This is a genomic window from Sphingobacterium sp. BIGb0116 (assembly GCF_024808035.1).
Taxonomy (GTDB): domain Bacteria; phylum Bacteroidota; class Bacteroidia; order Sphingobacteriales; family Sphingobacteriaceae; genus Sphingobacterium; species Sphingobacterium paramultivorum.
In genome coordinates this window covers 173015-230685 of the sequence record NZ_JANUDT010000012.1, presented here as the reverse complement: position 1 = coordinate 230685, position 57671 = coordinate 173015, and the positions used below count along the sequence as shown (strand labels likewise).

Sequence of the window (57671 nt, the reverse complement as noted above, 5' to 3'; positions counted from 1 at the left end):
GGTAGGTAAGATTGATTTGCCAGGGCACAATGCCATTTTTTAACAATTGCTTTTCTTGAAATTTCTCTTTGGCCTGTGACCAATGTATCGGTATAGAGTCAACTGTACCTTCCTTACGATAGTCCTCTAAATCTATAAAATGTCTTGGGCCTTCAGCGCTGTCTGTGAAGCAGCGTTTATCTGGATCAACAGCTTTTTCGGTAATAAGGTCAATATTGGATTTATAGAACTTAGCCAACTGAGCGGGGAGCGCAAAGACGGCATAATGATTAATTTTTTTATGAGCAAAAAATCCCCATGATGTTAGAATTAGCATGGCGACTATGCAAAGCATCCGATAAAAAAGAGACTTCATAAGGTATCAAACTGGCTATTAATTAATTGTTGATATTAAATATACATAAAGGAAAATTAAAAATGGATTAACGAATTTTTTTGTTGATGTTAATTTATATTTTCTTAACATAACTAAACAATAAAATAATATTGATACTCGTTAAAATTGATTAATTTGCCGACACAAAATGCAGTCGTTATGAAGATATTGTATGCCGTACAAGGGACAGGAAATGGACATCTGAGCCGGGCAATGGATATTGTTCCTTGTTTGAGGGAGTTAGGGGAAGTCGATGTTTTGGTTAGTGGAATTCAAGCAGATCTATCATTACCTTTCGAAGTGAAATACCGTTTTCACGGGTTGAGTTTTATCTTTGGTAAATCCGGCGGAGTAGATCTTTGGAAAACTTTTATGAGTTCGACGATCCGTAAATTTACGAATGAAATTAAGAGCTTGCCCATAGAAAACTATGATTTGGTGATCAATGATTTTGAACCGATTTCTGCTTGGGCTTGTCATTCAAAAGATTTGGAATGCATTGGGTTGAGCCATCAGATCGCTGCCTTAGATCCATCGAGTCCTAAGCCAGAAGATAGTGATATGCTGGGCAAATTTATTATGAAAAATTATGCTCCGTCTACCCATTCCTATGGTTTCCATTTCAAGCGGTACGCCAAGAATATTTACCAACCGGTTATCCGTAATGCTGTTCGTGAATTGAATGTCACAGATCAGGGACATTACACGGTTTACCTCCCGGCATATGACGATGCGCATCTTTTAAAGCATTTGATGAAGTTTCCGGATGTGAAGTGGGATGTTTTTAGCAAACATAATTCGAAGGCATTTGACATGAAAAATGTAACGATAAGACCGATCAATAACCAATCTTTTATTGATAGTATGGCATCTTCTTCTGGAGTTTTATGTGGGGCAGGTTTTGAAACACCGGCAGAAGCGTTATATTTGAAAAAGAAACTGTTAGTTATCCCGATGAAGAACCAATATGAGCAGCATTTGAATGCAGCGTCATTGGAAGAGATGGGGGTGCCTGTAATTTCGAGCTTAAAACAGAAAAACATGCTGGCGATAGAAGCCTGGCTCAACAGTAAATCTAGGGTTGAAGTTGATTACCCTAATATCACGCAGGAAATTATAAATGAAATCGTGCAGAAGCACCGTTAAACAAACATGAAGTATATTGCATTAGCCCTATTATCCTTGACAACAGTCACAGGATTTGCCCAACAAAAAAAAACGAACACGACGGCGAAGAAGAAGGTCGTCGCAACTAAATCAAGTACAACAAATCAACTGAAAACGAAGGCCGATTCTGTGTCTTATGCGTTTGGTGCCGATATCGGAAATTCACTAAAATCTATTGAGATCGATTACTTGAAGTCAGATGTTATTGCAAAAGCAATTTCGGATGTCTTGAAAGGGGATAAATCGCTATTGGAAGAAGGCCAAGGAAGAGCTGTTATCCAGCAGGCGATCATGGATGTTCGTGCTAAAAAAGAGGCTGCTAGTCGTGCTGAGGAAGATAAATTTTTTACCGAAAATGCAAAGGTCGCTGGAATGAAATCTACAGCTGAAGGAATTCAATATCTTGTTCTAAATCAGACGGAAGGTCCAAAGCCAAAAAGTGACGATGAGGTAACAGTGCATTATAGAGGTACCTTACTTAATGGAAAGCAATTTGATAGCTCATATGACCGTAAGGAGCCATTGAAACTATCCTTGGGTCAGGTGATCAAAGGTTGGCAGATTGGAATCCCGTTAATGTCGAAAGGTGCAAAGTATAAATTTTTTATACCAAGCAGATTAGCCTATGGCGAACGGGCAACAGGTGAAATTCCTGCAAACAGCACATTGGTGTTTGAGGTAGAATTGCTTGATATTGGTGCAGATGGAACAACGTAAATTAGGTAATACAAGCTTAATCGTTTCGGAAATAGGTTTGGGCTGTATGTCGTTAAAAGGCAATCAGTCCAAACAATCCAAAGATATTATCCAAAAAGCTTACGAGAACGGGATCACTTTCTTTGATACCGCTGATCTCTACGATAAAGGCCTAAACGAGATGATCGTCGGGGAGAGTGTGCAAAGCTTTCGTAAGCATATTGTGCTGGCGTCGAAAGTTGGTAACCTTTGGCGTGCAGATGGATCCGGCTGGGATTGGAAGGCTTCGAAGGACTATATTATCAAGGCTGTGGAAGGTTCGTTGTCACGTTTAAAAACGGATTACATCGACCTCTATCAGTTACATGGTGGTACTATAGAAGATCCGATAGAGGAAATTGTTGAAGCGTTTGAGTTGTTGAAGAAACAAGGGAAAATCCGTGCTTACGGCCTTTCATCAATTCGCCCAAACGTTATCAAGGCATTTTTGTCCAAATCTGACATTGCCTCAGTAATGATGCAATATAGTCTATTGGATAGAAGACCAGAGGAAGAAATCAGTGGCTTGTTGGAAGAACGGGGCGTAAGTATCGTCGTACGCGGTGTATTAGCCAAAGGTGTTCTCATCAACAAACCTATAGAACCTTTTCTTCAGTATAGTTCGGGAGAGGTGGCCCATATCGTGAGAAACTTGGCAAATCTTTCCAAACGTATCGGAAAAGACAATATGATTGTTGCACTTTCTTATGTGCTTTCTAACCCAGCTGTTGCTACAGCACTCGTTGGTGTGAGTACCAAATTGCAATTAGATGAATTGATCAGAGCAAAAGCGCAGATTATCAAATTAAGTAATTCGGATAAGCAGGTTCTATTGGAAGGTGTCCGGTCGTTATACTATACCGAACACCGGTAAGCTTTACTATTTATTGAAAAATAGTCTTAATATTTTAGTGAGGTCTTCTTTTGTATCCACGGCGACCGTTTCATGCGTTGTAATTGCCGTTTGAATGGCGTAACCGTTTTCTAACCAGCGTAGCTGTTCCAATGCCTCTGCTTCTTCTAGCATAGAAATGGGAAGTTGTGTCAGGGCTTTTAATGTATCTACCTGGTAAGCATATATTCCGATATGTTTATAGAATTTTTGCTTTTGTAACCATTGGTCTTTTTCCACACCTCTTAAAAAAGGAATGGTCTGCCTACTAAAGTAGATTGCTTCTCCTTTGCTGTTTCGGACAACTTTAGGGATGTTTACATTGAATAGTTCTTCCTCCGCTGTAATTTCCTTGACTAGGGTCGCTATCTGCGTAGTGGTATCTTCAAAACAGTGTGCTAAAAGATCAATTTGCGCCGGGTCGATAAAGGGTTCGTCGCCCTGTATATTGATGGCAACATCATAACCTTCTATATTCGTTATGACTTCGGCGCAACGATCTGTTCCTGATTGGTGGTGCTCTGCTGTCATTACCACCTTGCCACCAAAGGAAAGTACAGTTTGTGCTATGCGTTGGTCGTCAGTAGCAACAACAACTTCGTTTAATTTTGTTGATTTCTTGACCTGTTCGTAGACACGTTGGATCATCGTTTTTCCTTCGATGTCGATCAGGGGTTTTCCAGGGAATCTGCTCGACGCATATCGGGCAGGGATAATACCTAAAAATTTCATCTTTTATTTTTTATCAATGGATGGGCAACTGGAATTTATCAAAAAGCCTGTAAAATAACGTGATTTTACAGGCTTTTTAATGTGCTGATTATTCAAATAATCCGAATAATTCGGCTTCAATCTTTTGGATGATACCGCCGAGATCTTCTGGATTTTTGGTGAAATCCAGATTGTCCTTGTCCAGAATCATTACCTTACCTTCTTTGTAATTATTGATCCATTTATCGTATTTATCGTTCAGCTTCGACAGATAATCCAAGCGAATTGCGGATTCATAGTCACGGCCCCTTTTTTGGATATTATTCACCAGGGTAGGGACAGAGGCTTTGAGGTAAATCAATAAATCTGGCGGTTTGATATAGTGGATAATGCTTTGAAAAATATTACTATAGTTTTCAAAATCACGTGCGCTCATTAAACCCATATCATACAAGTTTTCGGCAAAGATATAAGCATCTTCATAAATGGTACGATCCTGAATCATATCAATGCCAGTTTCCTGCAATTTTACAATATGTCTAAAGCGACTGTTGAGGAAAAAAATCTGAAGATTGAATGCCCAGCGTTTCATGTCCGAATAAAAATCTTCCAGATAAGGATTGTTGTCTACAGCTTCAAACTGAGGTTCAAATTTAAAGTGACTGGCTAACATTTCGGTCAATGTTGTTTTGCCGGCACCTATATTTCCAACGATAGCTATGTGCATATTATTTCTAGCTTAATAAAATCTTTTAATACCAATAATCTCACGAACTTCTTTCAGTGTCTTGTGCGCGGATTCGCTTGCTTTTTCAGCGCCCATTTTTGCAACTTTAGCAATGTATGCATCATCATTTGATATTTCATCAATACGGGAGCGCACATCGTTGGTTGCAAGTACCATATCTTCTGCCAATTGTTTTTTGAAATCACCATAACGAATTTCACATTTGTTATAGAGTTCATCAAAATGCTGTAACGTATCTGCAGTAGATACGACCTTCATTAAATCAAAAAGATTTTGGATAGCTTCAGGCTTAGGCTGGTTCATCTCCGTTGGGCCAGAATCGGATACAGCACGCATCACCTTTTTACGAATTACGGTTTCACTATCCGATAGATAAATACAATCTGCCTCACCATTGGATTTACCCATTTTTCCCTGGCCTGCAAGTCCGGGAACTTTCACCAATTTGTCGGAATAGGAGAATGCAAATGCTTCTTTAAAATAATCTACGTTGTATAAGCGATTGAAGCGATTGCCAAAAGTCCGCGTCATCTCCAAATGTTGTTCCTGATCTTTTCCTACTGGAACCTTTGTGCCATGGTGAATCAATATATCACAGGCCATCAAGACCGGATAGGTCAATAAACCTGCGTTAACATTGTCGGGATTGCTTCTAACTTTATCTTTAAATGCTGTAGCGCGTTCAAGCTCGCCGAGATAGGCGTTCATATTCATGTATAGATAGAGTTCCGCAACTTCTGGAACATCTGATTGAACGTAAATAGTCGATTTTTCGGGGTCTATTCCTGCAGCTAAATATTCAACAATAACTTGGCGAACCGTTCCCTGAAGTCCATGAGGAGTGGGGTGGGTCGTTAGTGAATGTAAATCCGCAATGAAAAAAAAGCAATTATATTCGTTTTGCATTTTCACAAAATTGCTCAATGCGCCGTAGTAATTTCCTAAATGTAATTTTCCGGTACTTCTGATACCGCTAACAACTGTTTCCATATTCCTGCGAATTTACGCATAAATTTGACAAAGTCGAATTAAATTCGGTCGGTGACTCCTTTTTAGGAATTGCTTTATTTTTTTAATTTTTTAGCTTCATTCCAATAAACGTCCATTTCTTCTAAACTCATTTCCTGCAGCTGTTGCTTATTTTCAGCGGCTTTTTGTTCTAAATAGGTAAACCGTTCAATGAATTTTTTATTGGTGCGTTCAAGAGCATTTTCAGGGTTGATACCAATATGCCGTGCATAATTTATCAAGGAGAATAAGAGGTCGCCAAATTCCCCTTCTGCTTTTTCCTGATCCATTGGAAGTGCTGTCTCCAGATTAAATTCTGCTTTAAATTCGGCAAGCTCTTCCTCTACTTTTTCCCATACTTGTTTCTTATCTTCCCAGTCAAAGCCGACACCGCGAACTTTATCTTGGATACGATAGGCCTTTACCAAAGCGGGTAGGCCTTTCGGGACGCCGGAAAGAACAGATGTATTGCCTTCTTTGAGCTTGATTGTTTCCCAATTGGATTTGACTTGATCTTCTGTATCAGCACTGGTGTCGCCGTAGATATGGGGATGGCGCGTAATCAATTTATCACAGATTGCATTGAGTACGTCTACGATGTTGAAATGTCCGTGTTCTTCGGCAATGCGGGCATAGAATACAAGATGCATCAAGACGTCACCAAGTTCTTTTTTGATTTCTGGATAATCTTTTTCCAAAATGGCGTCGGTTAATTCATACATTTCCTCCATAGTCAAATGTCGAAGGGATTCCATGGTCTGTTTTTTATCCCAGGGACATTCAATCCGTAAAGTATATAAGACATCGAGTAATCGTTGAAAAGCTAGTTGAGGTGTATGCTGATACGCTGGTGCTGCTAGATTTGCCATATTTCATCGTGTTTGGTAGCACAAAAGTAGAAATATGATTTCGAATAAACTATTTCAAATTGCGGAAAACAAAACTCTTTTGTCAATCGTTTTATAATAAAAATTAGAATTTAGATCGGATTTAGAACAATCAACTATGGAAAGAATGCATGGATACTCCTCTGCAAGTGTTGCCTTGGAAAAGTTAAACAACTTAGGTTACACGATAGATTATAATATTGAATTTGACGATTTGTTGGCTCATGCAGATCAGTACAGAATTGACTACTTATTTCGCTATGAAGGTGCATCGGATCCTGATGATGAATCGTCGGTGTATGGTATTAGCAAAAATTCGGGACAGAAAGGTGTTTTTGTTGCAGGCAATTTGTCTTTAATTGAAGGTAAGAAGCGGGATATTCTATTACAAATGGAACTTAAAGAGCGGGAGCGATAGCCTTATGGAAAAAAATGGAATGGAAACAACGGAGCGGCTTGAGCAGCTTAAGCTTTGGGCCTTGAAACGCGATGGTAAAGAGGCGGATACGCAATATCATGATCTTGCTTCGGATCGATGGTTGCAGGTTTATAGAAATGAAGCATTAAACCTCATGAAAGCGGGATTCTACAATAAAGGCTCGGCTTTGTTTGAGTCTTATGTTGAGGTTCATTATCCACATGAACTGGAAAAATTGATTGGCAAATTAGAACGTAGTTATGACAGTTTACAGCGTTTTAGTCCAGGATTGCTTGAGGATGGTTTTTATAATCTCGTTTTGGGCGATATCCCTTTGCTCATGGCTGGTACGATCGTTGTTTTGCTTCGGGCCAAAGAGTCTGATTTTCCATCCATTTACAATAATGATGCGGATGCCGACATGCGAAGCTCTCCAAATTGGCTTATACAGCAATCAAACAATGATATTTGGGTTGATATGCACCAGACAGCTTTAAATAATATTCACTACCCGGATAAAATTCTTTAGTCTGGCAAAATTTTTGTAGTCGATCGTACCAGAAAGAGGAAACCTGAATAGGTTGTTCACTTTTTGGACTTTTTATTGAATTATAAACCCATTCTAAATTTTATTTTATGATGTTGTACATTGGTATTTTTGCCGTTATCGTTGTGGCTTGCGTATTCATTTCTCTTATGATGATGAAAAAGCAAAAGGAGACGGCCAAAAAGTATGAAGGTGAATCCGGGATTGCCCTAGCTCCGGGCGTAAAGGATGAATTGTTAAGTGATGAATTTAGTGAATTAAGAAAACAGTTGAACGGCGCTCCGATCGACGCCTTTACGCAATGCGCGTATATTGCAACGGTTGGGGACAAAGTTGCTTCCGCTGCAGCTACGGCAGCCAAGACTGTTGCTTGGGCGGCTGTAGGTGTAAAGGCTCGTTATAATGAACGGGATAACGCTTCTTATCTGGTGCTTAGCAACAACGAATTGCATTACGTGTTTTTCGATGAGGGGGAGGCGAGAGACCATTTGGTTTTTGATCATGAAACCTTACTTGATGCCAAGACTGCTCAGATTAGCAATTCCGAAAAAGTAACACGAATGGGCTCTGTTATGGGATTGAAGCCTAAGAAAATGCATCTTGACGTCAATGGAAATGGGCTCGATATTATTTATTACGGCACTGTTCAGCGTATGCCGCATGGTATTATCTCTCCAGGTTCGGGTATGTTTGAAACACAGGCGCGGCTTCAATTGATGGGGCGTTTGTTTTTGGATAGATTATACAAAAAATATCCGCAGCTGCAGGGCTAACTTTTCAAGAAATGTCATTTTAGTTTCGTTTTAATTGAAGTAAGTGGCCTTTTTGACTTGATTCCGCATTGCTTTTAGTAAATTGTCTGTATCATAAAATTTATATCATATGAAAATTTTAGCAGATAAAGTAGCTTTAGTAACGGGTGCTGGTTCGGGGATCGGACTGGCAGTTGCATTGGCTTATGGTAAAGAAGGTGCTAAGGTCGTTGTCTCGGATATCAACGAGCAAGCGGGGAATGAAACCGTAAAACAAATTGAATCTCTAGGAGGAGAAGCTGTGTTTTTCAAAGCAGATAGCTCATCTCCCGCTGACAATGAAGCCTTGGTGGGGTATGCTGTCAAGACATTTGGCCGGCTTGATATTGCATGCAATAATGCTGGTATTGGTGGAGAGGCTGCACTAACGGGAGATTACAGTCTCGATGGATGGAAAAAAGTAATTGATATTAATTTCAATGGCGTATTTTATGGATGTAAATATCAAATAGAAGCCATGGAGAGGAATGGAGGCGGTGTTATTGTCAATATGGCTTCCATTCATGGTACCGTGGCTGCGCCTATGTCAAGTGCTTATACTTCAGCCAAACATGCTGTAGTGGGACTGACAAAGAACATCGGCGCAGAATATGGTCAAAAAAATATTCGTTGTAATGCGGTTGGACCTGGTTATATTGATACACCGTTATTGGCTAAGTTGGATAAAGAGCATATCGATGCGTTAATCAGTAAACACCCTATTGGACGTTTGGGAAAGGCAGAGGAAGTCGCTGAGCTGGTTCTTTTTCTAAGTTCGGATAAATCGTCTTTTATGACCGGTGGGTATTACTTAGTTGATGGTGGTTATACTGCTGTTTAACAGATCAGTTTAAGAAAAAAAAGGGATCCAAGTGTGTCGTGTTGGATCCCTTTTTTTGCACTATAACTGTGCTGCTGGGCGTATTTCAGTCCCTTCCATGTTATTTAATCCGTCACCCAACGTGCGACGATATTTATCTGCTACCTGTTGGAGTTGTTTGACAATTTCGGGATATTGATCTTTTAGGTCTCTATCTTCACCGGGATCAATTGCAAGATTATATAATGCCAACGGGACTTTTACTGTAGCATATTTTCCTGGATACCGATCGCCGCCTATGGTTGCAGGTACTTCGTATGTTTCGGTTTCAGCAGGAAAAACAAGCTTCCATTTTCCTTTTCGGATTGCTTTCAAATTGTTTTTATTATGATAATAAGCGAGTTCATCTCGTGGAGTACTTTGGGTATTACCCAATAGAAGCTCTGTAAAATCAATCCCATCGATTTTCTTTATTGGCTTGGCTGCCTGGGTAATATTGACAATCGTTGGTAGTAAGTCCATATTGGTCAAAAGCTGGTTACTTACAGTTGCCGGTTTGACATGACCTGGCCAGCTTATAATGCAAGGTACTTTTAATCCACCATCAAATATAGTTGCTTTACCCTCTCTGAGCCCTCCTGTCGAACCTGCGTGGTTTCCAAACGTGAGCCATGGACCATTGTCACTCGTGAAAATAACAATAGTGTTTTCGAGCAGATGATTTTGTTCCAACGTCTTCATCACTTCGCCTACGGACCAGTCTACTTCTTCCATGACATCCCCAAACATACCGGCACCGCTTTTGCCTTTAAATTTTTCGGAAACGCCAAGTGGGACATGAACCATGGCATGGGCTAAATAGAGAAAGAAAGGGTTGTTTTTATTACGTTTGATAAAAGAGACCGCTCGGTTTGTATAATCGGTGGTCAATTGATCCTGACCATCAAAAGAATCGATAATTTTAACTGTTTTGTTGCCTTCGATTAAAGGAAGTGGGGGGTATTGGGCCCGCCAAAAAGTTGAATCTTGCCATTTTTTTCCTTCATAATCGTAGGCCCACATATCATTGGAGTAGGGAAGTCCATAGAACTCGTCAAAGCCATTTTGAAGGGGAAGGTAAGGCTCTTTATGTCCAAGATGCCATTTTCCGACCATGCCGGTTTTATATCCTTTGCTTTTCAATAGTTCGGCGATAGTTTGTTCATCGGGGTTAAGTGCAAATTTGGCATTATGGTCAATCGCACCGCTAATGCCAATTCGCGTAGGGTAGCAGCCGGTTAATAGGGCACTTCGGGAAGCTGTACAGATTGGCTGCGCGGCATAAAAATCGGTAAAACGCAAACCTTGTGCTGCGAGTTTATCGATATTTGGCGTTTGGTAGGGGCCACCACCATAGCAGACTGGGTCGGCATAGCCCATATCATCCATTAAAATAATAATGATGTTTGGGGGTGGAGCTGGTTTATTCTCATCCGTAATAGAAGCTGCAGAAGCTCCAAGGGTAAATAAGAATGGTATAAAAGAAAATATATACTTCAAATCCATCGTTTGCATTTAATTATTTAACGGTTAAGTTTTCTTGTTTGAGAACCTGCTGAAAAGCTGCTCTTGTTGCATCATCATCGCCCGCTTCAGCTTTAAGTTTAGCCAATTTTTTCTTCAACCTGGCAATTTCTTTGACATATTTTTTGTCTAGAATGGCATTGTGTGTTTCTATGGGATCTTGCTGCAGGTCATAGAATTCCCAAGCTGGAGCCGTTGTTTTAGAGTCGCTGCCTGTCATTTCTAATGGCTGTCCATAGAAGTAGATCAGTTTGTAGCGTTCATCACGGACTCCAAGATGCGCCGGGCGTATTGGTGCATGTTGCCAGTAACGGTAATACATGGCAGACCGCCATGCTTTGGATGTATTTCCTTTGAGGTTATTCCGAAAGCTTTCGCCTTGGATGTAGGCAGGTTTTTTGATGCCGGCATAATCTGCAAATAGTGCAGCGAAATCGATATTTAGAATCATGTCATCTAATCGACTACCAGCTTTGATTTCTTTGGGGTAGCTGATCACAAAAGGCATGCGCAGTGATTCTTCGTACATCAAACGTTTATCCATAAAATTGTGTTCTCCTAAGAAGTATCCCTGGTCGGAAGCCAGGATCACAACGGTATTTTCGTCCAAATTTGCCGTTGTAAGATAGCGCATAATTTTCCCCAGATTGTCATCGATTCCAGCGACGCAACGCAGATAATCTTTGAGGAACTTTTGGTAGATCTTTTTGCGGGCTTCCAAAGGGCCCATTCCTTTTGTTGAAAACGGAAGCTCGGGATAAGATGTCCAAAAGGGGCCTACCGAAGCTTGCTCATAACGGCGGCCAAGCTCCTCCAAGGGCTGCCCTTCAAAAGAGCGGCCAGTTGTGATTGCTCCTGAATCCAAAAATGTCGGGGGATAAGGAAACTCCACATCTTTGTAGTAATCTTTGAATCGCTCGGCAAAATCAAAGGGTTCATGCGTCGCTTTGTAATGACACATTAAGAAGAAGGGTTTATCGGGGTTGCGTGATTTTAACCAGTCCAGACTCATCGTTGTGGTGATATCATCTACATAGCCTTCGTAAGGTGTACCGGCCTCTTCCTTATCATTCCAGTTGTCTTTAGAGAGGTAAGTCGGGTTATGATAAACACCGTGCCCAGGAAGAACTTTAAAATCGTCAAATCCACTTGGCCTTTTTTTCAGATGCCATTTCCCAAACACAGCAGTTTGGTAGCCCGCATTGTGCAGATCCTTGGCGATATTTTCCTTATCGGGATCCAACGCATCTTCCAGTGTGTAGACTTGGTTTTTATTACTGTACTGTCCTGTCAGTATGGTTGCACGGCTAGGGGTGCAAATTGAATTGGTACAGAATGTATTATTGAGTACCGCCCCCTGACTGGCTAATTTTTCAATATTCGGATTTTTGACAAAATCTTTTAAAATACCGCCATATACGCCCCATGCTTGGGCTGTGAAATCGTCCGTTAGGATAAAGACGATATTGGGGCGTTGTGTTGCGTTGTTCTTTTTCTGTGCTTGTGAAAAAATGGGCAATAGGCCGCAGATGAGCAATACAAATTTTTTATTCATGTGAATTCAGCTATATATTAGTCGACGAATTGACTATATCGGATTGCAATAATAGTTATAATCGTTCGTCTTGGTCTGGTTCTGTCTATTTGATTGTAGACAAATCTACTCTTTATAGACAAATATATAACGGATAAACTGTAATAAATATGTTAGTCATCGATACCTTTTCCATCTAGAATATGCTGGTAATATTTTTCGATTCTCGCCGCACGTGTTTTCTCTTGTTTTGCCTGGTTAAAGTAAAATAGATACCCTTTTTGTCGACCTGGTGTAAGTGATTGAAAAGCTTTTTGAAGTAAAGGGTCTTCAAGTAAGGCACGCTTAAATTCTTCCGGTACAGGGTAATCGGCAGCTTTTCGCATGTCAACTTTCTTGCCTGATTTTTCAATTTCGATGGCCTCCTGAATATATGCCGATATCACTTCCCGCAATGATTCTATCTGCTCAATAGTGGTGAATCTAAGCTGTCTGGCCGACTGAACATTTTCTGTTTGCTGGATCAGTATATTTTTGGGATCTTTTAATAATGCACCTTTATGAAATAGCAGCGCACAGTATTCTTTAAACCCGTGTATCAATACGACATTTTTACCTTCAAATGTATAACAAGGATGCATCCATTTATAATCCTCCCGCAGTGTTTTATTGCCACGGACAATTTCTCTCAACAGATTGAATTCTTCATTCCATCTTGTCGCATTTTCAAAAAAATGTTCAATTTTTAGATTCATCATGTAGTGCTTTAGGTAGTTTAGCAAGAATTTCCTGTAATCTGTTGTGCGCCATATTGATTCCTTGCGCAAAAGGCATCTGTAACAGCTGGTTCCGAAATGCGACCGACTGAAATATTATATGGATGTGAAGCCTACTGCGTTCTGCACTTATTTTTTCAAATGTTAAATATTCCAACTGCACGGGAAAGGCGCTGTTTTCCATTTCAAAAGTCCGTGTGATGCGTTGATTGGGGAGGAATTCATGTATCGTTCCATTTGCTTTGAACATGACCTGGCCATTGTGCGAAGTTTCAAATGCATAGGAGCCATGCTTTTTATTTTCCAATTTCAGGACTTTAGTTCCCATCCACTGTTCGAAAATTTCGGGATCCTCGTATGCTCTGAAGAGCAGTTCAACAGGTAAATCGAATTCCCTTGTAATGACAATCTCCTGTTTATTATCCTCCGCCTGGACGTTAGTTTTTGGCTCCATATTATTTGTCTTTGTAGTTTTGCATAATAGCTTCCAATTTATTGAATCTGTCATCCCACATTTGACGGAAAGGTTCAATAAAATCCGCAATTTCTTTCATCTTCGATGGGTTGAGTTGATAATATATCTCGCGTCCATTTTGTTGAAACTTTAATAATTCACATTCCGTCAATATTTGCAAATGTTTTGAAACGGTCGGTCTTGCTGTATTGAAATTGGCTGCAATTGCACCAGCAGTCATGGCTTGTGAGGCTAGAAGAAGTAAAATTGCTCTTCTGGTTGGGTCTGCTATAGCTTGGAAAACATCTCGTCTTAAGTTCATATTGATCTATTTGATTACTAATATAAGTGTAGTTATTTGACTACGCAAATTTTTTATAAATTATTTATAACGGAATAGATGGGGTGGGGCTAACGTGGATCAACGAATAAAAATTTTTCCCTGGCGAATTTAAAGTGGAAGCGATCGGGAATTAAGCTTACGGATTAATACTTGGCGAATAATGCTAAATTAGCGTAATTAATTATAACATGATGAAAACACAGTTATCGTATTTAAAAAAATTGAGCGTATTGGGGACGAAAACCTTAGTCAAATATTATTTGCTGGCTATTGTTTCAACTTTACTGTATTTGGTGGTTGGCAGTTTTCAGTTTAAGGCTAGTCATGAAGCTTTCTTTTCGACGGTCAGTCCTGCGCAAGCCGCAGCTAAATTCATTTGGCTGATTGGATTGATCCTGCTACCTGTACTACTTTTTATTTTTAGCAACAAATATGTGTTTTCAAAGATTGCAAGTCTTGTTTTGGAGGAAAGGCAGGATGATCTCATTCTTCCGGCATTTGACAAAGTATTATTAATTTTTCAATCGAATCAGCCCGATGTAATACAAAATGTTGCTGATTATTCTTTTGCGAAACTTAAATTGATCAATGACGTAAAAAATACCAAAATCGAGAATCCTTGGGTGCGACGCATTGTCATTTTTGGTTTGAACAAAGTGAAGTTTGATGCCTTGGATTTGGACAATAACACTAGCTTCTATGCTATTATAAGATCAAAGTTTATGAAGGTACTCGAAATCTTAACAGAACCAAGTAGCAAACCATTTTGGCTATGTATTCTTGTGCAATGGCTTATTCTACTTTTTGTGTGGCTGACCAACTAAATGTGTTGATTACTGCAAGCAAGCAAGCAAGCAAGTGCTGAAATAACAGAATATCATGACGGTATAAGTTTTATTTTGTATTTTAACTGTAAGAATAAAAACCATAGAGTTTTAAATGGATGTTATGATGAAAAATATTTTTTTTACTGTTGTTAAGCTTTTGGTTGCATCATTTGTTTTCGCACAAATGCCTCAGGTAAAGGTTGAAGAGGGGATATTAGAAGGAATTACTTTGTCAAGCGGGGTAGAGTCCTTTCGAGGGATTCCTTTTGCAAAACCGCCAGTAGGCGACCTAAGGTGGAAAGAACCGCAAGCTGCTGAACATTGGTCTGGCATCCGTAAAGCAGATCATTTTGGTTATTCTCCGATGCAGAAACCGATCTATGGGGACATGCGATTTCGATCACCTGGGATCAATGAAGACTGTCTCTATCTGAATGTATGGCGTCCAAAGACCCTTGGTTCAGGCAAACTTCCTGTTTTAGTTTATTTTTACGGCGGAGGTTTCAATGCTGGTGATGGATCGGAAAATCGCTATGATGGTGAAAGTTTTGCCAAAGAAGGTCTTATTGTCGTTACTGTCAACTATCGCCTTGGTATCTTTGGCTTTTTTGCGCATCCAGCATTAACCGAGGAATCGGCGAAACATGCTTCCGGAAATTATGGACTGCTGGATCAGCATGCAGCTTTGGTTTGGGTCAAAAAAAATATAGCCGCATTTGGTGGGGATCCCGATGCCGTCACCATCGGCGGTGAGTCGGCAGGGAGTATGTCCGTTTCTGCGCAAATGACTAGTCCGCTATCTAAGGGACTATTTAAACGTGCTATCGGTCAGAGCGGAAGTGTTTTTAACTTGCGGTATGGCACTGCCTCTATTACGGAGCAAGAGCAACAGGGGACCGCATTTGCAACGCGCATAAATGCCGAGGGGCTTGATAAGCTACGTGAAATTCCTGCGGCCGAACTCCTTGATAAAGCCAGCGAGCCAGGGGCCTTTGCGACCCGTTTGATTGTTGACGGCTATTTTCTGCCGAAATCTCCTTTGGCTATTTTTGAGGCAGGGGAACAGTCTAAAGTCCCGCTACTTGCAGGCTGGACGTCTACGGAAGCTCCATATACTGCCTACATGGGTAAATTGTATCCATCTCCGGAGAATTATGAAAAATTAGTAAGAGCACAATATGACCTTAAGGCTGACGAAGTGCTCAAGCTTTATCCTGGAAAAACCGAAGCGGAAGTTATTCGATCTGCAACGGCACTGGCCAGCGATAATTTTATCGTTTATAGTACCTGGAAATGGCTTGATCTGCAACGACGGAATAGCGGTCAGCCAGTCTTCGTTTATATATTCGGGAAACCGCGGCCGCCCATGCAACCGGCATACCGCGATGCACAAACCGGGCTTGCCGGAGGAATTAGCAAGAAATCTGCACAGGAAGCCAAGGAAAAAAGCCCAGAGCCCCTGCCGGGTGCTTTCCATGCAAGTGATATTGAATATTTATTGGGAAATCTGCAAAGCAATGATGTTTTTGCCTGGACTGAAGATGATTACAAGGTGTCAAAACTTGGTCAGCAGTACTTTGTTAATTTTATCAAGACGGGCGATCCAAATGGAAAAGGGCTGTCAACCTGGCCGAAAACAACAGCAATAGATAAGCGAATGAATATTCTGAATTTGAATATCGAGGTAAAAGCATCTGCTGAAGAATTTCGGAATAGATATCTTTTTCTGGATAAATTGTTTGTCGACCGTGAATATAAATCCAGATAGACGCCTTCTTTATTCAACCTACAGCAGTGGTTAAGTCGTTAATCTATCAGGTAAATTAAAGTACTTTTTTATTTTACGGTCAAATAAAAACTATTTATTGCCAAGGGCTGTTATCAGATAGACTTTTTATGAAAGCGGATGGACGATATTGTCCTGTACAGGGAGATGCTAGACAATGGATAGATTTATCAAGAATCGTTTGTTGAATAGCGAGGGGCAACCAATTTAGGAAACTGAAGTACGATTTATGGCGTTGATTTTTGTAGATGATACTCATATAGAGCAAACTTGGATATATGACAATAAATCCTGATGTGATTATTATAGGTGGTGGTTTGGCTGGACTGACTAGTGCATTGCATCTGTCTAAACAAGGATTCAACGTGACGTTAATCGAAAAACATGATTTTCCCCGTCATAAGGTTTGCGGCGAATATGTTTCGAATGAAATTTTGGCCTACCTGCATTGGCTGCAAGTGGATGTTGAATCGCTATATCCAACACATATTCAGGAACTTGAGTTCACAACAGAAGGTGGGCAGATGAATAGGGTCAGGTTACCCTTGGGTGGGATTGGTATCAGTCGTTACGCGTTGGATGATCTGTTATATCAGCAAGCAAAAGGTAATGGCTGTACAATTGTTATTGCGACTGTAACAGGTATATCCTTTAGCGCTGATACATTTGCTGTTTCGTTTCAAGATCAGGTATTAAGATCAAAAATTGTACTGGGCGCGTATGGAAAACGCAGCAATATCGATCAGCTCTTATCCCGTGATTTTATAACGAAAACCTCTCCTTGGATGGCTGTTAAGGCACACTATTCGGGCGATTTTCCGAATGACCTAATTGCCTTGCATCATTTTGAAGGAGGCTATTGTGGGATTTCCAAGGTCGAAGATGACCGGATAAATTTATGTTATCTGGCCGATGTAAAAACGTTCAAGAGATACAAAAACATAGGTGATTATCAGAAGTATGTTTTGTCCAAAAACAGACATCTTAAGTATTTTTTTGAGCACAATAGGCTACTTTTTGAAAAACCGCTCACGATCAGTCAATTTTCATTTGATAAGAAATCAACAGTAGAAAACCATATTCTTATGATTGGTGATACAGCCGGTCTTATTCATCCATTCTGCGGAAATGGGATGGCGATGGCGATACACAGTGCAAAAATAGCTTCTGAACTTGTCCTGGAATATTACCGGGGCCATATTCATTCACGAAAGCAATTGGAAAAGGCTTATGTCAAGCAATGGAATCAAACGTTTAAAAGACGCCTTTTATTCGGTCGACTTCTGTCGCGGCTGTTAAGCTATAAAATAGGGACCGCAGTTTTAATGAAGACTGCCTCATTTTTTCCGAAAATGCTCAGCTGGATTATTAAACAAACTCATGGAAATGCAAGGTCAATAAAATGGGAATAAACACAAAACAGAGAACATCGGAGCATGAGATCATGGACGATTTTCTGCTCGAAGGAGAAGAACTTCGGACAACATTGGACAGGATAGCAAAGATTAATCGTTTTTTAGGCGGAAATAACATTACGCTAAATGGTGTGAAAAAATTGCTTTCAACCAGCTGCAAGAATGAAACAATAACGATTGTGGATATCGGTTGTGGCAATGGTGACATGCTTCGCATGTTGAGCGATTATGGCAATAGACATCATATTAAGCTTTCAATGCTCGGTATTGATGCCAACCCCTATACAATAAATTATGCGGGGGATTTGTCTAAAGATTATACCAATATATCCTATTTGTGTGCGGATATCTTTGAAGAGAATTTTGAAGATGTCAAGTATGACATTGTTCTGTGTACGCTTACCATACATCATTTTGACGATGAAGAGATTCTTAGTTTGCTAGGCAGTCTGGTCAACGTATCAAAATTGGGGGTCGTCATTAACGATTTACAAAGGAGTAAAATGGCTTACCGGCTTTTTCAAACCATTGCTGTTCTTTTTAGGTTAAATAGAATGACAAAAGTGGACGGGCTTGTTTCTATACTGCGTGGGTTTAAAAAAGAGGAACTTACACAATTCTCCAATAAACTGAAATTAGAAAATTATAGCATCCAATGGAAATGGGCCTTTCGTTACCAGTGGATAATTTCCAATATATGAATGTTAAAATAATAACTGTTGCTAAGCAACTCCCTAGATACTCTTGTGCTACCGTTGATATCCTTCCGCTATTGGATATCTGGCTCCATGGACAAGAGCCTCGCTTTATTAAGAAGATCAAGAAACTTTTCGAAGGCTCCGCCGTGGAAAGACGATATGCTATTATGGATCCGAAAGAGGTCTTCACAGCGACGTCTTTTGAAGAAAAAAATAATGTGTACTGCCGGGAGGCAACGGTCCTAGGGGAGCAAGCACTTCGTAAGGCCCTTGAACAGACGGGATGGGATCCGCAGTCTCTGGATTATATCATTACAGTAAGTTGTACTGGAATTATGATCCCCTCCCTAGACGCGTATCTCATCAATAAGATGAAACTCAGACAGGATATTGTGCGGTTACCAGTTACCGAAATGGGCTGTGTTGCCGGTGTTTCAGGTATTATTTATGCTAAAAATTTTCTTCAGGCCAATCCAGGCAAACGTGCTGCGGTCATTGCCGTCGAAGCGCCAACAGCAACTTTTCAGCTGGAAGATTTCTCCATGTCAAATATGGTCAGTGCCGCAATATTTGGAGATGGTGCAGCTTGCTGTCTGCTTTCCTCCGACGAGTCAGACAATGGTCCGGTGATTCTCGATCAGGAGATGTACCATTTTTACGATGCGGAAGATATTATGGGATTTAAGCTGACAAACAGCGGTATGCAGATGATACTGGATGTTGAAGTGCCGAATGTGATCGCGTCTCATTTTGACGACGTTATACATCCATTTTTGAAGAAGAACCAGCTTAAATTTAAAGATATTGATTACATGATTTTTCATCCAGGTGGAAAAAAGATTGTAGCTACAATCGAAGATATTTTTGCTGAATTTGATAAAGATATTGAGGATACTAAGGCTGTGCTGGCACAGTATGGTAATATGTCGAGCGCTACGGTGTTATATGTCCTCGAACGTATTATGAAACGTACTCCTCAGGTCGGTGAATTAGGGCTGATGCTGAGTTTCGGTCCTGGATTTTCAGCGCAGCGCGTTTTACTACAGTGGTAATCTACAAAATTTGAATGATGGATCTGAATTCTATACTAGCGAAATTGCCTTACAGTGCTCCGTTTTTATTTGTCGATGCGTTGACCCATGTCGATGAGGAAGGTGTTGCAGGTACCTATACCTTTGATGAAAATCTGGATTTTTATAGAGGACATTTTAATGAAAAAGCGATCACTCCAGGAGTTATTCTGATCGAAACGATGGCCCAAATAGGTTTAGCTTGTTTGGGAATTTTTCTGCTCAATAAAGACTTGATACATTGCTCTTCTATTGCATTGACTTCTACTGAAATACAATTTTTAAAACCCGTGTATCCAAAGGAAAAAGTTACTGTAATTTCAAAAAAAATATATTTTAGGTTTGGAAAGTTAAAGTGTGCGGTTACCATGAAAAATGAAGCTGGTCAGGAGGTTTGTAAAGGAATATTGGCAGGTATGATTACTGAGGAGCTATGAAGAGAGTTGTTATTACTGGATTAGGAGTCGTTGCACCCAATGGAGTGGGAGTACCGGCCTTTACACAAGCGTTAAAGGAGGGTGTCTCCGGTGTTAGACATGATGTGCAGTTGGAAAAATTGCAGTTTTCCTGTCAGATTGCTGGAATGCCACAAGTATCGGATGATCTCAAAAGGCAATATTTCACGGAACTTGAGCTCAGGGGTTTTAACAGTACAGGCATATTATACGGTGTCATAGCTGGAATGGAGGCTTGGACAAATGCAGGTTTTCCTATTGCCTTAAATTCGGTCCCCGATTGGGATAGCGGAACGGTCTTTGGTTCAGGTACCTCAGGTATCGATAAGTTTCGGGAGAGTATTTATAAAATTGATGAGCTGCAAACACGTAGGCTAGGCAGTACAGTCGTCGCCCAAACGATGAACAGTGGTGTCAGTGCATATTTAGGTGGGAAATTAGGGCTCGGAAATCAGGTGACCACCAATTCCTCTGCCTGTGCTACTGGGACAGAAGCAATTCTAATGGCATATGACCGGATTAGGTCCGGAAGAGCAAAGCGCATGCTAGCAGGTAGTACTGGAGATAGTGGACCTTATATTTGGGGCGGTTTTGACGCACTGCGTGTCTGTAGTTCGCAATATAATGACCGCCCTGCGGAAGGTTCTCGCCCAATGAGTGCAACAGCCTCAGGATTCGTCCCGGGTAGTGGAGCTGGGGCCCTCCTGCTGGAGGATTTGGAAAGTGCCTTAGAACGCAAGGCTGTGATATATGGCGAGTTATTGGGCGGTCAAGTAAATTCTGGAGGGCAACGGGGAACGGGCAGTATGACAGCTCCAAATGCTGAAGCTGTACGCCGATGCATTGCGGAAGCCCTAAAAAATTCGGGCGTCTCCGGATGGGATGTGGATGCTATAAACGGTCATTTAACGGCGACGGCCAAAGATGCTTTTGAAATAGAAAACTGGACTGAGGCTCTTGGGCGTAAAGGGAACGATTTTCCATTGATAAACTCGCTAAAAGGAATGACTGGGCATTGTCTCAGCGCGGCAGGTAGCATAGAATGCGTGGCTACAGTTTTGCAGTTATATCATGGATTTGTATTTGGAAACAGTAATTGTACTGATTTACATCCTGAGATTGCAGCAATGATAGATCCATCAAGAGTACCATTACATCAAGTTGATGTCAAACCTCATATTATAGCCAAAGCGAGTTTCGGATTTGGGGATGTAAATGCCTGTTTAATCTTTAAAAAATTTGATAACTAAACCTATGAACAGAGAAGAATTGATCGGTGCTTTAAAACCAATTATAGCACCTTACACAACAAACGAAGAAGCATTTGGAAAGCTTACTGAAAAGACTGATTTTATGCGTGATCTACAAATCAATTCAGCCAATTTGGTTGATATTGTCCTGGATATCGAAGATCAATTTGGGATCGTTATTGAAAATTCCGATATGGAGCGTATGCTTAATGTCGGAGCTGCAGTCGAAATAATCGAAAGCAAGTTACAAGAAAAATGATTGGTAATGACATTGTCGACTTGGTTCAGTCCAGAAAAGAGAGTAATTGGAGACGTAGAGGCTTTGTTTCAAAGCTATTTAATGAGCATGAACAACTGTTGATTGGGAACAGTCCAGATCCCGAAATTGTTGTTTGGCTCTTATGGAGCATGAAAGAGGCTGCCTATAAAATATGGAATAGACAGACAGGAATTCGGAAATATATGCCTAAAGGATTGCTATGTTCAGTTATTGAACGGTCTTCTTGCAACGCAACGGGAGAAGTCATCTGCGAAGGGAAGAGGTATTACACTAAGACCATTGTTTGCCCTGATTTTATACATACCATCGCAGTTGACGAATTAGTTCATTTAGGCAATATTGTAGAAATCGAAAAAGGTGAAATTGTTAAAGATGCTCAGGGGATACCAAGCATCATTCTGAAAGATAGCGGCACACACTTACCAGTTTCTGTAAGTAACCATGGCCGTTTTGAAAGAATAGTTGCGATTACATGAAAAAGTCAGTATCGTTAACCTTTATGTTATATGTAACTATATGTCGGTATATAGTTGTACTATTCCAATTTATATGTTTAATGTTTTTTAAAATAGCGGTGTTAAAGGCGATTTTTCTTAAATTGAATTGTGCTAAAACTGCAAGTTTGGCAAACACATTTTTTTAGTTTGCATTAAAAGTCTAATCAAAAAAAGAAGTATGAATGGTAAAAAAAAGTTTCCTGTAGGATTCTATAAATATTTAGAAGAAAATACTTTAGTAGAGATCAAAAGTGGAGAAAATAGAACCAAATTTACAGAAATCTGGATGGTTATCGTAGATGAAAGGGTTTTTGCCAGAAGTTGGAATAAAAACCCAAGTGGCTGGATGAATGAATTTTTAGCTAATAAAGTTGGAATGATAAAATTTGGTGCGGAAATAATTGATGTAACGGTAAGGAAGCTTGGGGATAATCATCCTATTCATCAAAAAATTAATCAGGCCTATTTGGAAAAATATACACAGGATTATAATCTTGAATATGCTAAAGAGATTTCACTTCCGGAATATGCGCATTATACGATTGAGTTTTTTCCTTCTGCCCCCTAGTTGTATTGCATAACTAGGAGAGCCTGATGACAGCAGCTACTTTTCAATTCATAAGATAGCTAGCTGGAGTAGATCTGAAAGAAAAATTCCAAGAACTAAGTATAGCTTATCAACTTAGTCAGACGAGCAAACACCTTATTGCACTTGGATTGATTCTTCCCGAAGCATCTGTTTGAATTTGGGATCTCGTATATAACGACTAAAATCATGGCTTGACATTCCTGTGAAATCGGTCATAGAAAAGATGCTATAATTTTTCTTAAGGGCGTTATAACTTTCCTCTTTGTATCCAAGATCAGTTGGATTAAGTTTGTTCGATAAGAATCCAAAAAACTTCTTCAACATCTTGTCCGTTCCGTTGATAGTGATGTGTATTTTCTTGACTTGTGAGCTGAGATTCACAAATTTTTTTGTGTTACTTGCCGTATCCGTATATTGAAACTCGGAAAGTCCTATCGCTGGAGCCAGCATAATGCAGGTAATTCTATTTTTGTTTTCTAACAATGGCTTTGCCCGCTCGATATCAACATTGTGAACGTCTTTTGCTTGAGCTGAAAATGAGCTATTGTATTCAGGATTTGAAATAGCGCTCATAACCACAGATGCTCCACGACTATGTGATATGATGAAGACATCCTTATCGGCCATATTGTTCAGTATACGTCTTAATCCAAATTCACCGGCCATCTGGCTAAAAGAGGCCGCTGAAAACCAGTTTTTGGCGGAACGAAAAGGGGAGGTAGATCGTAGACCATCCCAATAAAATCGAATGATTTCATCGTTTTTAGGGTTTGTAACGATATGATCGGAAATATATTTATATTGTTTTACAACTGATTCTTCATCAGCATTGAAGCCATGGACTAAAATGAACACACGTTTTTTGGGGGCAATACGTTTAGACAAACGCAGCATGTTACCGCGTTCAAAAGCGAGTAATTGTTCGCGGTCACCTCTGTCGGTGGCAATTTTCATAAGCGAATAAGGATCTCGAGCCGCTCTATTGGAAGGAATGCCATAGTTTTTCTTCCAATTGTCGGGGTAGAAATTACCATTTTGATCCACAAATGAGTACCATAGGTTAGGATCTACACCGGTATTGGGGGTAGCCGAATCGGGAAGATTATGGATAAGGCCACACGAAGTGAGCAAGCTGATAACGATGATAATATAGAAAAAATACCTTTTGTTCATATGATTTATTTCCTACTATTCCTGAATTTAATTTTTAACTAGGATCCAATGGCTACTAAATTGGATATATTTTCACAAAAAAGCGATTTGTTGTAATATAGTCATTATTTTGGACAGCGAAAAGTAGTTTGTATTTTGAACACTTCATGTTTGCTGAAATTTAGCAGGACCAAGCTACAAATCACTTCTTTGTGATTAAATAAAGTTTGTTGCGTTGGTTGGTGAAAAGTTGATAATTTAAAGCTGGATTTGCATAAAAGCCATATGCATTAAATTGGTCGGTATTCTCAAAGGTTAGTGTGCCGATGTTTTTATTGTTGATATCGACTTGAGACCAATGCCATTTTTCGTCCAGATATAAGCTGTCTTTAAATCTTAAGGTGTCATTTTCGACAATAAGCTGTGAGAATAGGCAGCCTTGCCAAAGGTCTCCTTTTTCATATTTCCCAGTTTTGACGTCATGTCTATTGCGAACACGTTTGATTTTCTGATAATAAACTGATCTAATATTAGGGGGAGTTGTATTCGCTACCCATTCATTCTTATCCTAATGACCGAAAAGATCATTTACGGTACGGCCTTTAGATGAGCTTTGTGGGTCTAAATTATTATCATCCGATATGTTTTCACTTAACACATACCATTTATCGTCCATAAAATAAGTTCGTTCCGTATAGCTTTTTGAATTGCTTTGATCGGAATGATAGATTTTCTCTGACAGCAGATAGCTGGCCTTACTTTCAATATCATTGAGTTTTTGGCCTTGTTGATCTGCGGACCAAGTGAGATTTGCATTGAATACTTCAATTGTTTTTTTTGTAGTATCTCCATTCAATGGCCAGCTGCGAAAGTAATGTTTGGAAACGTTGATCAAATAGCCCTCAAATAAAATTTCTGAATCCTCATCCTTGTCCTGTTTAAAGAAGTATTCATCAATCTGCTCGCCATCTTTATCCAGTTTATAGAATGTATGAATAACTGTTGATGGGCTATCGGTGTTGGTTGCACCGGTTAAACAATGAATGATTAATTCATTGTTTTTAGTCAAAAACTGATCTATAGGGTGGTCACTTGCCTTGAATAGTATGATTTCATGTTTCCCAAACTGGTTTTTTAGCTTATTAATGTCAGCATATTTGCTGTATTCATTCGGCAGTTTTGAAGAGTGGAAGAAGTTTTGAAGCCTAATATCGATATCAAAAATACCATTTGTATAAATAATAGCGCATGCAATCAGGGCACATCCCAGTAAGTAGTACTTCAAATTGCGTGTATCCTTTAACAGCAAAAAGAAATGGAAAAATACCCAGCTCAGTACGCAAATAAGAGGTGAAAAAATAATATAACTCAACTTTTCATTGCTGCTTAGATCAAAAACGAAAAAACTGATGAGATATGCCGCCATAAAGATTAGGCATAATATAAAAGACTTCAATAACAGTTTCTTTTTGGCTTTCTTCGGTTCCTGATCTATCTGTTGCAATATTTTATAATTTAGTATAGGCTATATCCGATCTTACGCTGGACCGATATAGGTGTAATTTAAACTTTTTCTTTAAGGTTTCAAATAATAGATTAAAATCGTTATTCTAGCAGCATGCATAGCGTTTCATTAATTTCTATTGGATCTTGGGAAAACTTCCTTAACTCCACCTTTTGTTAAAATAATGGAATTGTAGCCATCTGTTTTGTCGTCAACAAACTCGATCGTTCTATCGTTGTCGTCTGCTCTGAAAAATTTTGTTTTAGACTCGGGAATGAGTTCAATATCCGCATCATTATAATAGAGTTTGCCACCAATTTTCAATATCCGTATTTTTCCATACTCACCCACATAGTTACTGTATATGGTCGTATCTATTTTGGCGCGATGATGTTTGTAGGGCATTTCTACTTCTTTACCAAAGGCAATTGCTGAAAGTCCGTAACCTATGATATGGGAGGGGGAGCCGTTGTTAGAAAGGACAGTGACAAAGAGTTTGTCGTCAGTAAATCGATTAAAAGAAGTCATTGTCCCAAAGAATCCACCGTCATGTGCAATCAAATAATGTCCGTGATTATAAAATGGATTGATGATGAATCCATAGCCCCAATTTTCGGAGTTATATGGTGTAAACATTTTTTCTTTCATCGCTGCCGATAGGATCGTTGTTCCATAGAGCGTTTTGTCCCAAATGGCTAGATCTTCCACGGTTGAATAAATACCGTCGTGGCCTAGGTTGATCTCCCAGTTGATATAGGGGTTATGGATAAAACCTTCTTCATTATGATAATATACTTTTGCTTTTTTCGTCACGATGGATTCATTGTTACTGACTCCGGTGTTGCTCATCCCAGCTTTATCAAATATGTTTTTCTTTAAAAAAGTAGCGTAATGCTCACCAGAGACCTTTTCAATAATCTTTGCTAACAAATAATAACCGATATTACTATAGGCGCTCTTTGTTCCGGGGGAGAATTCGAAAGGAATTTTCTTGATGGCGGCATAAGCGGAATCGCGATTTATACTGCTTAACGCGATTTCTTTAAAACCCATAGCAAGTCCGGAGCTGTGTGACAGCAACATGTGGATGCTGATACTATCGGCTTTTGGATAATCGGGGAAAAATTTACTGAGTTTATCATTTAGGGATAATCGCCCGTTGTCGACGAGCTGTAAAATAGCGGCTGCGGTAAATTGTTTTGTGACCGATGCCAACTGGAATTTAGTGTCTAACGTGTTTTTTATATTCCATTCATAATCTGCTAAATCGTAAGCTTTTTTTAATAAAATTGCGCCATTTTTCATGACAAGAACTGTTCCACTAAAATTATTCACATCAGCTTGTGCCTGCATGTAGGCTGCAAGTTTGGCTGATGTTTTTTCTTGGGCCACAAGAAAAACTGGACAAAGCATAAGTAGGATTAGAAGCTTCATAATGTATTGTATAAATAATTATGGAGCAATGTTACTATTTAATAACATAGTGTGATTGTATTTTTGTAAACCCGCTAAATAAAAATCCATTTTATCTGGCTCCGTTCAAGATTAGCTGTTTTGGAAAAGAAAATTTTTGGTGTAAATCCTGTTAATTTTTTAAAATCTCTAATCATGTGGGACTGATCGAAATAATCCAGGTTATAAGACAGACCTATTTTGTTTCTATCTTCGAGGTGGCTTTGAATTGCAGCTCGAAATCTGATGATTTTTTTGAATTGGGAGGGTGTTTTACAGATATGTTGATCAAATTGCTTATTTATGGTTGTTCTCGATCTTCCTGTTTTTAGCGAAAATTCTGATATCGATTGATTGAGGTTGCTTTTATCCTGCATTTCGGTAATTATGTTTTCGAGCAACACATTTTCAAATGGCCAAAATTTTGATATCCAATAGTGTTCTAATGCCTTGATTCGCTCGTCCTGGTCATCTATGGAAAGGATGGATCTCATAGCATTTTTATAATCCAGATGCGGGTTAAAATCGGGAAATGTTCCGCTGTTATAATAGCTTAAATCATTGGGTATAAAAGCATTTATCCCAAGAGGTTTGAAGTAAGTGGTAATTTCATTTATTTTCCCCTCGTAACTCACTAAAACAGGTTCATTAAAATTGCATACAAGGTTTGTTTCTATCGAATTGGATGGACAATGCTTTGTAATGACCTTATTTGGGCTTACCATAGTTTCGGTCTGCTCACTTATCGTCACAATGGTGTAAATACTCGGAAATGTAAAATATGCCGTCGCTTTTTCTTCGTCAGTTTTCTCAAGTATATAGAAGCATTCAATATATTTTTTTAGGAGTAAGCTCTCTGGTCTATATATTTTTATCGTCATCTCTTTTCTTCATATAAATAGGCGTTGTTCTTGCCTCATCCTTTTAAACTTGGAAGTATTTGATAATCGATTTAAATATAGACAACCTTTATGATAATTTCCACCAAGCTTTATTTCTTAAAACACTTATTTTTAGATTGAGGAAACGATGAATCCGATAGAAATTAATTTTTATTGTAATTTAGTAGCTAATTAACCGTTTAATTAAAAAACAAAATGAACGATTTGAACCCGGAAGAGAATTACATCGCAATAAACAAACACTCGTGGAATAACAGAACGGATACGCATTTAAAATCAGATTTTTACAATCTAACAGGATTTTTAAAAGGGGAGACTTCGCTGAATTCAATTGAGTCAGCATTATTGGGTGATATCAGCGGGAAAAAAATATTACACTTACAATGTCATTTCGGACAGGATACAATTTCTTTGAGTAGACTTGGCGCAAAAGTTACTGGTGTTGACCTATCTGACAAGGCTATAGAAAGTGCGCGCGAAATTGCGAAAGATACGCATGCTGATGTGCAGTTTATCTGTTGTGATCTATATGAGCTTGAGAATCATCTTGATGAACAATTTGATCTAGTCTTTACAAGTTACGGAACGATTACTTGGTTACCTGATTTAGATAAATGGGCGAAAATAATTTCACGTTTCTTGAAACCGAAAGGGAAGTTTATTTTTGTCGAGTTTCATCCAGTTGTTTGGATGTTCGATGACAATTTTGATAAAATTGGTTATAATTATTTTAATAATGCTCCAATTGTTGAAACAGAGCAGGGAACCTATGCCGATAAAGATGCCGCTATTTCGCAGTCCTATGTCACCTGGAATCATAGTATGAGTGAGGTCGTTGGTGCTTTACTTCATAATGGGCTGAACATTCAAGACCTGAACGAATTTGACTATTCACCTTATCCCATTTTTAAAACATGACAGAGCTAGATCCTAAAAAATTCAGAATAGCCCATTTGGGAAATAAGATTCCGATGGTCTATGCTATTGTTGCGCGTAAAAGTGAATAAATAAAATTCTGGGAATCGACCTGGTACTTATTTCTTTTTCAAATAACGATTTATCATGGGGCTAAAATCTATTTTGGATGAAACCTGAATATGTTCTGCCAATACTGAGGCGGGAAATTCATCCAAAATTTTGAAATTAATACAGCCTTTTTGAAACTTGGCCTTTGGTATTTTTAATTTTAGTTCTTCCATTAATTCGGGGTTAGTATAGATGACCAAGGAATGGAATGAAATATAATTCTTCGCTACTGTTAACCCGTATTTAAATACGCCTTGTTCATTAAAGCTGATTGCATTAGGGTTTGACATGAATTTTCCAAAGCTTTCGGAAACGGTGTTGTCATTTTCTGATATTGCTTTCCGAAATTGACGAATTATTTGTTGCTCAGTGTCTGAAAGTGTATCAATATATTGATCTATTTCCATTAATTTTTTATTGTCCATAAAGGCTGTAGTTGTTCGCTAAAAATATTAAATTTTCTTTTATATCGATGTAGGCCGGCATAAAAAGATTAGACGGCTTATAGCTAAGGATTGCTTAAAAGAAATTATTCAGGATTTTCTCCCGGTGGAATAATTCTGTTGGCTACCCTAATAGCATGTTGTGAACATATTTTGTGTCGATTCGGATTTATTGTTGTACTATGACACTTATAGGAAGTTCCGTTTAGATTTTATATATTGCATCTATCAATTTTAAACCAACATTTAATTTCTCAACAATATAAATCTTCAGTTATGTGCAATAGTAGTCTTGAGGATCTTTTTCTTTTGGTGAAAGAGTCGAATGAAGATGCATTTGACGAACTTTATCATCGAACTTGGAAAAAATTGTATGAAATTGCTCTCAGACGCCTGCAACATGAAAATACAGCAAAAGAGGTTATTCAGGATCTTTATATTGATTTATGGGAGAAGCGGCATCGGAAAACAATACAAGATGTCGATCATTACCTTTGCCAAGCCGTCCGTTTTAAAGTGATTGACAGGTTTCGAAAGGAAAAGAGGTATTTTGAAGAATTAGAAACAATGGTTGAAGAGCTAAGCGATGGATCAACCGCCGATGGCAACTATATTCAAACTGAATTGGAATCTATGCTGCATAACTGGATTGCACGTATGCCACAAAAACGCAGAGAAATATTCTTGCTTCGCTACAATGAGGATAAAACTGTTAAGGAAATTGCGAAATTATTGGGCCTGTCGACAAAAACTGTTCAAAATCAATTGCTTAATACAACAAATACACTTAAGCTTCTAATCCAAAAAATTCTTTTTATGTTTTTTTAATTTTTTTTTTGGGAATTATCATTAGTCACAACGACATATAAGAAAGGAACCAATATAAACCATCTTATATGTCTGAAAGGAAACGTCATGTTCGCACAGTCTTAAAAGATCTTCTCGATCGGTATATTTCGGGAAATACCAATCCTGAAGAACGACAATTTGTTGAATACCTGTACGATGCAATGGACAGGGAGGGGGAGGTGCAAAATGATATGGACCGCATCGGAGAGGAGATTAAAGAAAAGGTTCATCATCGTATTAAAAAGCGTACTTTAAGTTTTCATATACCCAAAATAGGGTATGCTGCAGCAAGCATTATGATCCTTTTTGGGATATTTATATCCTATAGGCTCATCGATAATTCAAAAACAAGCGAAAAAGTTCTTCATGTCACTAATCATAATCCGTCGTTAATAATCGGGAAAGAAAAACGGTTTGATTTGTTAGATACCTTGCCACAAGGAGCTCATTACACAACCATCAACGATGAAAAAGTACTAGCATTAAGTACGGTTGCCAATGGGACAGATTTAGGGAAACTGCGCATAGAAAATCCTTCGAGAAATGTATTTTCTGTTTTACTGAACGATAGCACACAAGTGTGGCTTAATTACTTGGCAACAATTGAACTTGAACCTGATTTTAATAAGAATAACCGTTCTGTCCATATTACTGGGGAGGTTTATTTTGATGTTCATAAACAATATTCTGCAGGTAAAAGGATTCCGTTTTCAGTCCACTCTGCCTTGCAGACCATTGAGGTATTGGGAACAAAATTCAATGTAAATACATCGGGCAATTCCGAAGAAAATGTATTGCTTACAGAAGGGAGTATTCGTCTTACGCATAATCGCTATGGAACACAGGTGCTTATTAAGCCGGGACAGCAGGCTTTTTTGGAAAAAGATAAACCTAAAATCTTACTTATTCAATCTGAAAATATCGAAAAAGCAAATGCCTGGCGTAAAGGTTTGTTTTATTTTGATAATGAGAAGCTCGCTGAAGTTGCTCTCGAATTTGAACAATGGTACGGAATTCCAATTGTTATAGATTCAAAAATTGCAGGACTTCCCATTACAGGAATGATCAGCAGATATGAAAATATCAGCGAGGTTTTGGCGATCATTAAGATGACCAATAATATAAACTATATAGAAAGGAAAGGAACAATATATGTAACAGAAGCAAATCCATAAAAAATTAGGAATGCTGCTACATTCCTAATCGCGCCTTAACGGCTTTTGGTAATGATCAATTATTAATCAATTTTCAAATGTATAAATTACTTATGACATCCCGCAAACAAAATAAGTTTGCACGCAATTTTTTGTGCCTTTTTTTTGGCAGCCTTGTCTGGTTATTTAGTTCGGCCAAGCCAATCTTTGATGTACAGAAAAACATAACAATCGATTTTAATAATATTCCGGTTAAGCAGGTCTTTAAAGAGTTAAATAGTAAAACCGGTTTAAAATTTATTTATTCCCCAAATGACATTGACGACTCGAAGCGTATATCCATGGCATTTAGAGAGCAGCCGATAAAGACTGTTCTAGATAAGATCTTTTCAAGTTTAAAGATTTCTTACACGTTAAATGACAATACAATTATTGTGAAGCGTGGCCTTCAACAAGCTTCAATACAAGAAGGCCGCGTCATTGCAGGCCGGGTTCTTAATAAGCGACAGACGGCCCTGGCAAATGCTACTGTCACGACAGGCCTTGGCAAGAATAGCACATCGACAGATGAACAAGGCCAGTTTACACTCAAGCTAGACCCGCAGGACAGTTATTTCATGGTTAGTCTTGTCGGCTATGTAAGTCAGCGTGTACCAATCAAAACAAACGGAGAATATACGGTGATATTAGCTGATAGTATCAGCGCACTGGACGAGGTCGTTGTTGTCGGTTTTGGTACCCAAAGGCGTGCCTCTGTAGTAGGTGCGATCACGACGATAGAACCCAAACGCTTGCAAATAGGAACATCTCGTTCTATGAGTAACAATCTTGCAGGACAGCTTGCAGGTATTATTGCCGTACAGCGATCTGGAGAACCGGGGTACGATAATTCAAACTTTTGGATACGTGGTATCAGTACTTTCGGTGGAAGCAGAAGCCCATTGATTCTTGTGGACGGTGTGGAGCGGTCTTTGGATAATATGGATCCCGAAGAAATCGAGTCGTTTTCGATATTGAAGGACGCGGCAGCGAGTGCAGTTTATGGTGTAAGGGGGGCAAATGGAGTGATTTTGATCAATACAAAGAGAGGAAAAGTGGGTAAGCCCAATGTTTCTGCTCGTTTTGAGCAGGGGATCACATCACCAGTACAGCTGCCTAAATTTGTTGGTGCAGCTGATTATTTGGAGGTAATGAATAGTATTCGGGAGGAACGTGGGGAGCAAGGCTTATATTCGAAAGAGCGGATCGAAAACATCCGTAATCATACGGATCCAGACCTTTATCCTGATGTCAATTGGTTGGATGCAGTACTTCGGGACCAAGCTGGAAATTCACGGGCGAATGTTAGTGTCAATGGAGGATCTGATATTTTGCGTTATTCCTTAGTAACTTCATATTATCGGGAAGGTGGGTTGATTGAACGCGATGAAAAACAGGCTTGGAATTCATCTTCACGGTTAAACCGTTATAATGTGCGTTCCAATGTAGATATCAATGTTAGTCCAACCACTCTCTTCCGATTGAATATTGGCGGATATCTCCAGGATAGAACAAGAGCTCCCCAAAGTGTTGATGAACTATTTCAGGAGGCTTTCACTATTCCTCCCTATGTACATCCTACCATCTATTCCTCTGGTGAAATACCTAGGACACCCCAGCGGACAAACCCCTGGGCATTGGCGACTCAACGCGGATATGAACGTATTAGCGCGAGTAAAATCGAATCTTTATTTGCGGTAGAACAGGACTTATCGTTTTGGTTGAAGGGATTAAAGGCTCGGGGGCTTTTTTCCTTTGATAGATACTCTAATACGTCGGTCGTTAGGAGTAAAAGCCCCGATTACTATAATCCAGCTATCGGAAGGGACGAAAATGGAAAATTAAAGTTAGTCATTGATAGTTATGGACAGGAATTCTTAGGCTATGAAAAAAATTCAGACTGGGGCGATAAAAGCATGTATCTTGAGGGAGCTATTAATTATGTTCAATCTTTTGGTGGCCATAACGTAGAGGGAATGTTTTTATACAATCAGCGAAATTATGATAATGGAGATCTTTTGCCCTATCGGAATCAAGGAATCGCAGGTAGATTTTCATACAATTATAGCAACAGATATATTGGGGAATTTAATTTTGGTTATAATGGATCCGAAAACTTTGCTCCAGGAAAACGTTATGGGTTCTTTCCTTCCTTTGCATTAGGCTGGTATATTTCCGAAGAGCCTTTTATGGAACATCTAAAAAGTACATTTTCCAAAATCAAACTGCGCGGATCTTATGGATTGGTGGGGAACGATAAGTTAGATGGTCGTCGGTTTGCCTATATCACAACCATTAATGAGACCGGTGGATATTCATGGGGCTTAAATAACGATTTTAAACGTAGTGGTCGTATGGAAGGTGATCAAGGTAATAGTGGACTTACTTGGGAAACAGTTGCTAAATCCAATATCGGTTTCGAATTAGGCTTATGGAAAACGCTGGAATTTCAGCTTGACCTATTTAATGAGGACCGGAAAAATATATTTATGCAACGTCGTTCTATACCCGGTTCGAGTGGTTTTACCAATGCGCCCTGGGCAAATTTTGGACGCGTAAACAATAAAGGCATCGATATGTCGCTTGAATTGAACCGGCAATTAAATCCAAACCTATTTCTTTCTGTTCGTAGCACATTTACTTATGCCCTAAACAAGATTTTAGAACAGGACGAACCTAGCGCAGTGATCGGTACCTCAAGGTCTTCTACCGGAAAGCCGATCGGCCAATTGTTTGGCTTTATTGACGAGGGCCTATTTACGGACGCAGATTTTTTAGATATTGCTAACGGTACTCTTCGATCAGATATACCAAGACATACTTTTGGACCGGTGCGTCCAGGTGATATCAGATATCGGGATTTGAATGGTGATGGTGTGGTAGATGCCCTCGATAGGACTGCTATCGGTGGAACGGAAGATCCACAGATTGTATTTGGCTTCGGATCCAACCTAAGGTACAAAGCTGTTGATTTCGGTTTCTTTTTCCAGGGTGTCTCTCGTACCTACAGGATCATTGGTGGTTCAAATTTTATTCCCGGAAGTGCCAATGGAGCAATGGGAAATATTTTCGACAATGTTTCCGATCGATGGACCTTGGATAATCCTAGGCAGGACGTCTTCTATCCGCGGCTTTCTGATTATCAAAGTGCCAATAATAATTTGGCCTCCACATGGTGGCTTAGGGACATGAGTTTTATAAGACTACGTAATATTGAATTGGGCTATAGCTTACCATCAAAAATTCTTGATCATCTCGCTATCCGTAATTTTAGAATATTTCTGCGTGGTAATAACCTGCTAACAGTGAGTGATTTTAAGCTTTGGGATCCAGAGCTTGGGGTTAATAATGGTATGCGCTATCCGATCATGAAATCTGTTTCTATGGGATTGGAATTGAATTTTAAATAGAAATAACCTATACAATGAAGACTATAAAATATAATGTTACCCGTATATTACTACTTGTTGCGCTGGGTTCCACAGTGACCTCTTGTTCGAAATATTTGGACAAGAGCCCTGATGATCAGCTTACTTTAGATATGATTTTTAAAGACAAAACCAGAACAGAGGACTGGCTGGCAGGAATATACAGCAATGTACCAGATCCATATTGGGGAAATACGCGAACACTTGGCTGGGATCCACTTTCGGATGATATGGCACCGTCTACGGGCTGGGAGCAATTTGGCTGGTCAGTTATAGGGATGCAGACCGGCAATTGGAATCCCAGTACCTCATGGGATCCTAATTATTGGGTAGAACTTCCCAAACGTATTCGTTCAGCTTATATTTTTCTGGACAATGTAAAACCAAACCCTGCGCAGTTGGTGACGGAGGAGGAGGTAAATCTTATGAAAGCTGAGGCTCGCTTTATGATCGCTTATTATTATACATTTCTGCTAGAAACCTATGGTGCTATACCGTTCCATCTTGGATTGACCGATCCGAATGCATCGGCCGAAGAATTGATGATTGGACAGACACCATTTGATCAGGTCGTGCAATGGGCAGAAAAGGAGCTATTGGATTTGTCTGCTATTTTACCTGCTAAATATAGTGCCGCTCAGAAATATGGTCGCGCGACGTCTATTATGTGCTTGGCAGTCAGAGCTCGTCTTCTACTATTTGCTGCAAGCCCATTAGTCAATGGTAATACCGCATACACCGGTTTTGTAAATAATAAGGGAGAAACCATATTCAACGGGAACTATAGTGTAGATAAATGGAAAACTGCAGCCGCGGCCTCAAAATTACTATTGGAAAAAGCTGAATCAGCTGGTCATAAATTATATATTGAATATAATGCTGATGGGTCTATAGATCCGTTTCTCTCGTATCAAAACATGTTGTTTAGACGACCTCAAGATGGGAATGATGAGATTCTTTTTGCTCGCCCTGATTGCAATATCTGGGAATATGATAGGCACGCACAACCAAGAGGTACTGGAGGAAACGGAGGACTGGGAATTACACAATCTTTAGTGGATGCCTTTTTCATGGAGAATGGCCGGAGGATTGATGACCCGTTATCTGGATATCAGGAAAAAGGATTCTCAAAGACGGCAGAAGTGCGAAATACACGCTGGACAGAATCTCAGGGAAATGGAAAGGTGACTTTGGAAGGTACCTATAATATGTATACCCATCGTGAACCACGATTTTATATTTCGGTTTTGTATAATGGTGCTTGGTATAGAAGAGAAAATCGGACAACCGAATTTTATAGTGGTAACTGGGATGGGGGACCTACACATGACGCCCCGCAAAATGGCTATCTTGTACGTAAGAAAGTCCATCCAGATCACGACCCCCGCAATGGAACAAATCCCTATAGACCAGGAATACTTTATCGGCTTGGCGAAGTGTATCTGAACTACGCCGAAGCACTAAATGAGTCCGATGCTAATCATCCTGATATATTAAAGTATGTCAATTTGATAAGGGTACGCGCAGGTGTACCACAATATGGTGTGGGAAAAGATGCTTTACCTGTGCCATCTTCGCAGGAGGGGATGCGCAAAGCAATCCGAGACGAACGTCGGGTAGAACTAAATAATGAGGGTATCCGGTATCGTGATGTGCGACGCTGGAAAATTGGTGAAGCTGTGTTAAATGGGAATTTCTATGGAATGAATTTTTCTGGTACAGAAAAGGATGACAATGAATCTAACCCCAAAGCATTTTTCAAACGCTCAGTTTATCAAAAGCGTATATTTACAGCAAAGAATTATTGGTTTCCAATTCCACAAACGGAGATAGATAAGAATCCAAATTTGGCCCAAAATCCGGGCTGGAAATAAGTATTAAAAACCAATCCAGTTTCAATACTTATTGAATATGCTGCTTAGTTTTTTTGCTATGCGGCATATTCTTTTATAAAGAATATGTTGAATTTCTATTTCAGGTTCTAATTTAAAATTTTACCCCTCTTTATTTGTGATTTTACCCCTTGTGGTTGATAAGTTATTTATAATTTAATGTTATTAATCAAATTATAAAATTCGTATTCGTCGGAATTAGAATACGTCTGTAAAAATTATAACAAATTATAAAACTAAAAACAACATTATGAGAAAATTTATGATGGTGATTTCTATTGGAGTCATTGGGCTACTGAGCTGCCAAAAGTCTGTTCAAATAGATTCTCCGACATCGCTAAAAACAAAAGCGAAGGCGAATCTGGCAAGTGTGGGCAATACTTACTACATAGATCCCAGCGGAAACGATGATAGTACAGGAATGAGCACAACTACAGCATGGAGAACATTGGCCAAAATTAATGCCTCGGTTTTTGGCCCCGGCGACCGTATCTTATTCAAGAGCGGTGGCGTATGGAATGACACTTTGCATATGAAAAATTCGGGAACGGCTGAAGCGCCCATTATCATAGATAAATATGGCGGTGATGTTCGTCCGATTATCAACGGCGGTGGAAAGAGAAATGGATCAAATGCGCTATACCTTAATAAAGTATCTTATTTTGAAGTAAATAACCTCGAACTGACGAATACAATCCCAAGCGGGACAAGTTGTGCTGCCACGGGGATCCGCGTGATTGGAGGCAGTTCTGCAGGAACAGCAATCAGCAATGTCTCCATTAGAAATTGTTATGTCCATGACGTCAATGGTGCTATCGATGGACAGACCAATTATAACAAAAGCTCTGGCGGGATTATCTTAGACGGTAAAATATACGGGGCTTTGGTACAAAATTGTCATGTCGCCAACTGTTCCGTTGAAGGGATAAGGACCACTGGCGATAGGGCTATGGCAGCAAGATCAAAAGATATTATTATCGATAATAATTTGATTGAATATATCTACGGCGACGGCATCGTTATGTCTGGCGTGACGGGAGGAAGTAAAATTACACACAATACCGTCTATAAGGCATGTATGAACACAGGCTCTGAAAATTATGCGGGTATTTGGACAATTGGCAGCTTGAATACGCTGGTGGCTTATAATGAGGTTTACGGTATGACAGGCGGAGGGGCCAACGATGGAGTCGCGTTCGATGCCGATGGTTATGATACCAATTCAGTAACCGATGGAGATATCTTCGAATACAATTATTCGCATGATAATAACGGCGGATTTATGCTTTTTATGAACCAGTCTAAGAATATTAAAGTCCGCTACAACGTTTCTGTCAACGATATCGGTACAACAAGGTTAAAGAAGCTCTTTTTGATCGAAAAAACAACATACGATTCTCGTGAGATTTATAATAATGTATTCTATATCAAAAATCCAACCGCCAGCCTGTTTAACGTCATGAATGGCGTGAGTTCAGGAAAGCCTTATGCAACATTTTCAAATAATATTTTTTACACGACCTCGACCATTAGTAGTCTGTCTACTCAGGCCGATAACGGACTGAAGTTTAACAATAATTGTTTATTTCCGTCAAGTACATTTACGTCATTGAACTGGGGAACTACCGTGCGGAACAACAATTTCTATGAAGATCCGGTATTTGTCAATCCAATTGGTGGAAACGGCCTTGACGCTGCAAAAGGTTATGATGTCGGTTCCGGTTCGGCTGCCCTTAATGCTGGTGTATTTATAAGTAACAATGGAGGCGAGGATTTCGCTGGAAATGCGCTGCCATTGGGTAATCCAGATGTTGGAGCGTTTCAGCATGCTGTTGTAGCCAATGCCGGAAGTTCTCTTGCCGATGCCTATGTCCGCAACGGTACTTATGCGAGTACAAATTATGGAACTACAGCTGATCTTGTCATCAAATCCGACGCTACATCTTACGCACGTAAAGCATACGCTAAATTTGATATTGCGATGATTACTAAACCTAAAGTGAGTTCGGCAAAATTAAAAATGTATGTTGCAGGAGTGAATACAGCACCACAACGGACTATTAATATTTATACAACCTCCACGACATCTTGGTTGGAAAATAGCATTAATTGGAACAATGCACCAATGGATACTGTACTTGTCGGTAAGATTTCTGTTTCAGGGATAGGTTTACAGACCATCGACGTCACCTCGGCCATTAACAGATTGCTTACCGGTACTGATCGTAAAGTATCCTTTCTATTTTTAAATACAGCTGCGGCTTCTTCTACAAATGATATGTCTTTTAGTAGCAGGGAAGCAACCGCCAATAAGCCAACGTTGGAACTGCTTTATTAACCGGTACTTATTTCAGGGTAATTATCTTGTATTTAGAATAACTGGATTAAAAAGCCGCAAGGAATACCAATTCTTTGTGGCTTTTGACTGGGAGAGCGTAAAAATCTGAAACTAATTCCTAATAGAAAGTTGTCGCTCGTGCGTCATACTATAGCCAGTTTTTAAAGTTAAATGGACATACGGTGCTCACAAAAATTATTATTTCGTAAATTCATACTATGAAGTATCCGATACACTATTTGGATAGCTTCCTCATACTAATAAAAGGAATGCATGAAAAGCACGAAACGAAGTAAAGGTTTTCTCTTCAAACAATATGAAGAGCCGTTTCAAACGCCTTTTGATAAATTATTTGACATTTTCAAAGAACTGATTACCCATACCTCTGGTGATTTTGATGAAGCCATTGACTGGCTTAGGCAATTGGATAAAGAGTTCAAACTGACGACTCCAGCCTATACGATAGATGATTTCATTGCGGATCTGAAAGATAAAGGTTATATCAGAGAAAAAGTGGAGTTTGGTGGTGAAGGCGGCGTAGATATTACCTCAAAGCTGGAGAAAGCCTTGCGTCAGCATGCCTTGGACCAGATTTTTGGGAAAATGAGGAAAGGGAAATCAGGCAATCATAAAACCAATCACCAGGGACGGAGTGACGAAAATATGGGCGATTTCAGAAACTATCAGTACGGAGATGGCTTGGAGAAAATAGTTTTGACAGAGAGCTTGAAAAACGCGCAGATCAATCATGGGATAGGCGAGTTTGCCTTATCAGAAAATGATCTCGTCATAGAAGATACACAGTTTAAGTCGCAGATGAGTACAGTGTTGATGATCGATATCAGCCACAGTATGATTTTATACGGCGAGGATCGGATCACTCCTGCAAAAAAAGTAGCGATGGCTTTATCAGAACTTATTTTGACCCGATATCCGAAAGACTCACTTGACGTCATTGTTTTCGGAAACGATGCATGGCCTATCGCAATAAAAGACTTGCCTTATTTGCAAGTTGGACCATTTCATACCAATACGGTCGCAGGCTTAAAGCTAGCGATGGACTTGCTAAGGCGAAAACGGCATGCGAATAAGCAAATATTTATGATAACCGATGGAAAACCGAGCTGTTTAAATATGCCGGACGGTACTTATTATAAAAATCCTATGGGTTTGGATCCTTTTATCACTAGCAAGTGCTATAGTATGGCTGCTCAAGCCCGAAAGCTGGGAATACCAATTACAACCTTTATGATTGCTTCGGATCCTTATCTACAGCAATTTGTCGATGAGTTTACAGCTTCAAATCAAGGGAAGGCTTATTACACAGGACTCGGGGATCTAGGTGAAATGATTTTTGAGGATTACGAAGAAAATCGAAAAAAAAGAATACGATAAGAATATATGGATTACACGAAGATTACAACATTTGGTGCATTAAAAACTTCGGGTTATAAACCTAAAACAATAAAAGAAGAATTGCGTCAGAATCTGATTACAAAAATAAAGGCGGGTGAAACCGTATTTAATGGAGTACATGGATATGAAGACACCGTTATTCCAGAACTTGAAAGAGCAATTCTTTCCAAACACAACATTAATTTCTTGGGCCTTCGCGGTCAGGCGAAAACACGTCTAGCTAGGCTCATGGTCAACTTATTGGATGAATATGTGCCTGTGGTTCAAGGTTCAGAGATTAATGATGATCCGTTTAACCCTATATCGCGTTATGCGCTAGAACTTCTGCAGGAGAAAGGCGATGATACACCGATAAGTTGGCTTGGTAGAGGTGATCGTTTTGCGGAGAAACTGGCTACGCCAGATGTGACGGTCGCTGATTTGATTGGTGATGTAGATCCCATCAAAGCCGCAAATTTAAAACTGAGCTATGCAGACGATCGCGTGATTCACTTTGGTATGATTCCTCGGGCAAACCGTTCTATATTTGTCATTAATGAGCTGCCTGATCTTCAAGCTAGAATCCAGGTAGCCCTCTTCAATATATTGCAGGAGGGAGATATTCAGATCCGTGGTTTTAAGTTACGCTTACCGTTAGATGTACAATTTATATTTACTGCAAATCCGGAGGATTATACCAATAGAGGAAGTATTGTGACGCCACTGAAAGATCGAATAGGATCGCAGATACTCACACATTACCCTGCATCGGTTGAGATAGCAAAGGCAATTACAGCGCAGGAGGCGAACTTGGAAGCGGCCCAGAAGGAGCAGATATACGTTCCTGAGCTGGCTAGGGAACTGATTGAGCAGATAAGTTTTGAAGCACGAAATAGTGAATATGTTGATGAAAAGAGTGGCGTAAGTGCGCGTATGAGCATTACAGCATTTCAGAACTTATTAAGCACCGCTGAATTGCGCATGCTCAGAAGTGGGGCGCAGGCAACTACAGTACGGCTGAGTGATTTTATGGGTATTGTGCCTGCGATAACCGGTAAAGTTGAGCTCGTTTATGAAGGCGAACAGGAAGGAGCGGGTATCGTCGCATTGCAGCTGATAGAAAACGCGATTAAAAACCTTTTTCCGATTTTATTTCCAAAAATTGAGAAACTGGAAAGAGAAAACGAACGTTATCCCTACGACGATATTGTTCGTTGGTTTTCAGAATCAGAGGGGATCGAATTATCTGATGAACTCAACGATTCAACCTATCAGCAGGTTTTGGATCAAGTGAAGCCTATACATGCTTTAATTCAGCAATACCAGCCGGAAACGAAGCCCGAAGATCTCCATTTTCTGACCGAATTTGTATTATGGGGACTTACGCTCAATAATAAATTAAGTAAATATAGGTTGGGGACTGGCCTTCAGTTTCAAGATAACTTTCAGGGATATCTGCGAAATAATCTGTAACAGGCAACTAGTAACATGATGGGTAAGTGTACAGCGTAAACTTACCCATCTGGTTTTTAATTAGGTCTCACAAGGAAAAAGGGTGGATAACTATCTTTTCATTAAAATTAAGTCTATCGATAGGCCAATAATAACGACGACGACAGTGAATGACAGATACCCCAAAATATAAACTGCGAGCGCTTTTAAATAACTGGGTATTTTGTAGGGATCGAAAAATTGTCCAATAGCCCAGACGCTATATAACATAGCGACGATGCTAGCTTGCACCATAACGCTTGTATGTGTTACACCTTCTACTAAAGCAAAAATAGTATAGATCAACATCGTCATTCCTAAAATAAAACACAGCAGGATGACAATTTCAAAAAGATTAAAACCGTATTTTTTAAAAAATAATTTAGCCCAGAAAGCGATAAACAATCCTATCATGATATTGGCGTAACCATAGTGGTCCTGGATCCAGAGGTATATCGAACCCGTGGTAGAATGCTGGGATTCGTAATAACTCACATATTTGTCGTTTACATGAAAAAAATGGCTTACTATAGAGTATATCAGTGAGGTGATGATGATAAAAATAATGGGTTTTACCAGGCGGCTTCGGTTCTCGGCAATATATTTTTTTACATTTTTTCCCGGCGTGGTAATAAGTTCACGAATCGTATATAAGATTCCGCGCTCGAAATGAAGGACATGTTCAATTTCGTGGACGATATAATGCGCATCAATTCTTTTAAGGACCGCTGGCTGCCCACATTTCGGACAGAAATTCAGTGTTATATCAGTCCCACAGTTTTTGCAATTTGTCATGTTTACACTATGCTATAGGTAATATATTGTTAATATTCGAGGATTCTATCCTTATCATGTTATGTAGATCGTTGGCTTTTGCTCCTTATCGATTAGAATTTGTCCAAAAATATTATAGATTATGTCAATCAATGCTACACCTAAGTGTAGTTTTATACAAACCTCCTTCTCCCGCGAAGAAAATAGAATTAATGAGCTTTAGTGTAATCACCCCGTTCGCAGAATCTTTTGTTTATTTTGTTCAACCATTTAAGTAAAACTATTATATTTGCAAAATACTTGAGTAGTCAAGTATTTTGCAAATATAATATGACCGCAATTAATACAATTCTGAACATTATAAAAGTTCAATCTGTCATCACCAAAAAGTTTGATGGGTTGAGCTTGCATGGACTAAGTCTGACAGACTTTATGATCCTACATATTTTAAGCCAGGCTTCCGGGAACCGGCTACGGCGAATTGATCTGGCTGAAAGTACCGGTTTAACAGCATCAGGAATTACACGGATTATTTCACCTATGGAAAAGATGGGGCTTGTTGTAAAAGAGCACAATGATAGAGATGCCCGGGTCAGCTATGTGAAGCTTACCGCGGCTGGTGATCGAATTTTTAAAGAAGCGACTGTTACGGCTGAGCATATCGCCAATAAGCTATTGGACGGAATGGCCGTAACAGATCTCCTTATTTTTGCTGGGCAATTGAAATCATTGGGCGGAGATTTATAATTTTAATTTAAAAAACACATGAACAAAATAGATAAAAAACAATTGAAAGCCGAATTCTTGGAAAGTAAACCATTGATGGGAGTTTTAACAATTTACAATAGGGCCGAAAATAAAATACATATCGCTGATAGCATGAATTTAACGGCTCTTTCTAACAGAATCAGATTTATGTTAAACATGGGGCAATTTGACAACAAAAACTTGCAGGCGGATTGGAACCGATTGGGTGAGGGAAATTTCCTGTTTGAAAATGCAGTTATTATTCCATTTGAAAACGACAAAATCATTGATTATAAAAAAGTCGTACTTCACGCCGCAACTGAGTTGAAAAGTAAAGTGAGTGAAACAACAAGTATCTATTGATATGACAAGAAAGACGTATTTGTATCCCGGTTATGAAGCCGGAAGGAATCTGGCATTGAAAAATATCCAAGGTCCTATTGTAAATCTCAATTTAATTCAGTTGAGGAAAATCGCGGACTATACTAATTTTACGGAGATCGCGCCAATCAAAGAAATTTCTGGATACGATGCTTTCATGAATTATATAGAGCTAGCCAAACCTTTTGTGGAAGAAAGCGGCGGTGAGCTACTTTTTGTTGGGCATGGTGACCGGTTTCTGATAGGGCCCGATCAGGAACAGTGGGATATCTGTATGCTGATTAAACAGAAAAGTGTGTCCGATTTTTTTTCATTTGAACAAAATCCAGCTTATATGAAGATTATAGGGCATCGGATTGCAGCTATCTCGGATTCAAGACTTTTACCCTTGGAAAATGTCCCGTTTTAAACGATACTTATCATAAAAAAGCATCGCTAGTCGCTACAGATGGATCTAGATTAGCGATTGCACTATCAATTTGGCCATTAATAATTTTTTCAATAAATGCTTTAGCGAAGATATCAACCTTCTTGGCATCATCCGGGATACTGGACTCTACCGTTGAGTTACAACTCAGCAATCCGATGAGAATGGTAAACAAAAAATATATTTTTTTCATAATTTATTTTGGTTATTAGAATAGGTTACACACCTATAAATATAATTAAATTGTCTATTTGCATGTTTATCCACAAGGATTTTTTTTTGTTAAAACACGTAAAAAAGATTATTTATTCCGCGAGGTGTCGCTCGGAAGTAGATGCTATCATTGACAGGACCATGAAGCCAAAGCGATTACAGGTGTCAAAATGCATGTTGTCTATTTTATAAAGCTAAAGCGGTAGCGGTAGAAGCTTAGGTGAAGACCAGTTTAATAGATTAAAAATGTGGAACGACAGCATCGTTCCACAAAATGTTTTTCAGTGTAGTATTGTAGGATTCTTTTTACAGTATTATCGAATCAATTCAGAAATTTAAAATGATGAGATAGGCATCTCCATTCATTTCAACAATTACTTCTCTTGAGTCAAGTTTACTTATGAGACAAATGTAACTTAGAATAGCAGTAGAAAGAATATGAAAAAGATACTTTTTTATGTGAAAATGGGAATATTTGGTTTTTTGCAGAAAAAAAATACCATCCTCTTTCATAATATTTTAGGCTCAAGCCCGGAGTATCGAAAAATTTATCCAGGAAAAATCTTAACATTGTCAAATTAATAGATCTGAGTATGACCAAAAACAATGAACTTCAGTTCGCAATAAAGCATATTGCTACCTAGTTTGAAAGATAAAGTATGAGCTCAAATTGGTACAATATGATACATTGTATCAATTTTACGCCGATTTGTTCCACCATGCTGAATTGTCATAAAAATTCTGTTGATTAGGTGTTTATTTGTTATAGCCTTGGATTAGATCCTGTGTTTAACTTCATCAAGAATTGCCCTGTAGAAAATTACGGCGATGAAAGCCGATCAATCTCCTGTTGATTCCTTTGGATGGACATTAATGCTAATTTTTTAAGTTATAGCAAATCAATTATGAACTCGTTCTATTCCATATAACCACATGAAAAGACAACATCGCTCCGTTTTTCTAAAATCTATTGTTTTAAGTAGCACAGCCTTTTTGGTTCTAGGTGTTCTTTTTTCCTGTTCGAGTAATCGAGGATTTTCGGGTAAGCAGGAGTCGATATATCGCCATGAACTTGATCGTTTAAAGGAAGTGGCAAAAAATAACCTAACAGACAATATAAAGGAGTTCAATGCTTACGAGCACCGGCCAAAATCGGACGGTGCTTTTGACGAATCCAACAACAAAGAATTCTTGGTCAATAACATTCCGTATTTTGAGAGTTCCAACGATACCCTAAGTCGCGTGTATAATTATCGTTGGTGGATGATCAGCAAGCATCTTCGGGATTATTACGATCCACATGATTCAAAGAAATATTGGGTTATAACAGAATTTTTCGGGTATCCCGCCTGGGGATCCTTGAGTGGAGCGATTACCTGCCCAACAGCGCATCAGTTTTACGATGTACGTTGGCTTCGTGATCCAAAATACCTTCAATCTTATGCCGAATATTTTATGCTTGGATCAGCTTCCAAATTAAATCAACGGGAAAACGATAATTTTTTGACCCATTTGAGCCGGCCCGAAAATGTTCATTTTTCCAGCTGGATGGTCGATGGTATTGAATCATTTTTAAAAATTCATCCCGATCAGGCCTGGACGCAAAAGATGCTTCCCGCAATGGAGACCCACCAGCACCTTTTGGATAGCCTATTCACTGTGAAAAATACCAATGCGAAGACAGACGGCATGTACAAAATTCTGGATCTGTACGATGGTATGGAGTTCAGCCTTTCGGCGGTACTTGGCTTAATTGAAAGTAAAGGGCCCTATGCTATTTATACCGATAGTACATGGAGAGATCTTTATTTAGGTTGGGGGACGACAGACAAGGTGGCAAATACGACTGCGGCGAAGGACTTTCCATTAGCCTTTACCAAAGGTTACCCTGATTTTTATTTGGTGCGCCCATCCGTTGGAAGTTATTCCTTTGGAAATAACAACGCATTGTACAATCTCTATAGACTGGAACAGCAACAACATCCTTCGATTACGAATAAGGCGAAAGCAGATTACTATAAGGTCAGAAGTCAGGAAATACGCCGAAAATTTCTCCAGACGCTTTGGAATTCAGATGATGGATTTTTTAATACCTTAACAGCTGGTGACAACGCCTATGGTGTTCGGGATTACGAAGCTCGGGTGCGGGAATCCGTTGGTTATACCCCCTGGTATTTCAATATGATACCGCCTGAGGATAATAAAAAGTATGAGGTAGCCTGGGCGATGTTTACTTCCGAAAAAGGTTTCAATAACCACAAAGGAATGACCACGGCCGAAAGACAACATCCCTATTACAATGAGCAGGCTTATGCTTGGAATGGTAGAGGATGGCCTTTTCAAAACTCGGTCGTCTATAAGGCATACAGCAACTATTTAAGGAATTATAAAAATCAAATCACTGCGCAGGACAAAGAGACCCTGTACGAACAAATTATGAAGCTTACCCGACTTCACGGTTATACCCACCCAAATATCGGTGAATGGTATATACCAAGTGATGGCGAGCAATTTGGTGGACAGAATGATTATTTTCATTCAACCTATCCTGACATGATCATAGCAGATCTCATTGGCTTTAAGGCGACCCATCACAACAGCTTTCAGCTTCAGCCGCTGATACCTGCTGGCAAAATGGATTATTTTTACCTCGGAAACTTAGACTATCATGGGAAAACGATCGACATTGTCTGGAAAGAAGACTGGGATCAAAACAAACCAGGAAAACAGCCTATGTTATGCATTTGGGTAGATCATGTTTTAAAGGCAAGCTGCAAGAATCTTGGTGTCAAAATAGACGTAAATTTAGACTAATAGCAACAGGTTTTTAACCAATTTAAAATACATCGATTGGATGAATCTATTTTAACGGAAATTTAGAAAATAAGACTCTATTGCACAACCGTCATTTAATTATACGGAACTCAATCGTTAAATTTGCGAAATTGAGCGGCACAATGGTAAATGATTACAAAAAATATGAGCTATTTGGAAGACCGATGATGCAAAAAATTGCTTTGAAGGCACCATTTACATTTGAATTTCCAGTAGCGGAACAGGCTTGCTTCCTCTATGTGCTGGAAGGGGAGATGCAATACCAAGCAAATGACGAAGAGCTAACTATTGTGAAGCATTATTCCTTATTGCTGAATTGTATTAATTCTGGAAAGCGAATCCACGATGTGAATCCAACGCAAGATTGTCAGCTGTTAATCGTCACTTTTTATCCAGATACCTTGAAGAAAGTTTACGATAGAGAGTTACCCTCGTTGCTGCTTGAACCCGAAAATATCATTTCAAACCAATCAAAAGAAAAAATTGACAATGATTTCCTGATCCAGAAATATGTGGAAGGCTTGCTGTTCTATTTTGAAAATCCTTCATTGATCAATGAAGATATACTGGTGCTCAAATTAAAAGAAATTATATTGCTCCTGTCCCAAACGAGAAACGCGTCGGTCATACGGGTGATATTATCACAGCTTTTTTCTTCAAGTACCTATTCGTTTAAACAGATCATCGAAGCCAATCTCTTTTCCCAATTGACCATTGAGCAGCTTGCGGAACAGAATAATCTGAGTGTTTCTTCATTTAAAAGAGAGTTTGCCAAATTATATCATGATACACCTGCCAGCTACATCAAAAATAAGAAGCTCGAAAAGGCGGCAGAGCTCCTTTCGGTTTCCAATCAGCGTGTTTCCGAAATTGCCTTTAACTGTGGATTTAACGACCTCGCAACATTTACAAAGAGTTTTAGTGACAAATACCAAATATCGCCAACAAATTATCGTCGACAGCTTAAAAGCAACTAAAAACCAATGGTCATTTGTATATGGTATTCCATTTTTATCGAGGGGACCAAGTTTTCTCCAATAAGATTGTAGTCCTGTTATTTGAACTAAAATATCAAATCTTTGAACGAAATCAAAAAACCATTTTTCTTATTCTATTGCAACTTTGTAGTGTTCTATTAAAGGGTTGTTATTCCATGGATTGTGCAGTGAAAGCGTGACAACGACCTTACATTACAGGAACATTTTTTTGAAAATTATCAACGTTAAAAATAGAAAAAATGAATTTATCAGGTTTAGGAGTTTTCCACACAGTTATTGGTCTTACAGCACTTTTAGGTGCTGTATTAGGATTTATCAGCTATGGCAAGATCAATCTTAAAGTATTATCGGGGAAGTTATATTTTTATGCGACAGTCATCACTTCTCTTACAGCATTAGGAATTTCGAAACAGGGCGGCTTCAATGCCGGACATATTTTTTCACTCTTTATCTTGGTTCTTGTAGCGGTGGCTTATTGGCTGCACGCAACAAAGAAAAGTAGTACGAAGGCTCGGTATTTTGAGAATTTTCTATGGTCATTCAGTTTTTTCTTGTCGCTGGTGCCCACCGTTAATGAGACCTTTACCAGAGTTCCAATCGGACACCCCTTGGCAAAGGATATAAATGATCCAATTATTGGACAGACCTTTCTTGTCCTTGTTGTGCTTTTTATTATTGCAGCCGTTTTTCAATACTTCAAACAAAAGAAAATCAACACTGGATTGGGATCAGAACTAAAAAGTCGTGTCCAGTAGATCTATTTTATCCAAGCCGTTCCCGAACGCTCATCTTTAGCGCCTTTCGATTCATGTGATGCTGTAATCTAGTTTGTTGTACATTATTTAAAATATGACAAACTAATCTTTTGCTTTTATTGTTAGAATTTGTAAGAGTTTAACAACATAATCATTTTGAAATATATGCTTAATTACGATTGTTTAAAGAAATTAAAGATGTGTGGCGGAAAAAATAATTCAACCGGATTACTTCTGGCAATGGTGGCGGGAGCGGCACTTGGTACATTGGTAGGTGTATTGGTGGCACCAAATAGTGGAAGAAAAACGCGAAAGAAAATCAAGGAAAAAACAAGGGATCTCAAAGAGCAGGCAAAACATAAATACGAAGAAGTAGCCGATAAAGTGAAAGAAGAGTATGATCATGTGTCATCCTCAATTAGCGAGACAGCAGGCCATGTGGTTGATAAGGTCTCTGATGAATTTGATAAGTATAAAGATCAAATAAGTGCTAAGACTGCCGAAGAGACAAAAGCGATTAAGGATGCAGTTAAAGATCAAAAAGAAAAATAATTTTTGATTCAAACAGCAGAACTGGCAATAGACATTGTGCGGTCTGCTGTTTCTTTTTTGATCTTCACCTCTTAAATTATAATGTCCATGCCCAGGTGGATCATTTCTCCCATATCCAATGGTCATTCTATGGTTTTCGTTAGCTTTCAGTGTCTTAGTGAAATCCGGTTCGAAATTCCAGGGGCGAAAGTTTGGTTTTTGTTTTAAACAATTTGCTGAATGACTGTGAATGTTCAAAGCCTAATTCATAAGCGATTTGACTAACAGAAAGTGCCGTTGTTGACAATTTCTCCTTTGCTTTTTCAATCAGTTTTTCGTGAATATGCTGTTGGGTGCTTTGTCCCGTTAGTACTTTAAGCAAACTGCTGAGATACTTAGAGGAAATATTTAAGCTATCTGCAATGTATTGAACGGATGGAAGACCCTTTGAGATCAAACCATCTGTAGAAAAATAAGCATTCAGCAGTTCTTCCAGGCGATTTAAAACCTGATGATTGGCTTTCTCTCGCGTCAGGAATTGTCGGTTGTAAAAACGCTCCGAATAATTCAGTAATGTTTCGAGGTTTGATACAATAATGTTCTTGCTGAATTTGTCCATATTTGCTCGATATTCCCGTTTGATATTTCCAATAATATCGTTTAGTGTTTTCTCTTCACTTTCTGAAAGAAATAAAGCTTCATTTGCCGAATAATCGAAGAATTCATGCTCTTTAATGGTTTTCGCCAATGTGGTATTCCATAAAAAGTCCGGATGAATAAGCAACATCCACCCGCTTCGGTTTACGTTGGCAACAGCGTCATTTTCTTCCAGTTTCAGCAATTGATTGGGCGACATAAAGCCGAGTACACCGTTGTCAAAATCAAAGAGCTGCTGCCCATAGCGCATTTTGCCTGTGATGCCTCTTTTATTGGAAATGACATAAAAATCAAACAATAAGGCAGAAGCATCATCCAAAGGAGAACGTTTCATCTTTGAATAGTCCACAACACTGAGCAATGGATGCTCAGGCTGTGGTAAACCTCTTAATTGATGAAATTCACTGATCGTTTTTATACGCTGTGTTCGACTTTGTGGCATATAACAAATTTATAAATAATTCTGATGAACATCTTCCAATAAACCGATATGCGTAGGCGACCAATCTAATTGCTGCTGTGTCTCAAAACTTGTCGCCGGGCTATCGAAGGTGATGAAATGGCTCAGCCATTGGAAATGTTTGACAATATCTTCACCCCGTAATGAAGTAACAGGCAAATGTAATTTCGTGCCGATCAGTTCAGCAATTGCACTGATTTTAATGCCAGTTTCGCCAATAGCGTTGTACAATGCCCCAATTTCGGCTTTCTCGGCCGCCTTGCAGAAAACTTTTGCAGCGTCTAAACGATGAACTGCTGGCCAACGATTGTCCCCATTTAAGGGATAGGTCGAAACACCATGATCGCGTGCAAATTGGATCAGACTTGATGTGAAGCCTGCCATAAAGCCAAGATCACTGCTGCCGTGAACAGAGGGTGGTAAGCGAACCACTGAAGCATGGACACCTTTTGCTGCCAGGGCCATTGCCGAAGGTTCTGAACCTCTCGGTGAATTTAGGAGTGTACTTTCCTCTGTGACGAACCCGTTGATAAGTGGTAGACCCAAGGTTCCAGCTGTAACGACAAGCGGTTTTTGTGTACCGAGTAGCACTTCGCCCATGGCATTGATCGCATTGATATCAATTTCGGCAGCTTTTGCATATTCATTTGCAAACATCAGATCGTGGGAAAACCCCGTATGGATGACGGCGTCGGCGCTTGAAGCGGCTTGTTTTAATATATCCAAGTGTTGAAGATCGCCACGGATTACCTTAGCACGCAAATTGGCGATTATCTCTGCTGATTTTTCTGAGCGTGCTAAACCAGTTACTTGATGTCCCGCATCGATCATTTCTTGAACGACTGCTGAACCTATGAAGCCCGAAGCTCCAGTTATAAATACTTTCATAATCTTTTTTTTCTTGAGACAAAGTTCTGTGTAAAGTTGCCCGCAGATGTATCCAAATGTCAGAATGTTGTAGCCATCTTTCAGAAAATCGATGAACTTGTATTTCGTAAGCTGCAGTATTTTTCAAAACAAGGCTTCTTTCATGAAAGGAGTATCGTATTAAAGCCTCGAAATGATCAGTCAAACTGTCCCATATACAAACGATAATATTTACCTTTTTGCTTTAAGAGTTCTGCATGCGAACCGAACTCGGCGATTCTCCCTTTTTCGATCAGACAGATTACGTCGGCATTCCTTATGGTCGAGAGTCTATGGGCAATGACGAAGCTTGTTTTGTCTTGCATTAACCGGTCAATACCTTCCTGAATAGCAATTTCAGTGCGTGTATCGATTGAGCTGGTCGCCTCATCCAATATTAAGACTGGCGTATTGGCCACAGTTGCCCGGGCGATGTTAATTAACTGCCGCTGTCCCTGACTCAGATTGGCCCCGTCATTGGTCAATTCGGTTTTATACCCTTGTGGCAGTTGCATGATAAAGCTATCTGCGGCAGCAAGCTTTGCTGCCGCTATCACTTCATCATCCGTTGCGGTGAGCCTGCCATAACGGATGTTTTCCATGACCGTATCGGTAAACAAATGTGTGTCCTGAAATACAATAGACAGTTTTTTACGCAGTTCATTGCGATCCAACTTAAAAATCGATGTCTTGTCTAAAAGAATATCCCCGGATAGCAAAGGGTAAAAGCGAGGTAGCAAATTGATAATTGTCGACTTGCCGGCGCCAGTCTCACCCACGAAAGCGATCTTTTGTCCTGGTTTTACGTCGATGTCAATATCAAATAAAACCTGTTTTTCGGGTACATAGCCAAAATTTACATGCGATAGTGTCACTTGGCCCTGAATCGGGTCCGGCATTGGCAATGAATCTATCGTTTCACTTTCAGGAGCCGTGTCAATAACGGCAAAAATACGTTCTGCGCCCGCAAGAGCTGCCTGTAAGCTGTTATATTGGCTGGAAATCTCGTTTACAGGCCGTCCAAATTGCCGTGCATACTGTAAAAATGCAGTTAACCCCCCTAAATCAAATCCACGTGTGATCACTAGAATACCACCTGCGATGGTAGTCAGCGCGTAGTTAATGGTGCTCATATTCGCCATCAAAGGCATCATCATTCCAGAATAAAACTGGGCCTTTGTTGCTTTTTCCCGCAGTACCTGATTAAGCTGCTCAAATTGTTCGATGGCGGCGTTTTCGTGGCCAAAAACCTTAACTACCTTTTGTCCGCTGATCATTTCCTCCACATAGCCATTGGCATTGCCGAGCGCAGCTTGGTTGGCGACAAAAAAACTCTTGCTCTTGTTGATGATCAGTTTCGCCAGATATAACATCAGCGGAATCATGATCAATGCAATAATCGATAGGATAGGGCTGATATACAGCATGAGGGCGAGTGTCCCCAACAAAGTAATTGAGCTGATTAAAAGCTGTGTGATACTATTATTCAGGGCATCGCTTACTGTATCCATGTCATTGGTGAAGCGACTCATCAGATCACCATGCTGATGGGTATCGTAAAATTGCAAAGGGAGGTACTGCATGCGGTCGAACAGATCATTTCGGAGGTTAGAAATCGTTTTCTGAGCCACTTTTATGGTCAGTCGGTATTGCAACATGTTGAAAATTCCTGTAGCGATATAAATTCCGATCATGACCAGGGCAATTGGGCCTAGACCAACAATATCTTTTTTGAGGACATAATTGTTGATCGCAGGCCTTAAAAGGTAGTTGCCTGCCAGTGTCCCCGCAGTTCCCAGCAAAAGTGAAATTAAAATCAGCAGGAGCATCAGCCGTTGCGAAGAAAGGTAGCGCATCAATCGCCATAAAGCTTTAAATCCCTGTTGAGGCTTTTCATTTTTAATGCGTCTTGAACTACCGGGGCCAGGTAAACTCACGGGAATGGATTTGTTTGAGGTACTCATTAGGCTTCTTCTTTTTGCAGGTGTTGTGACTGATAAATTTCCTGATAGCTGGTATTTGTTTGCAGAAGTACATCGTGTGATCCAGAACCGACAATGCGGCCTTCTTCCATGACCAATATTTGGTCGGCATGCATGACGCTCGAAATACGCTGCGCGATAATCAATAGTGTGGTGTTCTGCAGATAATTTTTTAAACCTTCACGTATTTTTCGATCGGTATCGATGTCCACAGCACTTGTACTGTCGTCCATAATCAAGATTTTAGGTTTCTTCAATAAAGCCCTGGCAATACATATGCGTTGTTTTTGTCCTCCTGAAACATTGACGCCTCCTTGTCCCAGTAGTGTCTGATAGCCGCTGGGAAAGGAGCGTATAAAATCGTCTGCACAGGCAATCCTAGCAGCGGCATAAATATCCTCTTCTGTTGCCTGCTCATTTCCCCATTTGAGATTTTCTAAAATCGTTCCTGAAAAAAGTTGGTTCTGCTGCAACACAATCGCAATCTGGCTGCGCAGTTCCTGTAGTTGGTAATTTCTGACATCGATGCCATCTACTAAAACGGCACCTTCAGACACATCATATAGTCGTGGAATTAATTGTACCAAAGTGCTCTTTCCCGAACCTGTGCCACCTATGATTGCTAGGGTAGTCGCAGGCTTTACTTCGAAGCTAATATTGTCAAGGTTGGGTTTTTCACTTTGTATGTTGTAACGGAAAGTGACTTGCTTAAATGCGATTCGTCCCGTTGTGATGGCGTATCTATTTTGGAGGCCTTCCGCAGTATCCGTTAAGGAGGGTTGTTTCTCTAAAACTTCTTCAATTCTATCGCCAGAAGCGATTGCCCTTGAAATCATCATGAAAGTCAATGAAAGCAGCATCAAAGAAATAAGGATTTGCGTGATATAACTTAGAAATGACATCAATCCACCCAGCGCAAGCGTTCCGGTCATTACTTTCTGTCCGCCAAACCAAGTCACGGCAACAAGCGACAAACCCATCACCAATTGCATGACAGGCATGATAAGGACAACGATGCTCGAAGCTTTGGTGGCAACATCCATCAGATCGAAATTCACTTTGTCGAATTTCTTTTTCTCAAAATCCTGTCGTACAAAAGCTTTTACCACCCGCACATTGAGCAGATTTTCCTGCACAACACTATTGACACGGTCAACCGCCTGCTGCATCTTGATAAAAAAGGGGAGTGCTTTGCGTAATAAAATAAAAATACTTAAGGCCAATATAGGCAATGCAATGGCCATCACGATGGACAGATCCTTATTAATAGAAACTGCAAAGATAATGGCAAAAACCATCATAAGGGGTGCTCTTAGAAGCATACGCAAGCACATCATCATGACTTGCTGCATCATATTGGTGTCGTTGGTGAGCCGTGTTGTAAGCGAGGCCGAGCTGAAATAATCGGTATCCGCAAAAGCAAAGGATTGTATTTTTCGAAACAAGGCCGTCCGGAGATTCGTCGCAAAACCCACCGACGCGTGTGCAGAGTAATAGATGTTGCATAAATTGGCAACGATAGCAACGATGGCTAATCCGATCATGGCCAATCCAATTTTCAAAATGTAGTTGATATCTTTATGCAAGATTCCGTCGTCGACAATGATAGACATCAGACGGGGTTGTACAATCTCGCAAAATACATCGATCACAACGAAAAAAGGAATAATCAAAAAAGCCTTTCTAAATGACTTGGTATAAGGGGTAAACGTGGAAAGCTTCATCTGCCTGTATATCCATTAAATCATCTAGTCCAGTTTGTAAGCCTGAACGCTGTTACTCCTAACGGTAGGCACATACAGCATACCTGAAGATTTGTCGTAGCCTATATCGGCAGCGTTTATCTTTTTGTCGCGTGTGTCAAGTAATATAGCATTGGAGCCGTCAGGTTTGACATGATAGATCAGCCCTTGCCAGCCAGAAACCACAAATTCGTTGGGTTTAATTTGTACGACACCGTCCAATCCGCCTTCCATACCTTTCGATATTACGGTAGTTTTTTTATCCTGATCTATCTTAACAAGCGCGCCATCCGATAGCACATACAAGTCTTTGCCGACAGCCAGCAACCCATTTGCACCTTTTAGGTTTTCTGCATACAGCATAGGAGAGTCGTTTTCAATGCGATAGATTTTTCCAAGTCGCGTGTCACTTACATAAACGATACCCTTTGAGTCAACAGTAATGTCATTGAGCAGCTCAGCACCATCGATGGTAATTCTTTTGACGATGCTTGCTTTATCTATATCGATGACGGCAATGGATTTAGAGAATGCTTCAGCCGCGTAGAGCCGGTTTTTGTGGATTCCTATACCCAAAACAGCATTGAGTCCTGTAACCCAATCTCTTTTGATAAATTTTCCGTCCATATCCAGTTTACTGATGAATGCTGTAGTATTAGGTTCGAAGGCGATCGTATTTGAAACATAGAGTACTTTGTTCTTGGCATCTACCCAAACGGACTCTGGAGATCTTAGGGTGGTGTCCGATTGCCATTGAGGCGTTAAAGACTTCTGTCCAAATAGGACTTGTACAAACATGATAAGGGTTAATGTTAACGTAATTTTCATAGAAAATCGGATTGAGATTTATATTAGTTTAATTTATTCGAATTAAATAACGATTACCCAAGGGAACTTTGGTCTTCCGCTAAAGAAGAAATAGTTGTAGTCAAGAAAAAAAATCGACCATTGAGTTTATTTAATATACAGAATTTAGATCGTATTGTTTTCTTTTTTCGAAAGAAAACCTCATCGGATCGCTCAGCTCAATTACTTCTTTATAAATAAACTGGTGCAGCATTTATTTTCAATATACAGCAAAATTACTGTACGCACATTAAACGTATTTATAAATAATTTTTCATTTTATACAGATTTATGGAAGCTATTAATTTCTTGTTAATAGTTTATTAATGGTACATAATAACTTTGATTTCAAGAATAACCTCAGTAAAACTTTAGCCTTCCGGAACAGCGAGGCAGTATGGGGACCAGCATTGAAATAAACCAATATGTATAAACCAGTCTTCAACCATTTATAAAAAAATCACTTAATTATGAGTATTAAACAGCAAAAAAAAGTATGTATAATCTTCTTGTTGATCGCTTTGATGATGTCCTGTTCAAAGAGCGAAAAGAAGATTGAAGAATCTATCCCGAAAGAGGAGGCCAAAAAAGCGAATGGCAACAATGGGCTTTCCGTGACAGGCGATGTCGTTGGGCAGATTACCGTGGGATACCAGGGCTGGTTTTCCTGTGCGGGTGACAATTCACCCATGGGAACACATTGGTGGCACTGGACTGAGGCTTGGCAACAGACCCCGACCCAAGGTAATTTCCATATTCCTTCTTGGCCTGACAACAGCGAATACCAAAAAAAATACAATACCAATTTACCGGCATTGGGCAATGGTTCGCCTGCATCTCTGTTTTCTTCATTTGACGATCAGACAGTCAATGTCCAATTTAAATGGATGAAGGATTACGGTATCCACACGGCGGCATTGCAGCGATTTAATCCGACAGGGATAGAAGGTCCCATTCGTAATGCGATTACGGCTAAAGTTAAAACTGCCGCCGAGCAACATGGTATCAAATTCTATATCATGTATGATGTGTCGGCTTGGGTTAATATGCAGGCTGAGATAAAAAATGATTGGCTAAATCTGATGAAACAATATACCCAGTCTACTGCCTATGCCAAACAGAACGGCAAGCCTGTGGTCTGTATTTGGGGATTCGGTTTTAATGACAACAACCATCCCTGGTCAGCAGCCGTTTGTCTGGAGGTTATTCAGTGGTTTCGCGATCAAGGCTGCTATGTCATGGGCGGTACGCCAACACACTGGAGGTTGGCACAAACAGGAGGAGATTCGAGACAAGGCTATATCGATGTCTACAAATCATTTGATATGTTGTCACCTTGGATGGTAGGCCGCATCGGAACCATTGCAGACGTGGATCATTATGCGCAGCATATCCAAAATGCTGATCTACAGTTTTGCAATTTAAATAACATAGACTATCAGCCCTGTGTATTGCCGGGGTCACTGCAGGAGGGGCAACGAAAACATGGTGATTTTATGTGGCGACAATTCTATAATTTGACCGCGCTTGGTGTCAAGAGTATTTATGTGTCCATGTTTGATGAGTACAACGAATCCAATCAGATAGCGAAGACAGCTGCAACTCAACAGGATGTTCCTGTTGGGCTGGGGATTAAATCTATGGATGAAGATGGGACTGTTTGTTCTTCAGATTATTATCTCCGGATTACAATGGATGGTGGAAAGATGCTAAAG

General features: G+C 39.6%; 55 protein-coding genes (2 of these 55 running past the window's edge). 33 read left to right on the top strand and 22 right to left on the bottom strand.

Features of this window, described 5'->3' with window-relative positions; genetic code table 11:
* Nucleotides 1–316, bottom strand: the 5' portion of a protein-coding gene (locus M2419_RS25275) for a zinc dependent phospholipase C family protein (RefSeq protein WP_228280283.1). It extends 596 nt beyond the left edge of the window; only the first 316 of its 912 coding nucleotides appear in the window; its start codon is at nt 314–316; its stop codon lies beyond the left edge, outside the window.
* 219 nt (nt 317–535) lie between these two features.
* Between M2419_RS25275 and M2419_RS25270 the strand changes: the two genes are divergently transcribed.
* Genes M2419_RS25270 through M2419_RS25260 form a run of 3 tightly spaced genes read left to right on the top strand, consistent with a single transcriptional unit; the run spans nt 536 to nt 3152 of the window.
* Entirely contained in the window at nt 536–1522 is a 987-nt protein-coding gene (locus M2419_RS25270; RefSeq protein WP_120334628.1) for a glycosyltransferase family protein, read from the top strand.
* A 6-nt stretch (nt 1523–1528) separates the two neighbouring features.
* The gene (locus M2419_RS25265) at nt 1529–2260 is read left to right on the top strand and encodes an FKBP-type peptidyl-prolyl cis-trans isomerase (protein WP_153848800.1); all 732 of its coding nucleotides are present in this window, start codon (nt 1529–1531) and stop codon (nt 2258–2260) included.
* A complete protein-coding gene (locus M2419_RS25260; RefSeq protein WP_153848801.1) occupies nt 2247–3152 on the top strand; it encodes an aldo/keto reductase in 906 nt (301 codons plus the stop codon). Before M2419_RS25265 ends, M2419_RS25260 begins: the two co-directional genes overlap by 14 nt.
* Before the next feature lie 6 nt (nt 3153–3158).
* Here M2419_RS25260 and kdsB read toward each other — a convergent pair whose 3' ends face one another.
* From kdsB to mazG, 4 genes are all read right to left on the bottom strand, one after another.
* A complete protein-coding gene (kdsB, locus tag M2419_RS25255) occupies nt 3159–3902 on the bottom strand; it encodes a 3-deoxy-manno-octulosonate cytidylyltransferase (RefSeq protein ID WP_153848802.1) in 744 nt (247 codons plus the stop codon).
* Nucleotides 3903–3990: 88 nt separating this feature from the next.
* The gene (locus M2419_RS25250; protein WP_153848803.1) at nt 3991–4608 is read right to left on the bottom strand and encodes a deoxynucleoside kinase; all 618 of its coding nucleotides are present in this window, start codon (nt 4606–4608) and stop codon (nt 3991–3993) included.
* Nucleotides 4609–4620: 12 nt separating this feature from the next.
* Nucleotides 4621–5619, bottom strand: a complete 999-nt coding sequence (trpS, locus tag M2419_RS25245; RefSeq protein WP_153848804.1) for a tryptophan--tRNA ligase — start codon at nt 5617–5619, stop codon at nt 4621–4623.
* A 74-nt stretch (nt 5620–5693) separates the two neighbouring features.
* Nucleotides 5694–6506: a nucleoside triphosphate pyrophosphohydrolase gene (gene mazG / locus M2419_RS25240; RefSeq protein ID WP_153848805.1), complete on the bottom strand. Its 813-nt coding sequence runs from the start codon at nt 6504–6506 to the stop codon at nt 5694–5696.
* 136 nt (nt 6507–6642) lie between these two features.
* Here mazG and M2419_RS25235 point away from each other — a divergent pair, with 136 nt between their 5' ends.
* The 4 genes from M2419_RS25235 to M2419_RS25220 all read left to right on the top strand — a co-directional run bounded on the left by M2419_RS25235 (nt 6643) and on the right by M2419_RS25220 (nt 9121).
* A complete protein-coding gene (locus tag M2419_RS25235) occupies nt 6643–6942 on the top strand; it encodes a hypothetical protein (RefSeq protein ID WP_153848806.1) in 300 nt (99 codons plus the stop codon).
* Nucleotides 6943–6946: 4 nt separating this feature from the next.
* Nucleotides 6947–7471: a hypothetical protein gene (locus M2419_RS25230; protein WP_182332640.1), complete on the top strand. Its 525-nt coding sequence runs from the start codon at nt 6947–6949 to the stop codon at nt 7469–7471.
* A gap of 107 nt (nt 7472–7578) precedes the next feature.
* The gene (locus M2419_RS25225) at nt 7579–8262 is read left to right on the top strand and encodes a hypothetical protein (protein ID WP_182332638.1); all 684 of its coding nucleotides are present in this window, start codon (nt 7579–7581) and stop codon (nt 8260–8262) included.
* Between the two features lie 109 nt (nt 8263–8371).
* Nucleotides 8372–9121: an SDR family NAD(P)-dependent oxidoreductase gene (locus tag M2419_RS25220; RefSeq protein ID WP_159728574.1), complete on the top strand. Its 750-nt coding sequence runs from the start codon at nt 8372–8374 to the stop codon at nt 9119–9121.
* Between the two features lie 60 nt (nt 9122–9181).
* On the opposite strand, the gene M2419_RS25215 is transcribed toward M2419_RS25220, so the two are convergent.
* From M2419_RS25215 to M2419_RS25195, 5 genes are all read right to left on the bottom strand, one after another.
* Nucleotides 9182–10645: a sulfatase gene (locus M2419_RS25215; protein WP_182332636.1), complete on the bottom strand. Its 1464-nt coding sequence runs from the start codon at nt 10643–10645 to the stop codon at nt 9182–9184.
* A gap of 13 nt (nt 10646–10658) precedes the next feature.
* On the bottom strand, nt 10659–12218 hold the full coding sequence (locus M2419_RS25210) for a sulfatase (protein WP_259255834.1): 1560 nt from the start codon (nt 12216–12218) through the stop codon (nt 10659–10661).
* Nucleotides 12219–12370: 152 nt separating this feature from the next.
* Nucleotides 12371–12955 carry a YdeI family protein gene (locus tag M2419_RS25205; RefSeq protein WP_228280281.1) on the bottom strand — a complete coding sequence of 195 codons (585 nt, stop codon included), beginning with the start codon at nt 12953–12955 and terminating at the stop codon, nt 12371–12373.
* Nucleotides 12936–13427, bottom strand: coding sequence for an SRPBCC domain-containing protein (locus M2419_RS25200; protein WP_182332632.1), 492 nt, complete (start codon nt 13425–13427; stop codon nt 12936–12938). The genes M2419_RS25205 and M2419_RS25200 overlap by 20 nt, the downstream gene beginning before the upstream one ends.
* Before the next feature lies 1 nt (nt 13428).
* On the bottom strand, nt 13429–13749 hold the full coding sequence (locus M2419_RS25195) for a helix-turn-helix transcriptional regulator (RefSeq protein ID WP_088161133.1): 321 nt from the start codon (nt 13747–13749) through the stop codon (nt 13429–13431).
* Nucleotides 13750–13958: 209 nt separating this feature from the next.
* Between M2419_RS25195 and M2419_RS25190 the strand changes: the two genes are divergently transcribed.
* The 10 genes from M2419_RS25190 (at nt 13959) to M2419_RS25145 (ending at nt 22616) form a co-directional block, all read left to right on the top strand.
* On the top strand, nt 13959–14594 hold the full coding sequence (locus tag M2419_RS25190) for a hypothetical protein (protein WP_182332630.1): 636 nt from the start codon (nt 13959–13961) through the stop codon (nt 14592–14594).
* Between the two features lie 124 nt (nt 14595–14718).
* Nucleotides 14719–16365: a carboxylesterase/lipase family protein gene (locus M2419_RS25185; RefSeq protein ID WP_259255833.1), complete on the top strand. Its 1647-nt coding sequence runs from the start codon at nt 14719–14721 to the stop codon at nt 16363–16365.
* 296 nt (nt 16366–16661) lie between these two features.
* Entirely contained in the window at nt 16662–17795 is a 1134-nt protein-coding gene (locus tag M2419_RS25180) for an NAD(P)/FAD-dependent oxidoreductase (RefSeq protein ID WP_182332628.1), read from the top strand.
* On the top strand, nt 17786–18499 hold the full coding sequence (locus M2419_RS25175) for a methyltransferase domain-containing protein (RefSeq protein WP_153845456.1): 714 nt from the start codon (nt 17786–17788) through the stop codon (nt 18497–18499). The genes M2419_RS25180 and M2419_RS25175 overlap by 10 nt, the downstream gene beginning before the upstream one ends.
* Nucleotides 18496–19548: a type III polyketide synthase gene (locus M2419_RS25170; protein WP_182332626.1), complete on the top strand. Its 1053-nt coding sequence runs from the start codon at nt 18496–18498 to the stop codon at nt 19546–19548. Before M2419_RS25175 ends, M2419_RS25170 begins: the two co-directional genes overlap by 4 nt.
* A 14-nt stretch (nt 19549–19562) precedes the next feature.
* Nucleotides 19563–20003 (top strand): 3-hydroxyacyl-ACP dehydratase FabZ family protein, encoded by a 441-nt coding sequence (locus tag M2419_RS25165; protein ID WP_227550130.1) that lies wholly within the window; start codon nt 19563–19565, stop codon nt 20001–20003.
* Nucleotides 20000–21271 carry a beta-ketoacyl synthase gene (locus M2419_RS25160; RefSeq protein ID WP_259255832.1) on the top strand — a complete coding sequence of 424 codons (1272 nt, stop codon included), beginning with the start codon at nt 20000–20002 and terminating at the stop codon, nt 21269–21271. Before M2419_RS25165 ends, M2419_RS25160 begins: the two co-directional genes overlap by 4 nt.
* 4 nt (nt 21272–21275) lie before the next feature.
* Nucleotides 21276–21530 (top strand): acyl carrier protein, encoded by a 255-nt coding sequence (locus M2419_RS25155; RefSeq protein ID WP_075992081.1) that lies wholly within the window; start codon nt 21276–21278, stop codon nt 21528–21530.
* On the top strand, nt 21527–22027 hold the full coding sequence (locus tag M2419_RS25150) for a 4'-phosphopantetheinyl transferase superfamily protein (RefSeq protein ID WP_259255831.1): 501 nt from the start codon (nt 21527–21529) through the stop codon (nt 22025–22027). Before M2419_RS25155 ends, M2419_RS25150 begins: the two co-directional genes overlap by 4 nt.
* 199 nt (nt 22028–22226) lie before the next feature.
* The gene (locus tag M2419_RS25145; RefSeq protein ID WP_182332621.1) at nt 22227–22616 is read left to right on the top strand and encodes a DUF2255 family protein; all 390 of its coding nucleotides are present in this window, start codon (nt 22227–22229) and stop codon (nt 22614–22616) included.
* Between the two features lie 135 nt (nt 22617–22751).
* On the opposite strand, the gene M2419_RS25140 is transcribed toward M2419_RS25145, so the two are convergent.
* The 4 genes from M2419_RS25140 to M2419_RS25125 form a co-directional block, all read right to left on the bottom strand.
* The gene (locus M2419_RS25140; protein WP_182332619.1) at nt 22752–23810 is read right to left on the bottom strand and encodes an alpha/beta hydrolase; all 1059 of its coding nucleotides are present in this window, start codon (nt 23808–23810) and stop codon (nt 22752–22754) included.
* A gap of 547 nt (nt 23811–24357) precedes the next feature.
* Nucleotides 24358–25215 carry a hypothetical protein gene (locus M2419_RS25135; protein ID WP_259255830.1) on the bottom strand — a complete coding sequence of 286 codons (858 nt, stop codon included), beginning with the start codon at nt 25213–25215 and terminating at the stop codon, nt 24358–24360.
* 207 nt (nt 25216–25422) lie between these two features.
* Complete coding sequence (locus M2419_RS25130) at nt 25423–26727, bottom strand: serine hydrolase (protein ID WP_259255829.1); 1305 nt, start codon at nt 26725–26727, stop codon at nt 25423–25425.
* A gap of 74 nt (nt 26728–26801) precedes the next feature.
* Nucleotides 26802–27626 carry an AraC family transcriptional regulator gene (locus M2419_RS25125; protein WP_182332613.1) on the bottom strand — a complete coding sequence of 275 codons (825 nt, stop codon included), beginning with the start codon at nt 27624–27626 and terminating at the stop codon, nt 26802–26804.
* Nucleotides 27627–27842: 216 nt separating this feature from the next.
* Between M2419_RS25125 and M2419_RS25120 the strand changes: the two genes are divergently transcribed.
* Complete coding sequence (locus M2419_RS25120) at nt 27843–28565, top strand: bifunctional 2-polyprenyl-6-hydroxyphenol methylase/3-demethylubiquinol 3-O-methyltransferase UbiG (RefSeq protein WP_259255828.1); 723 nt, start codon at nt 27843–27845, stop codon at nt 28563–28565.
* Nucleotides 28566–28681: 116 nt separating this feature from the next.
* Here M2419_RS25120 and M2419_RS25115 read toward each other — a convergent pair whose 3' ends face one another.
* Nucleotides 28682–29098 (bottom strand): hypothetical protein, encoded by a 417-nt coding sequence (locus M2419_RS25115; RefSeq protein WP_259255827.1) that lies wholly within the window; start codon nt 29096–29098, stop codon nt 28682–28684.
* A gap of 294 nt (nt 29099–29392) precedes the next feature.
* Between M2419_RS25115 and M2419_RS25110 the strand changes: the two genes are divergently transcribed.
* The 7 genes from M2419_RS25110 to M2419_RS25080 all read left to right on the top strand — a co-directional run bounded on the left by M2419_RS25110 (nt 29393) and on the right by M2419_RS25080 (nt 41684).
* The gene (locus tag M2419_RS25110; RefSeq protein ID WP_182981186.1) at nt 29393–29944 is read left to right on the top strand and encodes an RNA polymerase sigma factor; all 552 of its coding nucleotides are present in this window, start codon (nt 29393–29395) and stop codon (nt 29942–29944) included.
* A gap of 68 nt (nt 29945–30012) precedes the next feature.
* On the top strand, nt 30013–31140 hold the full coding sequence (locus M2419_RS25105) for a FecR family protein (protein WP_259255826.1): 1128 nt from the start codon (nt 30013–30015) through the stop codon (nt 31138–31140).
* 77 nt (nt 31141–31217) lie between these two features.
* Nucleotides 31218–34568 carry a TonB-dependent receptor gene (locus M2419_RS25100; protein ID WP_259255825.1) on the top strand — a complete coding sequence of 1117 codons (3351 nt, stop codon included), beginning with the start codon at nt 31218–31220 and terminating at the stop codon, nt 34566–34568.
* A 14-nt stretch (nt 34569–34582) separates the two neighbouring features.
* Entirely contained in the window at nt 34583–36460 is a 1878-nt protein-coding gene (locus M2419_RS25095; RefSeq protein WP_259255824.1) for a RagB/SusD family nutrient uptake outer membrane protein, read from the top strand.
* A 268-nt stretch (nt 36461–36728) separates the two neighbouring features.
* On the top strand, nt 36729–38816 hold the full coding sequence (locus M2419_RS25090) for a DNRLRE domain-containing protein (protein ID WP_259255823.1): 2088 nt from the start codon (nt 36729–36731) through the stop codon (nt 38814–38816).
* A 273-nt stretch (nt 38817–39089) separates the two neighbouring features.
* Entirely contained in the window at nt 39090–40211 is a 1122-nt protein-coding gene (locus M2419_RS25085) for a VWA domain-containing protein (RefSeq protein ID WP_182332602.1), read from the top strand.
* A 6-nt stretch (nt 40212–40217) separates the two neighbouring features.
* Entirely contained in the window at nt 40218–41684 is a 1467-nt protein-coding gene (locus M2419_RS25080) for a sigma 54-interacting transcriptional regulator (protein ID WP_153845469.1), read from the top strand.
* A 90-nt stretch (nt 41685–41774) separates the two neighbouring features.
* On the opposite strand, the gene M2419_RS25075 is transcribed toward M2419_RS25080, so the two are convergent.
* Nucleotides 41775–42497 (bottom strand): DUF3667 domain-containing protein, encoded by a 723-nt coding sequence (locus M2419_RS25075; RefSeq protein ID WP_153845470.1) that lies wholly within the window; start codon nt 42495–42497, stop codon nt 41775–41777.
* 309 nt (nt 42498–42806) lie between these two features.
* Here M2419_RS25075 and M2419_RS25070 point away from each other — a divergent pair, with 309 nt between their 5' ends.
* From M2419_RS25070 to M2419_RS25060, 3 genes are read left to right on the top strand one after another with little or no spacing between them, the layout of a single operon-like run.
* Nucleotides 42807–43223, top strand: coding sequence for a MarR family winged helix-turn-helix transcriptional regulator (locus M2419_RS25070; RefSeq protein WP_153845471.1), 417 nt, complete (start codon nt 42807–42809; stop codon nt 43221–43223).
* A gap of 18 nt (nt 43224–43241) precedes the next feature.
* Nucleotides 43242–43586 (top strand): GIY-YIG nuclease family protein, encoded by a 345-nt coding sequence (locus M2419_RS25065; protein ID WP_153845472.1) that lies wholly within the window; start codon nt 43242–43244, stop codon nt 43584–43586.
* Entirely contained in the window at nt 43564–44013 is a 450-nt protein-coding gene (locus M2419_RS25060) for a hypothetical protein (RefSeq protein ID WP_202883786.1), read from the top strand. The genes M2419_RS25065 and M2419_RS25060 overlap by 23 nt, the downstream gene beginning before the upstream one ends.
* Before the next feature lie 10 nt (nt 44014–44023).
* On the opposite strand, the gene M2419_RS25055 is transcribed toward M2419_RS25060, so the two are convergent.
* Nucleotides 44024–44224 (bottom strand): hypothetical protein, encoded by a 201-nt coding sequence (locus tag M2419_RS25055; protein WP_159728522.1) that lies wholly within the window; start codon nt 44222–44224, stop codon nt 44024–44026.
* Between the two features lie 953 nt (nt 44225–45177).
* Between M2419_RS25055 and M2419_RS25050 the strand changes: the two genes are divergently transcribed.
* The 4 genes from M2419_RS25050 to M2419_RS25035 all read left to right on the top strand — a co-directional run bounded on the left by M2419_RS25050 (nt 45178) and on the right by M2419_RS25035 (nt 49384).
* Entirely contained in the window at nt 45178–47058 is a 1881-nt protein-coding gene (locus M2419_RS25050) for an MGH1-like glycoside hydrolase domain-containing protein (RefSeq protein WP_182332594.1), read from the top strand.
* 185 nt (nt 47059–47243) lie between these two features.
* Nucleotides 47244–48056 carry an AraC family transcriptional regulator gene (locus M2419_RS25045; RefSeq protein ID WP_228280277.1) on the top strand — a complete coding sequence of 271 codons (813 nt, stop codon included), beginning with the start codon at nt 47244–47246 and terminating at the stop codon, nt 48054–48056.
* A gap of 260 nt (nt 48057–48316) precedes the next feature.
* Nucleotides 48317–48832 carry a hypothetical protein gene (locus tag M2419_RS25040; RefSeq protein ID WP_182332590.1) on the top strand — a complete coding sequence of 172 codons (516 nt, stop codon included), beginning with the start codon at nt 48317–48319 and terminating at the stop codon, nt 48830–48832.
* Between the two features lie 165 nt (nt 48833–48997).
* The gene (locus M2419_RS25035; RefSeq protein ID WP_202883785.1) at nt 48998–49384 is read left to right on the top strand and encodes a YtxH domain-containing protein; all 387 of its coding nucleotides are present in this window, start codon (nt 48998–49000) and stop codon (nt 49382–49384) included.
* A gap of 154 nt (nt 49385–49538) precedes the next feature.
* On the opposite strand, the gene M2419_RS25030 is transcribed toward M2419_RS25035, so the two are convergent.
* From M2419_RS25030 to M2419_RS25010, 5 genes are all read right to left on the bottom strand, one after another.
* The gene (locus M2419_RS25030; protein WP_182332589.1) at nt 49539–50462 is read right to left on the bottom strand and encodes an AraC family transcriptional regulator; all 924 of its coding nucleotides are present in this window, start codon (nt 50460–50462) and stop codon (nt 49539–49541) included.
* 9 nt (nt 50463–50471) lie between these two features.
* Nucleotides 50472–51368: an SDR family oxidoreductase gene (locus tag M2419_RS25025; protein ID WP_259255822.1), complete on the bottom strand. Its 897-nt coding sequence runs from the start codon at nt 51366–51368 to the stop codon at nt 50472–50474.
* 176 nt (nt 51369–51544) lie between these two features.
* The gene (locus tag M2419_RS25020) at nt 51545–53350 is read right to left on the bottom strand and encodes an ABC transporter ATP-binding protein (protein WP_259255821.1); all 1806 of its coding nucleotides are present in this window, start codon (nt 53348–53350) and stop codon (nt 51545–51547) included.
* The gene (locus M2419_RS25015) at nt 53350–55092 is read right to left on the bottom strand and encodes an ABC transporter ATP-binding protein (RefSeq protein ID WP_259255820.1); all 1743 of its coding nucleotides are present in this window, start codon (nt 55090–55092) and stop codon (nt 53350–53352) included. The genes M2419_RS25020 and M2419_RS25015 overlap by 1 nt, the downstream gene beginning before the upstream one ends.
* Before the next feature lie 24 nt (nt 55093–55116).
* The gene (locus M2419_RS25010; RefSeq protein WP_075992112.1) at nt 55117–55938 is read right to left on the bottom strand and encodes a hypothetical protein; all 822 of its coding nucleotides are present in this window, start codon (nt 55936–55938) and stop codon (nt 55117–55119) included.
* A gap of 488 nt (nt 55939–56426) precedes the next feature.
* Here M2419_RS25010 and M2419_RS25005 point away from each other — a divergent pair, with 488 nt between their 5' ends.
* Nucleotides 56427–57671, top strand: the 5' portion of a protein-coding gene (locus tag M2419_RS25005; protein ID WP_259255819.1) for a glycoside hydrolase family 71/99-like protein. The gene runs 45 nt beyond the window's last position; 1245 of the gene's 1290 nt are visible here — the first part of the coding sequence; it begins with the start codon at nt 56427–56429; its stop codon lies off the right edge, out of view.

Excerpts from the sequence above, each read along its gene's own strand:
- M2419_RS25135 (WP_259255830.1), bottom strand. The coding sequence starts at position 25,215 with ATGGCGGCATATCTCATCAGTTTTTTCGTTTTTGATCTAAGCAGCAAT.
- M2419_RS25155 (WP_075992081.1), top strand. The coding sequence starts at position 21,276 with ATGAACAGAGAAGAATTGATCGGTGCTTTAAAACCAATTATAGCACCT.
- M2419_RS25095 (WP_259255824.1), top strand. The coding sequence starts at position 34,583 with ATGAAGACTATAAAATATAATGTTACCCGTATATTACTACTTGTTGCG.
- M2419_RS25100 (WP_259255825.1), top strand. The coding sequence starts at position 31,218 with ATGTATAAATTACTTATGACATCCCGCAAACAAAATAAGTTTGCACGC.
- M2419_RS25175 (WP_153845456.1), top strand. The coding sequence starts at position 17,786 with ATGGGAATAAACACAAAACAGAGAACATCGGAGCATGAGATCATGGAC.
- M2419_RS25230 (WP_182332640.1), top strand. The coding sequence starts at position 6,947 with ATGGAAAAAAATGGAATGGAAACAACGGAGCGGCTTGAGCAGCTTAAG.
- M2419_RS25010 (WP_075992112.1), bottom strand. The coding sequence starts at position 55,938 with ATGAAAATTACGTTAACATTAACCCTTATCATGTTTGTACAAGTCCTA.
- M2419_RS25075 (WP_153845470.1), bottom strand. The coding sequence starts at position 42,497 with ATGACAAATTGCAAAAACTGTGGGACTGATATAACACTGAATTTCTGT.
- M2419_RS25030 (WP_182332589.1), bottom strand. The coding sequence starts at position 50,462 with ATGCCACAAAGTCGAACACAGCGTATAAAAACGATCAGTGAATTTCAT.
- M2419_RS25195 (WP_088161133.1), bottom strand. The coding sequence starts at position 13,749 with ATGAACTTAAGACGAGATGTTTTCCAAGCTATAGCAGACCCAACCAGA.
- M2419_RS25070 (WP_153845471.1), top strand. The coding sequence starts at position 42,807 with ATGACCGCAATTAATACAATTCTGAACATTATAAAAGTTCAATCTGTC.
- M2419_RS25085 (WP_182332602.1), top strand. The coding sequence starts at position 39,090 with ATGAAAAGCACGAAACGAAGTAAAGGTTTTCTCTTCAAACAATATGAA.
- M2419_RS25165 (WP_227550130.1), top strand. The coding sequence starts at position 19,563 with ATGATGGATCTGAATTCTATACTAGCGAAATTGCCTTACAGTGCTCCG.
- M2419_RS25205 (WP_228280281.1), bottom strand. The coding sequence starts at position 12,955 with ATGATGAATCTAAAAATTGAACATTTTTTTGAAAATGCGACAAGATGG.
- M2419_RS25190 (WP_182332630.1), top strand. The coding sequence starts at position 13,959 with ATGATGAAAACACAGTTATCGTATTTAAAAAAATTGAGCGTATTGGGG.
- M2419_RS25125 (WP_182332613.1), bottom strand. The coding sequence starts at position 27,626 with ATGACGATAAAAATATATAGACCAGAGAGCTTACTCCTAAAAAAATAT.
- M2419_RS25225 (WP_182332638.1), top strand. The coding sequence starts at position 7,579 with ATGATGTTGTACATTGGTATTTTTGCCGTTATCGTTGTGGCTTGCGTA.
- M2419_RS25055 (WP_159728522.1), bottom strand. The coding sequence starts at position 44,224 with ATGAAAAAAATATATTTTTTGTTTACCATTCTCATCGGATTGCTGAGT.
- M2419_RS25020 (WP_259255821.1), bottom strand. The coding sequence starts at position 53,350 with ATGAGTACCTCAAACAAATCCATTCCCGTGAGTTTACCTGGCCCCGGT.
- M2419_RS25035 (WP_202883785.1), top strand. The coding sequence starts at position 48,998 with ATGCTTAATTACGATTGTTTAAAGAAATTAAAGATGTGTGGCGGAAAA.
- M2419_RS25235 (WP_153848806.1), top strand. The coding sequence starts at position 6,643 with ATGGAAAGAATGCATGGATACTCCTCTGCAAGTGTTGCCTTGGAAAAG.
- M2419_RS25215 (WP_182332636.1), bottom strand. The coding sequence starts at position 10,645 with ATGGATTTGAAGTATATATTTTCTTTTATACCATTCTTATTTACCCTT.
- M2419_RS25150 (WP_259255831.1), top strand. The coding sequence starts at position 21,527 with ATGATTGGTAATGACATTGTCGACTTGGTTCAGTCCAGAAAAGAGAGT.
- M2419_RS25200 (WP_182332632.1), bottom strand. The coding sequence starts at position 13,427 with ATGGAGCCAAAAACTAACGTCCAGGCGGAGGATAATAAACAGGAGATT.
- M2419_RS25025 (WP_259255822.1), bottom strand. The coding sequence starts at position 51,368 with ATGAAAGTATTTATAACTGGAGCTTCGGGCTTCATAGGTTCAGCAGTC.
- M2419_RS25170 (WP_182332626.1), top strand. The coding sequence starts at position 18,496 with ATGAATGTTAAAATAATAACTGTTGCTAAGCAACTCCCTAGATACTCT.
- M2419_RS25145 (WP_182332621.1), top strand. The coding sequence starts at position 22,227 with ATGAATGGTAAAAAAAAGTTTCCTGTAGGATTCTATAAATATTTAGAA.
- M2419_RS25210 (WP_259255834.1), bottom strand. The coding sequence starts at position 12,218 with ATGAATAAAAAATTTGTATTGCTCATCTGCGGCCTATTGCCCATTTTT.
- M2419_RS25105 (WP_259255826.1), top strand. The coding sequence starts at position 30,013 with ATGTCTGAAAGGAAACGTCATGTTCGCACAGTCTTAAAAGATCTTCTC.
- M2419_RS25120 (WP_259255828.1), top strand. The coding sequence starts at position 27,843 with ATGAACGATTTGAACCCGGAAGAGAATTACATCGCAATAAACAAACAC.
- M2419_RS25045 (WP_228280277.1), top strand. The coding sequence starts at position 47,244 with ATGATGCAAAAAATTGCTTTGAAGGCACCATTTACATTTGAATTTCCA.
- M2419_RS25050 (WP_182332594.1), top strand. The coding sequence starts at position 45,178 with ATGAAAAGACAACATCGCTCCGTTTTTCTAAAATCTATTGTTTTAAGT.
- M2419_RS25180 (WP_182332628.1), top strand. The coding sequence starts at position 16,662 with ATGACAATAAATCCTGATGTGATTATTATAGGTGGTGGTTTGGCTGGA.
- M2419_RS25140 (WP_182332619.1), bottom strand. The coding sequence starts at position 23,810 with ATGAACAAAAGGTATTTTTTCTATATTATCATCGTTATCAGCTTGCTC.
- M2419_RS25185 (WP_259255833.1), top strand. The coding sequence starts at position 14,719 with ATGATGAAAAATATTTTTTTTACTGTTGTTAAGCTTTTGGTTGCATCA.
- M2419_RS25250 (WP_153848803.1), bottom strand. The coding sequence starts at position 4,608 with ATGCACATAGCTATCGTTGGAAATATAGGTGCCGGCAAAACAACATTG.
- M2419_RS25265 (WP_153848800.1), top strand. The coding sequence starts at position 1,529 with ATGAAGTATATTGCATTAGCCCTATTATCCTTGACAACAGTCACAGGA.
- M2419_RS25015 (WP_259255820.1), bottom strand. The coding sequence starts at position 55,092 with ATGAAGCTTTCCACGTTTACCCCTTATACCAAGTCATTTAGAAAGGCT.
- M2419_RS25160 (WP_259255832.1), top strand. The coding sequence starts at position 20,000 with ATGAAGAGAGTTGTTATTACTGGATTAGGAGTCGTTGCACCCAATGGA.
- M2419_RS25110 (WP_182981186.1), top strand. The coding sequence starts at position 29,393 with ATGTGCAATAGTAGTCTTGAGGATCTTTTTCTTTTGGTGAAAGAGTCG.
- M2419_RS25220 (WP_159728574.1), top strand. The coding sequence starts at position 8,372 with ATGAAAATTTTAGCAGATAAAGTAGCTTTAGTAACGGGTGCTGGTTCG.
- M2419_RS25080 (WP_153845469.1), top strand. The coding sequence starts at position 40,218 with ATGGATTACACGAAGATTACAACATTTGGTGCATTAAAAACTTCGGGT.
- M2419_RS25065 (WP_153845472.1), top strand. The coding sequence starts at position 43,242 with ATGAACAAAATAGATAAAAAACAATTGAAAGCCGAATTCTTGGAAAGT.
- M2419_RS25270 (WP_120334628.1), top strand. The coding sequence starts at position 536 with ATGAAGATATTGTATGCCGTACAAGGGACAGGAAATGGACATCTGAGC.
- M2419_RS25115 (WP_259255827.1), bottom strand. The coding sequence starts at position 29,098 with ATGGACAATAAAAAATTAATGGAAATAGATCAATATATTGATACACTT.
- M2419_RS25090 (WP_259255823.1), top strand. The coding sequence starts at position 36,729 with ATGAGAAAATTTATGATGGTGATTTCTATTGGAGTCATTGGGCTACTG.
- M2419_RS25130 (WP_259255829.1), bottom strand. The coding sequence starts at position 26,727 with ATGAAGCTTCTAATCCTACTTATGCTTTGTCCAGTTTTTCTTGTGGCC.
- M2419_RS25040 (WP_182332590.1), top strand. The coding sequence starts at position 48,317 with ATGAATTTATCAGGTTTAGGAGTTTTCCACACAGTTATTGGTCTTACA.
- kdsB (WP_153848802.1), bottom strand. The coding sequence starts at position 3,902 with ATGAAATTTTTAGGTATTATCCCTGCCCGATATGCGTCGAGCAGATTC.
- M2419_RS25260 (WP_153848801.1), top strand. The coding sequence starts at position 2,247 with ATGGAACAACGTAAATTAGGTAATACAAGCTTAATCGTTTCGGAAATA.
- mazG (WP_153848805.1), bottom strand. The coding sequence starts at position 6,506 with ATGGCAAATCTAGCAGCACCAGCGTATCAGCATACACCTCAACTAGCT.
- trpS (WP_153848804.1), bottom strand. The coding sequence starts at position 5,619 with ATGGAAACAGTTGTTAGCGGTATCAGAAGTACCGGAAAATTACATTTA.